Source organism: Nocardia sp. bgisy118 (assembly GCF_057708605.1).
In genome coordinates this window covers 112184-168548 of sequence record NZ_JBYISM010000010.1, presented here as the reverse complement: position 1 = coordinate 168548, position 56365 = coordinate 112184, and the positions used below count along the sequence as shown (strand labels likewise).

The 56365-nt window shown below is 68.8% G+C and carries 55 protein-coding genes (1 of these 55 only partly in view); 27 read left to right on the top strand and 28 right to left on the bottom strand.

Annotated elements, in window-relative coordinates:
* Positions 1 to 116: 116 nt before the first annotated feature.
* The 3 genes from thiC to AC3EO7_RS15285 form a co-directional block, all read right to left on the bottom strand.
* Positions 117 to 1760, bottom strand: coding sequence for a phosphomethylpyrimidine synthase ThiC (thiC, locus tag AC3EO7_RS15295; protein WP_435591521.1), 1644 nt, complete (start codon positions 1758 to 1760; stop codon positions 117 to 119).
* Between the two features lie 240 nt (positions 1761 to 2000).
* A complete protein-coding gene (locus AC3EO7_RS15290; RefSeq protein WP_431971193.1) occupies positions 2001 to 2474 on the bottom strand; it encodes a VOC family protein in 474 nt (157 codons plus the stop codon).
* A 94-nt stretch (positions 2475 to 2568) separates the two neighbouring features.
* Complete coding sequence (locus AC3EO7_RS15285; RefSeq protein WP_431971194.1) at positions 2569 to 3963, bottom strand: lipase family protein; 1395 nt, start codon at positions 3961 to 3963, stop codon at positions 2569 to 2571.
* 92 nt (positions 3964 to 4055) lie between these two features.
* Between AC3EO7_RS15285 and AC3EO7_RS15280 the strand changes: the two genes are divergently transcribed.
* On the top strand, positions 4056 to 4739 hold the full coding sequence (locus AC3EO7_RS15280) for a TetR/AcrR family transcriptional regulator (protein WP_435591520.1): 684 nt from the start codon (positions 4056 to 4058) through the stop codon (positions 4737 to 4739).
* 12 nt (positions 4740 to 4751) lie between these two features.
* On the opposite strand, the gene AC3EO7_RS15275 is transcribed toward AC3EO7_RS15280, so the two are convergent.
* From AC3EO7_RS15275 to AC3EO7_RS15260, 4 genes are all read right to left on the bottom strand, one after another.
* Positions 4752 to 7040 (bottom strand): MMPL family transporter, encoded by a 2289-nt coding sequence (locus tag AC3EO7_RS15275; protein ID WP_435591519.1) that lies wholly within the window; start codon positions 7038 to 7040, stop codon positions 4752 to 4754.
* A gap of 382 nt (positions 7041 to 7422) precedes the next feature.
* Positions 7423 to 8622, bottom strand: coding sequence for a fumarylacetoacetase (gene fahA / locus AC3EO7_RS15270; protein ID WP_435591518.1), 1200 nt, complete (start codon positions 8620 to 8622; stop codon positions 7423 to 7425).
* 14 nt (positions 8623 to 8636) lie between these two features.
* Positions 8637 to 9833: a homogentisate 1,2-dioxygenase gene (locus AC3EO7_RS15265; protein WP_435591517.1), complete on the bottom strand. Its 1197-nt coding sequence runs from the start codon at positions 9831 to 9833 to the stop codon at positions 8637 to 8639.
* A gap of 265 nt (positions 9834 to 10098) precedes the next feature.
* Positions 10099 to 10725, bottom strand: coding sequence for a TetR/AcrR family transcriptional regulator (locus tag AC3EO7_RS15260; RefSeq protein ID WP_431971199.1), 627 nt, complete (start codon positions 10723 to 10725; stop codon positions 10099 to 10101).
* 150 nt (positions 10726 to 10875) lie between these two features.
* Between AC3EO7_RS15260 and AC3EO7_RS15255 the strand changes: the two genes are divergently transcribed.
* The 3 genes from AC3EO7_RS15255 to AC3EO7_RS15245 all read left to right on the top strand — a co-directional run bounded on the left by AC3EO7_RS15255 (position 10876) and on the right by AC3EO7_RS15245 (position 14242).
* Complete coding sequence (locus AC3EO7_RS15255) at positions 10876 to 12798, top strand: acyl-CoA dehydrogenase family protein (RefSeq protein ID WP_431971200.1); 1923 nt, start codon at positions 10876 to 10878, stop codon at positions 12796 to 12798.
* Between the two features lie 67 nt (positions 12799 to 12865).
* On the top strand, positions 12866 to 13828 hold the full coding sequence (locus tag AC3EO7_RS15250; protein ID WP_435591516.1) for an oxygenase MpaB family protein: 963 nt from the start codon (positions 12866 to 12868) through the stop codon (positions 13826 to 13828).
* Positions 13829 to 13960: 132 nt separating this feature from the next.
* Positions 13961 to 14242: a hypothetical protein gene (locus AC3EO7_RS15245; RefSeq protein WP_435591515.1), complete on the top strand. Its 282-nt coding sequence runs from the start codon at positions 13961 to 13963 to the stop codon at positions 14240 to 14242.
* 65 nt (positions 14243 to 14307) lie between these two features.
* On the opposite strand, the gene AC3EO7_RS15240 is transcribed toward AC3EO7_RS15245, so the two are convergent.
* Genes AC3EO7_RS15240 through AC3EO7_RS15230 form a run of 3 tightly spaced genes read right to left on the bottom strand, consistent with a single transcriptional unit; the run spans position 14308 to position 16724 of the window.
* Positions 14308 to 15138 (bottom strand): exodeoxyribonuclease III, encoded by an 831-nt coding sequence (locus AC3EO7_RS15240; RefSeq protein WP_435591514.1) that lies wholly within the window; start codon positions 15136 to 15138, stop codon positions 14308 to 14310.
* A 28-nt stretch (positions 15139 to 15166) separates the two neighbouring features.
* Entirely contained in the window at positions 15167 to 16144 is a 978-nt protein-coding gene (locus AC3EO7_RS15235) for an N-acetylglutamate synthase, CG3035 family (protein ID WP_435591513.1), read from the bottom strand.
* Positions 16134 to 16724, bottom strand: a complete 591-nt coding sequence (locus tag AC3EO7_RS15230) for a peptide deformylase (protein WP_435591512.1) — start codon at positions 16722 to 16724, stop codon at positions 16134 to 16136. Before AC3EO7_RS15230 ends, AC3EO7_RS15235 begins: the two co-directional genes overlap by 11 nt.
* A 290-nt stretch (positions 16725 to 17014) precedes the next feature.
* Between AC3EO7_RS15230 and napA the strand changes: the two genes are divergently transcribed.
* The 7 genes from napA to AC3EO7_RS15195 all read left to right on the top strand — a co-directional run bounded on the left by napA (position 17015) and on the right by AC3EO7_RS15195 (position 22902).
* Positions 17015 to 17359: a nucleoid-associated protein NapA gene (gene napA, locus AC3EO7_RS15225; RefSeq protein WP_431971206.1), complete on the top strand. Its 345-nt coding sequence runs from the start codon at positions 17015 to 17017 to the stop codon at positions 17357 to 17359.
* Positions 17360 to 17417: 58 nt separating this feature from the next.
* A complete protein-coding gene (locus AC3EO7_RS15220) occupies positions 17418 to 17999 on the top strand; it encodes a LytR C-terminal domain-containing protein (protein ID WP_431971207.1) in 582 nt (193 codons plus the stop codon).
* A 126-nt stretch (positions 18000 to 18125) separates the two neighbouring features.
* Positions 18126 to 18815 carry a superoxide dismutase[Cu-Zn] gene (gene sodC / locus AC3EO7_RS15215; protein ID WP_431971208.1) on the top strand — a complete coding sequence of 230 codons (690 nt, stop codon included), beginning with the start codon at positions 18126 to 18128 and terminating at the stop codon, positions 18813 to 18815.
* A gap of 13 nt (positions 18816 to 18828) precedes the next feature.
* Entirely contained in the window at positions 18829 to 19971 is a 1143-nt protein-coding gene (locus AC3EO7_RS15210; protein ID WP_435591511.1) for a glutamate--cysteine ligase, read from the top strand.
* A gap of 70 nt (positions 19972 to 20041) precedes the next feature.
* Entirely contained in the window at positions 20042 to 21409 is a 1368-nt protein-coding gene (locus AC3EO7_RS15205; RefSeq protein WP_435591510.1) for a phosphatase PAP2 family protein, read from the top strand.
* A gap of 124 nt (positions 21410 to 21533) precedes the next feature.
* Positions 21534 to 22523 carry an Rpn family recombination-promoting nuclease/putative transposase gene (locus tag AC3EO7_RS15200; protein WP_435591509.1) on the top strand — a complete coding sequence of 330 codons (990 nt, stop codon included), beginning with the start codon at positions 21534 to 21536 and terminating at the stop codon, positions 22521 to 22523.
* A gap of 133 nt (positions 22524 to 22656) precedes the next feature.
* Positions 22657 to 22902 (top strand): RpnC/YadD family protein, encoded by a 246-nt coding sequence (locus AC3EO7_RS15195; RefSeq protein WP_435591508.1) that lies wholly within the window; start codon positions 22657 to 22659, stop codon positions 22900 to 22902.
* Positions 22903 to 23041: 139 nt separating this feature from the next.
* On the opposite strand, the gene mnhG is transcribed toward AC3EO7_RS15195, so the two are convergent.
* The 12 genes from mnhG to AC3EO7_RS15135 all read right to left on the bottom strand — a co-directional run bounded on the left by mnhG (position 23042) and on the right by AC3EO7_RS15135 (position 36943).
* On the bottom strand, positions 23042 to 23374 hold the full coding sequence (mnhG, locus tag AC3EO7_RS15190; protein WP_435591507.1) for a monovalent cation/H(+) antiporter subunit G: 333 nt from the start codon (positions 23372 to 23374) through the stop codon (positions 23042 to 23044).
* A complete protein-coding gene (locus AC3EO7_RS15185) occupies positions 23371 to 23631 on the bottom strand; it encodes a monovalent cation/H+ antiporter complex subunit F (RefSeq protein WP_431971214.1) in 261 nt (86 codons plus the stop codon). The genes mnhG and AC3EO7_RS15185 overlap by 4 nt, the downstream gene beginning before the upstream one ends.
* Positions 23632 to 23635: 4 nt before the next feature.
* On the bottom strand, positions 23636 to 24208 hold the full coding sequence (locus tag AC3EO7_RS15180) for a Na+/H+ antiporter subunit E (RefSeq protein ID WP_435591506.1): 573 nt from the start codon (positions 24206 to 24208) through the stop codon (positions 23636 to 23638).
* 31 nt (positions 24209 to 24239) lie between these two features.
* Positions 24240 to 25841, bottom strand: coding sequence for a Na+/H+ antiporter subunit D (locus AC3EO7_RS15175; protein ID WP_431971216.1), 1602 nt, complete (start codon positions 25839 to 25841; stop codon positions 24240 to 24242).
* Positions 25838 to 26218 (bottom strand): Na(+)/H(+) antiporter subunit C, encoded by a 381-nt coding sequence (locus AC3EO7_RS15170; protein ID WP_431971217.1) that lies wholly within the window; start codon positions 26216 to 26218, stop codon positions 25838 to 25840. Before AC3EO7_RS15170 ends, AC3EO7_RS15175 begins: the two co-directional genes overlap by 4 nt.
* Positions 26215 to 29043 carry a Na+/H+ antiporter subunit A gene (locus tag AC3EO7_RS15165; RefSeq protein ID WP_435591505.1) on the bottom strand — a complete coding sequence of 943 codons (2829 nt, stop codon included), beginning with the start codon at positions 29041 to 29043 and terminating at the stop codon, positions 26215 to 26217. Before AC3EO7_RS15165 ends, AC3EO7_RS15170 begins: the two co-directional genes overlap by 4 nt.
* A 110-nt stretch (positions 29044 to 29153) precedes the next feature.
* Positions 29154 to 30467, bottom strand: coding sequence for a hypothetical protein (locus AC3EO7_RS15160; RefSeq protein WP_431971219.1), 1314 nt, complete (start codon positions 30465 to 30467; stop codon positions 29154 to 29156).
* 74 nt (positions 30468 to 30541) lie between these two features.
* Positions 30542 to 32788, bottom strand: a complete 2247-nt coding sequence (locus AC3EO7_RS15155) for an AAA family ATPase (protein WP_431971220.1) — start codon at positions 32786 to 32788, stop codon at positions 30542 to 30544.
* Between the two features lie 126 nt (positions 32789 to 32914).
* Entirely contained in the window at positions 32915 to 33346 is a 432-nt protein-coding gene (locus tag AC3EO7_RS15150; protein ID WP_431971221.1) for a hypothetical protein, read from the bottom strand.
* A 66-nt stretch (positions 33347 to 33412) separates the two neighbouring features.
* Complete coding sequence (locus tag AC3EO7_RS15145) at positions 33413 to 33766, bottom strand: UBP-type zinc finger domain-containing protein (protein WP_431971222.1); 354 nt, start codon at positions 33764 to 33766, stop codon at positions 33413 to 33415.
* The gene (locus tag AC3EO7_RS15140; RefSeq protein WP_431971223.1) at positions 33763 to 35259 is read right to left on the bottom strand and encodes an ATP-binding protein; all 1497 of its coding nucleotides are present in this window, start codon (positions 35257 to 35259) and stop codon (positions 33763 to 33765) included. Before AC3EO7_RS15140 ends, AC3EO7_RS15145 begins: the two co-directional genes overlap by 4 nt.
* 16 nt (positions 35260 to 35275) lie before the next feature.
* Positions 35276 to 36943 carry an NAD(P)/FAD-dependent oxidoreductase gene (locus AC3EO7_RS15135; protein ID WP_431971224.1) on the bottom strand — a complete coding sequence of 556 codons (1668 nt, stop codon included), beginning with the start codon at positions 36941 to 36943 and terminating at the stop codon, positions 35276 to 35278.
* Between the two features lie 507 nt (positions 36944 to 37450).
* Here AC3EO7_RS15135 and AC3EO7_RS15130 point away from each other — a divergent pair.
* Positions 37451 to 37906, top strand: coding sequence for an SRPBCC family protein (locus tag AC3EO7_RS15130; RefSeq protein ID WP_431971225.1), 456 nt, complete (start codon positions 37451 to 37453; stop codon positions 37904 to 37906).
* Positions 37907 to 38003: 97 nt separating this feature from the next.
* Here the strand turns inward: AC3EO7_RS15130 and AC3EO7_RS15125 are convergent, their stop codons facing one another.
* Entirely contained in the window at positions 38004 to 39032 is a 1029-nt protein-coding gene (locus tag AC3EO7_RS15125) for a beta-ketoacyl-ACP synthase III (RefSeq protein WP_431971226.1), read from the bottom strand.
* A gap of 222 nt (positions 39033 to 39254) precedes the next feature.
* On the opposite strand from AC3EO7_RS15125, the gene AC3EO7_RS15120 reads away from it, so the two are divergent.
* From AC3EO7_RS15120 to AC3EO7_RS15095, 6 genes are all read left to right on the top strand, one after another.
* Complete coding sequence (locus AC3EO7_RS15120) at positions 39255 to 39527, top strand: GlsB/YeaQ/YmgE family stress response membrane protein (RefSeq protein ID WP_431971227.1); 273 nt, start codon at positions 39255 to 39257, stop codon at positions 39525 to 39527.
* 100 nt (positions 39528 to 39627) lie between these two features.
* Positions 39628 to 40341 (top strand): phosphatidylserine decarboxylase, encoded by a 714-nt coding sequence (locus AC3EO7_RS15115; RefSeq protein ID WP_431971228.1) that lies wholly within the window; start codon positions 39628 to 39630, stop codon positions 40339 to 40341.
* Positions 40341 to 41243, top strand: coding sequence for a CDP-alcohol phosphatidyltransferase family protein (locus tag AC3EO7_RS15110; protein WP_431971320.1), 903 nt, complete (start codon positions 40341 to 40343; stop codon positions 41241 to 41243). The genes AC3EO7_RS15115 and AC3EO7_RS15110 overlap by 1 nt, the downstream gene beginning before the upstream one ends.
* Positions 41244 to 41277: 34 nt before the next feature.
* Complete coding sequence (locus tag AC3EO7_RS15105) at positions 41278 to 42171, top strand: RNA polymerase sigma-70 factor (protein ID WP_431971229.1); 894 nt, start codon at positions 41278 to 41280, stop codon at positions 42169 to 42171.
* 96 nt (positions 42172 to 42267) lie between these two features.
* The gene (locus AC3EO7_RS15100) at positions 42268 to 43356 is read left to right on the top strand and encodes an NAD(P)/FAD-dependent oxidoreductase (RefSeq protein WP_435591504.1); all 1089 of its coding nucleotides are present in this window, start codon (positions 42268 to 42270) and stop codon (positions 43354 to 43356) included.
* Positions 43357 to 43428: 72 nt separating this feature from the next.
* Entirely contained in the window at positions 43429 to 44166 is a 738-nt protein-coding gene (locus AC3EO7_RS15095; protein WP_435591503.1) for a Clp protease N-terminal domain-containing protein, read from the top strand.
* A gap of 187 nt (positions 44167 to 44353) precedes the next feature.
* On the opposite strand, the gene AC3EO7_RS15090 is transcribed toward AC3EO7_RS15095, so the two are convergent.
* Complete coding sequence (locus tag AC3EO7_RS15090) at positions 44354 to 46411, bottom strand: NAD(+) synthase (RefSeq protein WP_435591502.1); 2058 nt, start codon at positions 46409 to 46411, stop codon at positions 44354 to 44356.
* Between the two features lie 46 nt (positions 46412 to 46457).
* Positions 46458 to 47132 carry a suppressor of fused domain protein gene (locus AC3EO7_RS15085; protein WP_431971233.1) on the bottom strand — a complete coding sequence of 225 codons (675 nt, stop codon included), beginning with the start codon at positions 47130 to 47132 and terminating at the stop codon, positions 46458 to 46460.
* Positions 47133 to 47287: 155 nt separating this feature from the next.
* Here AC3EO7_RS15085 and AC3EO7_RS15080 point away from each other — a divergent pair, with 155 nt between their 5' ends.
* Positions 47288 to 47590 (top strand): hypothetical protein, encoded by a 303-nt coding sequence (locus AC3EO7_RS15080; RefSeq protein ID WP_431971234.1) that lies wholly within the window; start codon positions 47288 to 47290, stop codon positions 47588 to 47590.
* Between the two features lie 259 nt (positions 47591 to 47849).
* Entirely contained in the window at positions 47850 to 49475 is a 1626-nt protein-coding gene (gene groL / locus AC3EO7_RS15075) for a chaperonin GroEL (RefSeq protein WP_431971235.1), read from the top strand.
* Between the two features lie 112 nt (positions 49476 to 49587).
* On the opposite strand, the gene AC3EO7_RS15070 is transcribed toward groL, so the two are convergent.
* The 3 genes from AC3EO7_RS15070 to AC3EO7_RS15060 all read right to left on the bottom strand — a co-directional run bounded on the left by AC3EO7_RS15070 (position 49588) and on the right by AC3EO7_RS15060 (position 52187).
* The gene (locus tag AC3EO7_RS15070) at positions 49588 to 50313 is read right to left on the bottom strand and encodes a DUF6585 family protein (RefSeq protein WP_431971236.1); all 726 of its coding nucleotides are present in this window, start codon (positions 50311 to 50313) and stop codon (positions 49588 to 49590) included.
* A 188-nt stretch (positions 50314 to 50501) separates the two neighbouring features.
* A complete protein-coding gene (locus AC3EO7_RS15065) occupies positions 50502 to 51191 on the bottom strand; it encodes a ZIP family metal transporter (RefSeq protein WP_435591501.1) in 690 nt (229 codons plus the stop codon).
* A gap of 18 nt (positions 51192 to 51209) precedes the next feature.
* A complete protein-coding gene (locus AC3EO7_RS15060) occupies positions 51210 to 52187 on the bottom strand; it encodes an SMP-30/gluconolactonase/LRE family protein (protein ID WP_435591500.1) in 978 nt (325 codons plus the stop codon).
* 104 nt (positions 52188 to 52291) lie between these two features.
* On the opposite strand from AC3EO7_RS15060, the gene AC3EO7_RS15055 reads away from it, so the two are divergent.
* From AC3EO7_RS15055 to AC3EO7_RS15025, 7 genes are all read left to right on the top strand, one after another.
* Positions 52292 to 52750, top strand: coding sequence for a MarR family winged helix-turn-helix transcriptional regulator (locus AC3EO7_RS15055; RefSeq protein WP_431971239.1), 459 nt, complete (start codon positions 52292 to 52294; stop codon positions 52748 to 52750).
* 16 nt (positions 52751 to 52766) lie between these two features.
* On the top strand, positions 52767 to 52931 hold the full coding sequence (locus AC3EO7_RS15050; RefSeq protein WP_431971240.1) for a hypothetical protein: 165 nt from the start codon (positions 52767 to 52769) through the stop codon (positions 52929 to 52931).
* Positions 52928 to 53935: a putative FMN-dependent luciferase-like monooxygenase gene (locus tag AC3EO7_RS15045; protein ID WP_435591499.1), complete on the top strand. Its 1008-nt coding sequence runs from the start codon at positions 52928 to 52930 to the stop codon at positions 53933 to 53935. Before AC3EO7_RS15050 ends, AC3EO7_RS15045 begins: the two co-directional genes overlap by 4 nt.
* A 4-nt stretch (positions 53936 to 53939) precedes the next feature.
* Positions 53940 to 54122, top strand: a complete 183-nt coding sequence (locus tag AC3EO7_RS15040; RefSeq protein ID WP_435591498.1) for a hypothetical protein — start codon at positions 53940 to 53942, stop codon at positions 54120 to 54122.
* 157 nt (positions 54123 to 54279) lie between these two features.
* On the top strand, positions 54280 to 55074 hold the full coding sequence (locus AC3EO7_RS15035) for an HAD-IIA family hydrolase (RefSeq protein ID WP_435591497.1): 795 nt from the start codon (positions 54280 to 54282) through the stop codon (positions 55072 to 55074).
* A 252-nt stretch (positions 55075 to 55326) separates the two neighbouring features.
* Positions 55327 to 55959 carry a TetR/AcrR family transcriptional regulator gene (locus tag AC3EO7_RS15030; RefSeq protein WP_435591496.1) on the top strand — a complete coding sequence of 211 codons (633 nt, stop codon included), beginning with the start codon at positions 55327 to 55329 and terminating at the stop codon, positions 55957 to 55959.
* Positions 55960 to 56020: 61 nt separating this feature from the next.
* Positions 56021 to 56365, top strand: partial view of an alpha/beta hydrolase family protein gene (locus AC3EO7_RS15025; RefSeq protein ID WP_431971244.1) — the beginning only. It continues 516 nt past the right edge of the window; only the first 345 of its 861 coding nucleotides appear in the window; it begins with the start codon at positions 56021 to 56023; its stop codon lies beyond the right edge, outside the window.

The window sequence follows — 56365 nt, the reverse complement described above, 5'->3', positions numbered from 1 at the left end:
CCGCCTATGTAGGGCGAACGGCAAGCGTGTGACGTTGGACTGGCGCAGGGTCGCGCCCACAACGGCAAACGCCCGCCCAGACCGGCGAGGTCGGGACGGGCGCAACCGAGAAGGAACTACGAAACCACCGGCAGGTAAACCTGTTTCCCGTGGTCGGCGAACTCGGCGGATTTCTCCGCCATGCCTGCTTCGATGGCCTCCACGTCGGTGAGGTTGTTCTTCTCCGCGTATTCGCGCACGTCGGCGGAGATGCGCATGGAGCAGAACTTCGGGCCGCACATGGAGCAGAAGTGGGCGGTCTTGGCGGGTTCCGCAGGCAGGGTCTCGTCGTGGTACTCCCGTGCGGTGTCGGGGTCGAGCGAGAGGGCGAACTGGTCGCGCCAGCGGAATTCGAAACGGGCCTTGGACAATTCGTTGTCGCGCTGCTGAGCGTGCGGGTGACCCTTGGCGAGGTCGGCGGCGTGCGCGGCGATCTTGTAGGTGATCACGCCGACCTTGACGTCGTCGCGGTTGGGCAGGCCGAGGTGTTCCTTGGGTGTGACGTAGCAGAGCATGGCCGTGCCCGCCTGGGCGATGATCGCGGCGCCGATGGCCGAGGTGATGTGGTCGTAGGCGGGCGCGATGTCGGTGGCCAGCGGGCCGAGGGTGTAGAACGGCGCCTCCTCGCACAGCTCCTCCTCGAGCCGCACGTTCTCCACGATCTTGTGCATCGGCACGTGTCCGGGGCCTTCGATCATCACCTGCACGCCATGGGATTTCGCGATCTTCGTCAGCTCGCCCAGGGTGCGCAGCTCGGCGAACTGGGCCTCGTCGTTGGCATCCGCGATGGAGCCGGGACGCAGGCCGTCGCCGAGGGAGAAGGTCACGTCGTACTTCGCCAGGATCTCGCAGAGTTCCTCGAAGTGGGTGTACAGGAACGACTCGCGATGGTGGGCAAGACACCACGCGGCCATGATGGAGCCGCCGCGCGAGACGATGCCGGTGACCCGCTTGGCGGTCAACGGGATGTAGCGCAGCAGCACGCCCGCGTGCACGGTCATGTAGTCCACGCCCTGCTCGCACTGTTCGATGACAGTGTCGCGGTAGATCTCCCAGGTGAGCTGGGTCGGATCGCCGTTCACCTTCTCCAGCGCCTGGTAGATCGGCACGGTGCCGACCGGGACCGGGGAGTTGCGCAGGATCCACTCGCGGGTCTCGTGGATGTTCTTGCCGGTGGACAGGTCCATGATGGTGTCCGCGCCCCAGCGGGTGGCCCACACCATCTTCTCCACCTCCTCGGCGATGGAGGAGGACACCGCGGAGTTGCCGATATTGGCGTTGATCTTCACCAGGAACTTCTTGCCGATGATCGTCGGCTCCAGCTCCGGGTGCTTGTGGTTGGCCGGGATCACCGCGCGCCCGGCCGCGACCTCCTCGCGCACCAGCTCGGGCTCGACGCCCTCGCGTCCGGCGATGAACCGCATCTCCGGGGTGACGATTCCCTGCCGCGCCCACGCCAGCTGGGTGGGCGGGCCGTCCACCTGCGGCTTGGCCCAGGTGTCGCGCAGCTTGGGCAGCCCGGCCTCGAGGTCGATGGCCGCGTTGTCGTCGGTGTACGGGCCCGAGGTGTCGTAGACGTCGAAGGTTTCACCGTTGGTGAGATTGATCCGACGCACCGGAATGCGCAGGTCGTCGACTTCCTGGTAGTGCTTGACGCTGCCCTCGATGGGGCCGGTGGTCACGGTGTCGACGGGCGCGGCGGCGCCGTTGGCGGTGGCCATGCTTCTCCTCCCTACGCCGGCATTACCCGGTCAGGTTCATACGGTCGACGGCCCTTACCGCCCTCTTGGGCTAGCCGTCCTCTCAGCCCGCTGGTGCGAGCCCCCGTTGGCGATGTGAAATTTCCCGGTCGACCATACCCGCCCGCCGCGCGGACACGCCCGGCGATGACCCGAACCCGCGCGCGTCCACGTAGCCCAGCGCCTCACCGCGCGGGGATTCGGGGAGGTGAAATGCGGTGGTCAGACCGCCTCGTAGGCGTCCCGCATGGCCTGCACGTCGATCTTCTTCATGCCCAACATGGCCTTGGTGGCGCGCGCGACGGCGGCGGGATCGCCCTTCATCAGCTCGTTGGCCTGCACCGGCCAGATCTGCCACGGGATGCCGTACCTGTCGTTGAGCCAGCCACACTCGATCTCCTGGCCGCCGTCGGCGAGCAGCGCGAGCCACAGGCGGTCGACCTCGACCTGGCTTTCGCAGTTGACCAGCAGCGACATGGCGTGCGTGTAGTGGTACTCGCCGCCGCCGTTGATGGCGGTGAACTTCTGACCGTTCAGTTCGAAGTCGACGACCATGGCGAGTCCGGCCTCGCGCGGCCCCGCCTCGCCGTAGTACTGGATGTCGGTGATCTTGGAGTCCGGGAAGAGCGAACAGTAGAACTTCGCCGCCTCCTCGGCCTGGGTGTCGTACCAGAGGTTCGTGACGATCTTCTGCATGGCCATCTCCTGACGTGGGTCGTTCCTCGCCTGTGCAGACTTCCCAGTCCGGCCGAATTCATCGCACCATCCAGAAGGAAATGTGCGGCCTGGATCAGCGTTCGCTGGGACCGATCGGGAACCCGAGTGCGCCGAAGCCGGCGTTCAGATTGATCTCGAGCTGACTCAGCAGCGCGTCGACGTCGGCGAGCATGGAGACCACATTGTCGGTCCGGCAGCCGACCTGGTCCGGCGCGTTCGGCGCCAGCCTCTCCTTCAGCCAGTCGAAGGTGTCGGCCATGCCGAGCGACGGCAGCGTCAGATGCTCGCTGAGGTGGTCGCGTTTGTAGACGACGGAGGCGCCGTTCGCGCAATACCGTTGGGCGAGAGAGTCGTTGGTCCACACCGGCACCGCTTCGTCGAAGACGCCTTGGTACAGGTGGATCGGTGTGGTCGGGGTGTTGCCACCCAGCACCGTCGCATCGAACACCTCGCGGATCTCCGGCAGCGCCAGGTAGTCGGCAATCGGAATCGTCAGCAGCCGTTGGTAATCGACGAACATCTGGGTGAGCGCGTTGCGCGGTAGGCACTGCGCGTTGGTGCGGTCGAGCAGCGCACGGCCCTCGGGCGTGAGATGCCGGTAGGTCACCTCGTGGAAGCTCGGATAGGCGTTGGACAGCGAGGCGATTCCGATGCCGATCAGACTGGCGAACATGGATCCGTTGACGTGCAGCAACGATTCGACATCCGAGACGGGCGCACCCAGCGCCGCGCCCTTCAGGTTCAGCTCCGGGGCGTAGCTCGGCTGCATCTCGGCGGCCCACCCGGTGGCCATTCCGCCGCCGGAGTAACCCCAAAGGGCCACCGGCGTATTCGCACCGTCCAGGCCAATCGGCTCGAATCGTTGTGCGGCCCTGATCCCGTCGAGCGTCATGTACCCGGGTTCCTTGGCGACCGCGAGATGACCGGACGGGCCTTCGTAGTCCGGAATCGACACGGCCCAGCCCTGGCTGATCAGTGCGGCCAGCGCGATCAGCTCGCTGTTGGAATGGATGCCCTCGACGCCGGGCAGTCCCGCACCCTGCCGCAACACGTACGACGGTGCGCAGGAAGGGCTTGCGCTGTCGTAGTAGAACTGGAGCGACACCAGCGGGCGCGAGCGGGTCGGGTCCGCGCCCGCCGGAAGTACCACGGTCGTGACCGCGACGGCGGGTTCGTCGAACAGGTCGGTCGTGCGATACAGCAACTGCCAGGAACGCACGTTCAACGGCAGCAGCGTGAGCACGGCGAGTCGCACCTCGCGGGAGCGGAGGACGGTCCCGGGCTCGGCGCTCGCGAAGTCCTGCGGCGGCTCGTAGAACGAATCATGTTGCGGCAGTGGCATAGCCACCGCGACGGAGAGCGACCCACCGACCGCCAGCGCGACGCCAACGGTAACGATCACCGCGGCGACGACGGCGCGCACGAACGTGGGGCGCCTTCCGGCCGAATCGCCTTCGATCACCGACATCTCGGTCCCTCCTCATCGGTACAGCGATTACAGCACGGGTTCCGATTGCCAACAAGACTTCTTTCTGAAACCACTCCGGCTATCGTCGTGAGATGACCCGCAGCACACCCGCCGCGCGGCCCGGCCCGGCTCCGGCCCGGCGCCGGATTCGCGGCCTCGACGCCGAGCAGCGCAGCGCGCAGCGTCGCAGTCAACTGCTGGAGGCCGCGACCGAACTGTTTGCCGAACAGAGCTTTTCGGGTACTTCGATAGAACAGATCTGTCAGCGCGCCTACGTCGGCACGAAGGGGTTCTACGATCACTTCGACAGCAAGGAAGCCTGCTACGTCGCACTACTCGAGCTGATCACGGCGCAGATCCAGCAACGCGTGGCCGAGGTGGCGGCGGAGGTGGCGGGACGCGACTGGTCGCAGCGCGCCGCGGCGGTCATCGGCGCGTTCGTGCACGCGATCGCCGACGACCCGCGCCTGGCGAAGGTGACTTTCGGTGAGGCGGGCGGTATTTCACCGGCGGTGGAGAAGCAGCGCCGCGGCAACCGGCGTTGGGCGGCGGCGTTCCTGGACGGTGAGTGGTCGGCGGGTCCCGCGGCGGACGAGCGGGCTCAGCGCAGGCGGCTGGCCCTCGCTCTGGCCACCATCGGCGGCATGTTCGAGCTGGTCGCCGATTGGCTGCACCATCACGACGACGGGGGCGCGCGCGACGATGTGCAGACGTTGATCGACGACCTGACCGAATTCGTCGGCGTGGTCTACGTCGGACGCGGCATGCAGTCGTAATCCCCTGCGGTGCTATTCGCGAACCGCGGCGGGTACCGGATCGGCTTCGGCCCCGGTCGCCGGGGTGACGCCCGTGTCTCGCGGCGTCGGAACCTCTGATTCCTCGGACAGACCGAAGCGCCTGTGCAGCGCCGCAAGGGGTTTCGGCGCCCACCAGTTGGCGGTACCCATCACCCGCATCAGCGCGGGTGCGAGCAGCGCGCGGATCACCGTGGCATCGCTGAGCACCGCGAGCGCGCACCCGATGCCGAACAGTTTCATGGCCGCGACACCGGAACTGGCGAGCGCGAGAAAGACGATGCTCATCAACAATGCGGCGGCGGTGAAGATCCGGCCGGTCCTGGCCAAGCCCATGGCGACGGCGTGGGTGTTGCCCGCCGCGGTCTTCTCGCCCGCCAGCCACTCCTCCCTGATTCGGGAGAGCAGGAACACCTCGTAGTCCATCGACGCGCCGAACGCGAGGCTGAACATCAGGATCGGCATCGCGAGGTCGAGCTTTCCGGTCGGGGTGAAGCCGAGCGGGCCGGACAGGTGCCCGTCCTGGAATATCCACACCATCGCGCCGAAGGTCGCGGCCAGCGAAAGAATGTTGAGCAGAAGGGCTTTCACCGGAAGCAGCAGACTGCCGGTGAAGAGGAACAGCAGGATCAAGGTGGTGACGGCGATGAGCGCGGCGGCGAGCGGGAGCCGGTCCGCGATCGCGGAGACCGAATCCTGGTTCAGCGCGGCGGCGCCGCCGAAGAGCACGTCGCCGGGCGCGGGGATCGCCCGGAACTGGGCGAGCTGATCCTTGCCGTCCGTCGAGTACGGATCGAGGCGGGTCCCGATGGACAGGAAAGCGCCCTCCGCGCCGGACATTCCGGGCGGTGCTGCGGCCGCGCGCAGTCCGTTGACGTAGACGCCTTCGCTCGACAGCACCGCAGGCACGTCGGCCACCTTGGACAGCGCCGCGGCGTATGCCCCGAGCTCGGCCTGGCCGCCGTGGAATCCGGGCAGCACCGCGTAGGCGCTCGCGCCGAGATCGGCGGAGAAGTCGCTGCGCAGCGCGTCGCCGACCTGGCGGCTCGGCGCGGACTGCGTCAGCGCGCGATCATCCGGGTAGCCGAAATGCGCGGACAGGAAAGGTGATCCGAGCAGCAGCAGCGCGATGGTCGTGATCACCGCGACCGGAGCGGCGCGCTTCATCACGCCGACGACCCACCGGTACCACAGGCTGCGCTCCGGCGCCTGCTCCGCGGGCGTGGGCCGACCGAGCATGCGGCGCAGCGGGACCCGCAGGTCCAGCGCGTTCACCCGCTCGCCGACCAGCACCAGAATCGCGGGCAGCACGATGACCGCGGCGCCTGCCGCCGCCGCGACCACCGCCATCCCCGCATAGGCGAACGACTTGAAGAAGTACTGCGGGAACACGGCGAGCGCCGCCAGCGAAAGCGCGACCACAAGAGCCGAATACACCACGGTGCGGCCTGCGGTCTGGATCGAGCGCACCACGGCCGCGCCGGAATCCAGGCCGCGGGCCAGCTCCTCCCGGTATCGGCTGACGATGAACAGGCTGTAGTCGATGGCCAGTGCGAGACCGAGCGCGGTGGTCATGTTCAGCGCGTACATCGAGACGTCGGTGACCGCCGTCAGCGCCCGAAGAATGCCGAGCGCGGCGGCGATGGCGAACAGGCCGATCGCGATCGGCAGCGCGGCGGCGACCACACTGCCGAACACCAGGATCAGCAAGAGCCCGGTCAGCGGCACCGCGATGGCCTCCGCGACGATCAGGTCCTCGCTGATCTGGGAGTTCATGTCCGCGAAAACGGCGGCCAGCCCGCCCGCGCGAACGGTGACGCCATCGCCGCTGGTCTGCACCGTCTCGCTGATCTTCGCGGCGCGCTCGCTGAGCTCACCGTCGTCGCCCTCGATACTGGCCACGACGATCCCGCTGTGCCCGTCCCTGCCGCGCAGCGCCTGCGCCAGGTCCGGCCGCGCCGACCAGTACGACTGGATGCCGCTGACCTCGGGATAAGTGCGCAGCTGGTCGGTCGCTCGCTGCGCTGCCGCCTTCGCCGCCGCGCTGTCGACCCCGTCCTCGGCGGTGATGAGCAGGATGTAGTTCGGGTCCCCGCCGGTGAAATGGTCGGCGATGAAGTCGGCGGCCTCGACCGACTCCAGGTCCCGAGTGACGAACCCGCCGGACTTCATGTGCGACTGCGCGGTCGCCCCGAACAGGCCGCACAGCAGCATGAGCAGCAGCGCGAGGCCGAGAACGACGCGCGGGCGCGCGACGGCGAACCGTGCGAGGGTGGTCAACATTGCCGCGGGCTCCCGTCCGATGGGTGATTCACCCGAACGGTAAACCGGTGGGTCGATCCAACTGAATCGGCGGGGGTGGTGATGCTGGCCACGTCTTGGGCCGAAAGTGTGTGGCGTCACGTTCTGTGCTGCTGGGCTATCTTCCGTCGCGAGGTCGGTGGTGGGCGGGCGCGAGCCCGCACAAAGACCCAGCCCGGCAAGCGAAGACCTGGGTAGGCGGATCCGCTGCGAACGGTGAGCGACGCGCACAGTCGACCAAACGCGCGCGCGACTCGAAACCTAGCCATGCTGCTACCCAACCGCTGGGCGGGCGCACTCGCTGCGAACTACGAATACTGCGACCGCAATCCACAAGCAAGCGCCACACAAAACTCGACTCGAACTATGAGGCGGGACTCGATGCCTCGTGCAATCCCGCGAGGGACCGATCGCGCGCAGGCAGAATCCGCCCGCGCACCTCACCAAGCCCGATGCGGGCACCCCCCGCCGCAGGAGCCGACGCCGTGATCACCACCTCGTCACCGTCCTCCAGAAACGTCCGCAACTCCTCTCCCACCTCAACGGGTTCCTTTCCTCCCCAAGACAATTCGATGAACGACCCGCGTTGCCCGGCCTCCGGGCCGGAAATGGTGCCCGAGGCGAACAGATCGCCGGTGCGAGTCGCTGCGCCGTTGGCGGTCAAATGCGCGAGCATCTGCGCGGGTGACCAGTACATGCGTCCGTACGGCGGGTGGGCGACGGTGTGGCCGTTCCAGCGCACGGTCAGGTCGATGTCCAGCCCCCACGGCTGATCGGCGGTGAGGTAGGGCAGCGGTGGTGGGGACTGTTCCGGTAGCGCTATCCGCGCCGAGTCGAGGGCCGCCAGCGGCGTCACCCAGGCCGACAGTGAGGTCGCGAACGATTTGCCGAGGAACGGTCCGAGTGGCTGGTACTCCCAGGCTTGAATGTCGCGGGCGGACCAGTCGTTGACCAGTGCCACGCCGAACAGATGGTTCTCGGCTTCGGTGATGTCGATCGGCCTGCCGAGTTCGGAACCGACGCCGAGGACGAAGCCGAGTTCGGCTTCGATGTCCAGCCGTCGTGCAGGGCCGAAATCCGGTGCGCCCGAATCGGTTCTGCGCTGGCCGTGCGGGCGGACGACATCGGTGCCGGAGACCACCACGGTTCCGGCCCTGCCGTGGTAGCCGACGGGCAGGTGCCGCCAATTCGGCAGCAGCGGTTCGGCATCCGGGCGGAAGAGGCGTCCGAGGTTGGTGGCGTGGTCGATGCTCGCGTAGAAGTCGACGTAGTCGCCGACGCGGATCGGCAGCGCCGTCGACACGTCCGCGAGGGAATGCACGGCCTCGGCGGGGATCTCGGAGTCGACCAGTTCGCGCACCCGCTCGCGCACCTCGCGCCAACGTGCGGGCCCCTGCGCCAGGAAGGGATTCAGGTCCGCAGCGGCGAAGGCCGAATCATCCAGCGCCAGAGCGAGATCGACGACATGTTCGCCGAATCGCACACCGACCCGATGTCCGCCGCCGCGCGGCGCGAACACCCCGTAAGGCAGGTTGTCCGAGCCGAACGGCGAATCGTCCGGCACTTCGAGGCGCGTCCTCACTGCGGACCCCGGCCGGACCACGTCCACGCGTAGGCGGGATCCTCGCAGGCCAGCGCGCCCTCGCCGAGTTCGAGCGGGCGGAAGGTGTCCACCATGACGGCCAGTTCGTCGAAGAATTCGATGCCGATGCTGCGCTCGTAGGCGCCGGGCTGCGGTCCGTGCGCGTAGCCGCCGGGATGCACCGACACCGAGCCTTGCGTGATTCCGGAACCCTTGCGCGCCTCGTAATTTCCGCCGCAGTAGAACATGATCTCGTCGGAGTCGACGTTGGAGTGGTAGTACGGCACCGGGATCGACAGCGGGTGGTAGTCGACCTTACGCGGCACGAAATTGCACACCACGAAATTGATCCCCTCGAACGCCTGGTGCACGGGCGGCGGCTGGTGCACGCGCCCGGTGATCGGCTCGAAGTCGGCGATGTTGAACGTGAGCGGGTAGAGGCACCCGTCCCAGCCGACCACGTCGAACGGGTGCGTCGCGTAGATCATGCGAGTGCCGACCATGCGGCCGCTCGCCCGATGCTTCACCAGTACCTCGACGTCGGTATCGGATTCGAGCAGCGGACCGGCCGGGCCGTGCAGGTCTCGCTCGCAGTACGGTGAATTCTCCAGCAGCTGACCGAATTTCGACAGGTAGCGCTTGGGCGGCGTGATGTGGCTCGCGGCCTCGATCGCGTACGCGCGCAGCGGTTCCGGACCGGCGGGCAACCAGCGGTGGGTGGTGGCGCGCGGGATGAGGACCTGGTCGCCCTGGCGGACGGGCAGCGTGCCGAAGACGGTCTCGACGGTGGCCTCGCCCGCCTCCACGTACACCAGTTCGTCGCCGATCGCGTTGCGGTACAAGGGCGAGGCGCCTTTGGCCGCGACGTAGGAGATCCGCACGTCGGCGTTGCCGAGCAGCAGCCGCCTGCCGGTCACCGGATCGGTTTCGGCCGCGACGTCGCCGGGAAACAGATCGTGCAGGCGCAGATGCCGGTGGCGCAGTGGGTGGTTCGGCGTCGTCGTCTGGTCCGGCAGCTCCCAGACCGTGGCGTCGACGATGGCGGGCGGTAGGCCGCGGTGATAGAGCAAAGCGGAATCGCCGGAGAAGCCTTCCTCGCCCATCAGCTCCTCGTAGTAGAGCCTGCCGTGCTCGTCGCGGTGCTGGGTGTGCCGCTTCGGCGGCACCGCACCGACCTGCCGATAGAACGCCATGCTCGCACCTCCCGCCAGATCGCTGGTCGGATCAGTCGATCTCCATCGTAGTGAGCCGACGCCTGCGGCGATCGGGAAACGCGCCCCGTACGGAAGCAAATCTGCCGACTTATCGGCCTGTTCGTCGGTATCTCGCCGACGGTCGATCGAGATTGCAGGAGAAATGTCGGACCGACTCTGACCGCGTGGGCTTCGGGCGGACCGCATCCGGCGGCAATCGGGCGTGCCTCACTGCGGTATCGGCGGATTTCGTTCGAACGGCGAGTCAGGCCTGGCGCAGCGCGCGATAGACCGCCGCGCCGACGAACGCGCCGAGCGTCTGCGGCGTCCAGTCGCCCTCGTCGGCCAGTAGCGAACGCACCGCGCCCTCGCCGGCCGAGACCCACTGTTCCACCAGGATCGGCAGCTTCCGTTCGGCGTCCTCGGTGCCCCACGCGCGCAGCGTGGGACGCAGCAGTTCGGTGCACCGCTCGACCGCGAGCTTGCGGCCGCGGCCGAACGAATCCGCCACGGCGGGATCGGGATTGCCGTAGAGCAGCCGCCACGAGTCCGGCCGGGCCGCGGCGATCTCCAGCAGCGTCTGGAAGCCCTCCACGAAGACGGTCTCGCCCGCGTCGACCGCGCGGCGCGGGGTGGCCTCGAGCAACCCCTCGATGAGGTGGCCCTCTTCGCGGCGGATCAGTTCCTGGATGAGTTCGACGCGGTCGGCGAAGCAGGCGTAGATCACCGGCCTGGTGACGTTCATCCGCTCGGCGACGGCGGCGATGGTCACCGACGCGACGCCGTGCTCGACGGCGATGGCCAGTGCCGTGTCGAGCACCTGCGGGCGGCGGCGTTGCGGTCCGAGGTGCCGCGCCCGCTGACGCGGTCGTACGGCTTGCTCGGTACCCATGGGCACCAACATAGCAGCGACCTCCTCCGGTTCTCCCAGGTCGGGCGACCCTTGCCGGGTTTCCTTCACTGATGAATAATAATGCTACATTCGTGAATGAAGTGGCCCGGTCGGATGCCGGGCGCCGTCCGCACGGCCGAGGAGCCACCGATGACCGAAACCCTGTTCAACCCGAAGACCTGCGAGTTCGCCGAGTTCGATGCCGAGACTCGGCGACTGCTGCGCGCGACCGTCGAGTGGTTCGAGGCGCGCGGCAAGGCGGCGCTGAAGCGGGACGACCGCGACCGCGTCTGGTATTCCGACTTCCTCGACTTCGTCAAGCGCGAGCGGGTCTTCGCGACCTTCCTCACCCCGGCGGCCGAGGCCAACGGCGATCCGAACAAGCGCTGGGATACCGGCCGGATCGCGATGATGAGCAAGATCCTCGGCTTCTACGGCATGTCCTACTGGTACGTCTGGCAGGTAACCATCCTGGGGCTCGGCCCGATCTGGCAGAGCGACAACAAGGCCGCCAAGCAGCGCGCCGCGGCGCTGCTCGACTCCGGCAGCATCTTCGCGTTCGGCCTGTCGGAGAAGGAGCACGGCGCCGACGTGTACTCCACCGACATGGTGCTGAAGCCCAAGCGTGGCGGCGGTTTCACCGCGAACGGCGGCAAGCACTACATCGGCAACGGAAACCTGGCTGGCATGGTCTCGGTGTTCGGCCGTCGCTCGGACAAGCCGATCATCGACAGCGCGCAGGCGCTGAATGCCAAACCGGCGCAGGAGGATTACGAGGGGTATCTCTTCTTCGTCGCGGACAGCAAGCACAAGAACTACAAGCTGCGCCGCAATGTGGTCGACAGTCAGATGTACGTGGCCGCTTTCGATCTGGAGAACTATCCGGTGGCCGAGGAGGACATCCTGCACCGGGGCGAGGCTGCCTTCCACGCCGCGATGAACACCGTCAACGTGGGCAAGTTCAACCTCGGCTTCGGCGCCGTCGGCGCCTGCGAACACGCCTTCTACGAGTCGATCACGCACGCGGAGAACCGAATCCTGTTCGGGCACAGGGTGACCGAGTTTCCGCAAGTGCGCTCGCTGCTGACCGACTCCTACGCGCGGCTGATCGGCATGAAGCTCTACAGCGAGCGCGCCATCGACTACCTGCGCTCCGCGTCCCAGGAAGACCGGCGCTACCTGCTGTTCAACGCGATCGAGAAGATGACCGTGACACGGCAGGGGCAGCGCATCATCGAGGATCTGGCCGACGTGATCGCCGCCCGCGGCTTCGAGAACGACATGTACTTCCCGATGGCCATGCTCGGCCTGTTCGGGCTGCCGCGCCTGGAGGGCACGGTGCACGTGAACATGGCGCTGTCGCTGAAGTTCCTGGCCAACTACATGTTCCATCCGTCCGATGCCGGTCTTGCCGCACTGCGCGTCCTGCCCGGCGCAGCTGCGGCGCCCAAGGGCGCGGTGCGGGCGGTGTCCTCGGCGCTGAGCTGGTCGAGCCGCAGGCTCGCCCCGCGAGCGGGCGCGGCGGTGCCCAAGCTGCGCGCGGAACTGGCGGCCGCGTGGTACCCCGAGGTGCCGATCCGCCGCGACGCCGCCGACGACGAATTCCTGTTCCGGCAGGGTCCGAGCGCTGGTCTGGGCCGCATCCGGTTCGCCGACTGGCGCCCGGTGTTCGAGAAGTACGCGCACGTGCCGAACGTGGCGATTTTCCTGGAGCAGGCGCTCGCTTTCCAGACGCTGCTCGCCGCCGCCGCGCCTACCGCCGAGCAACAGCGCGACGTGGACTTCCTGTTCGCGATCGGTGAGCTGTTCACGGCGATCCCGTACGCGCAGCTGATTCTCGAACAGGCCGCGATCGAGGGGACCGACGCCGCCGTGCTCGACCAGCTCTTCGACGTCTTCGTGCGGGAGTTCGCCAAGAACGCGCTCGCTCTGCACAGCAAGCCGAACGCGACCAAGGCGCAGCAGGCGAGGGCGCTGGATCTGGTGCGCCGCCCGGCGACCGATGCCGCCCGTTTCGACAAGGTGCTCGCCGAGGCTCGCGCGCACGCGGGCGGCTACGTCATGAACCCGTAGGCCCGATCACCACCGTCATGAAGGAATCTCCGGCAAGCCCGGAACATCGCATGCAAGGGAGCAGACGATGACCGCTACCGCAACGCGTCCGCAATTCGGCGCGCCTGCCCGGACCATCCGGGAGGTCGACTACGGATTCTTCGGACCCGATTCGCCGACCTGGAAGGTGTGGACCGCGCCGACCGCGGTCATCGGCTTCCAGCGCTCGGTGGTCCTCGAGCACTTCGATCCGGCGCTGACCGCGGCGGTCGCCGATGTCGAGGGCATCTACAAGGATCCGACCGGCAGGCTCGACCACACCTTCGCCTACTTCCTCATCGCGGCCGTCGCCGACAGCCGGATGGCCATCGAGGCGTCCGAGCACCTGATGGCGGTGCACGCGCAGGCGAGGGGCATCCAGCCGATCACCGGAAAGCGTTACAGCGCAAACAATCCCGCGTCGCAGTTGTGGATCCACGTCACCGGCTGGCATTCGGTGCTCAAGTGCTACGAGGTCTACGGACCTGGCCCGCTCACTCCGGAGGAGGAGCGGCGCTACTGGGCCGAATGCGTGATCGCCGCGGAGTTGCAGACCTGCAAGCCCGCCGACGTGCCTTCCTCGCGCGCGGAGGTCCGCGAGTACTTCGCCGCGGTCCGGCCGACGCTGTGCACTTCCGAACGCGCGCACCGCGGCATGCACTACCTGCTGCACACCCCGCGCGACCGCGGCTTCAAGCTATGGGCGGGCAGCCGGCTGGTCGCACCGGCCGCGATCGCCACGCTGCCCGGCTGGATGCGGTCGACCGGCGGTTTCGATCAACCCGCCCTCGTCGACGCGGCCTACCGGCTGCCGATGCGCGCCGCGATCAAGGTGCTCGGCAACGAGCGGGCGAAGCTCGCCGTGCTCGGCAGCTTCCTCGGCCCGATGACCGCGCGCCTCTACCGCGAACACCTCGCCGCCGGGGTGCCGCAGCACCCGGTCACGGTCACCCCGCAACAGGCCCGCGCACGCTACGGTCGCGCCGCGCGCGGCAAGGCGTCGGCGGGCTGAGGCAGGACCCTGCCCGCTCGCTCACGAAATGTGATGGCAGACACGACACTTGATCTCGGCGGTGGCGGTCCGGTACGACTTGTGGCGTTCGAATCACGTTTGTAGACGTTCGATTCGCCTGGGGGAGATCATTTGCCATGGGGGTCGGGCGTCGCGTTTGCGGCCGCCGCCGAGCCGATCGCCACCAACCCCGCGGCGCAGAACTCCGACCCGATCCAGAACGGCGCCGCCGCGGGTGCGGGCGTCGGCGCGGTGGTCGGCGCCATCACGGGCCTGCCCGGCATCCTCGCCTTCGGCGTCGGCGCGCTCCTCTCGGTGCCGCTCGGCGCGATCACCGGCGCCATCGGCGGTGCGGTCATCGGCGCTATCGTGGGCGCTGTCGCGCCGGACGTGGTGCCGCAGGTGCTGCCCTGATCGCAACGGGCTGAACAACTCGGCGGCCGCGCGTCGATCCACGGATCGGCGTGCGGCCGCCGCCGTCAGCGGCGCTCTACGGGAATGTCGAATTCGGCGATGACCGGGGCATGATCGCTGGCGCCCTTGCCTTTTCGTTCCTCGCGGTCGACGCCCGCGTCCGTGGTGGCGGCGGCGAGGGCGGGGGAGGCGAGGATGAAATCGATGCGCATGCCTTCTTTGCGCGGGAAGCGCAGCTGGGTGTAGTCCCAGTAGGTGTAGACGCCGGGACCAGGGGCGAAGGGCCGCATGACGTCGGCGAAGCCGGTGTCCACGACGGCGGTGAAGGCGTCGCGCTCGGGCTGGGAGGTGTGCGTCTTGCCCTCGAAGAACGCGGGCGACCACACATCGTCGTCGGTCGGCGCGATGTTCCAGTCGCCGACCAGCGCTATCTTGGCCTGCGGGTCCTCGGTCAGCCAGGCGGCGGCGTTGTCGCGCAGCGTCTCCAGCCATTCGAGTTTGTAGGCGTAGTGCGGGTCGGTGAGGGCGCGGCCGTTCGGCACATACAGGCTCCAGACCCGCACGCCGCCGCAGGTCGCGCCGAGCGCGCGCGATTCGACGACCGGTGTGCTGATGAGGGATTCGCCCGCGTCCTTGTCGAAACCGGGCTGATCGGGAAAGCCGAGCGCGACGTCCTCCAGGCCGACCCTGGACGCGATCGCGACGCCGTTCCACTGGTTGATGCCCAGATGGGCGACCTCGTAGCCGAGCTCCTCGAAGCGTTCGAACGGGAACTGGTCGTCGCGGCACTTGGTTTCCTGCATGGCGAGCACGTCGATGTCCTGGCGGTCCAGCCAGGCCGCCACCCGGTCGAGACGGGAGCGGATCGAATTGACGTTCCAGGTCGCCAGACGCACGAAAATGCCTTCCTTCTGCCGTCGGGGTCTATTCTCCGCCGTGCGGAGCGGCGTAGCGATAGCCGTGGTGGTCCAGGAAACCGAGGCCGCGATAGAGCTCGAGCGCGCTCGCGTTGTCGGCCGACACCTGGACGTAGGCGTGAGTGGCCCCGCGCTCGTGCCCCCAGCGGATCAGTTCGGCGCACACGAGCGTGGCCAGGCCGTGCCTGCGATGTTCGGCGGCCACCGCGACGCAGGTGAGCCCGATCCAGCGGCGCCCGTCCGGCGCGGTGGTGCACGCGCCCCGTCCTATGGCGATGGGGCTCGGCAGTCCGAGCGAGGCGAAACCGAGCTCGCCCTCGTGCACGGCGGTCAGCACCTCGGTCGACGGCTCCGGAACATGCTGCGCCGCAGGGTCTTCGCCGCGATAGCGATGGAGGCTGAGCCACGCCTCGTCAGGACGTTGCGCGATCCGCACCATCGGCGGGCCTTGCGGCAGTACGAAATTGGTGATGTCGATGCCGAGCACGAGGGTTTCGTTCCAGGTGCGCCAGCCGGGCGGCACCGGTGCGAGCCGATCGGGCAGCAGCAGTTGCAGCGGCAGACCGTGCGCGGTGTACCACTCGCCGATGCGGTGCAGGGTGTCGCTGGAGAGTTCGGCGGGTCGTCCGGATTCTCCCAGCGGCACAGCGGCATTGGCGCGATTGGTGTAGCCGTGCCCGGCGCGCAGCAGCCAGCCGTCGAGCCAGGCGGTCTCGATTCCTGGCCACGCGTCCGCCGCGGCCGCCTCCAGCGCCCTGATCTCCCTGGTCCGAATCGGCCTCGGCCCGATGGCTTTCAGCGCGACCACCCGGTCGGGCGACACCGAGATCACTCGACCGTCGGTGCCGCGCACCGTCGGCGGATCCAGCGAAACCAGTTCGCCGATCACGTCGGTCAGCGGTTGGGGATATCCGGCGGGCAGTTCGTAGCGCATCACCACCCGGCGGCCGAGCGGAATCTGCGCCGGGGCGGGCTCAGTCGTCATGCCCGAAGGGGTCGGGAACGGTACCCGGTACCCAGCTGAGACCCGGTGTGCCCCAACCACTTCGCTTGATCGCCTTCTTCGCGGCGCGGGCGTTGCGGCCGATCAGCACGTCCACGTAGAGGAAGCCGTCGAGGTGGCCCACCTCGTGCTGCAGCATGCGGGCGAAGAAGCCGTTGCCCTCGATCGACACCGGCTCGCCGTGCTCGTCGGTGCCGGTGACCCGCGCCCAGTCGGCTCGGCCGGTCGGGAACTGTTCGCCGGGCACCGAGAGGCAGCCCTCTTCGTCGTCGTCGGGGTCCGGCATGGTCTCCGGAATCTCGGAGGTCTCCAGCACGGGGTTGATCACCGCCCCGCGCCGCCGGACGGCCGTGCCGTCGGCACCGACGTCGGGGCAGTCGTAGACGAACAGGCGTAGCGGCACCCCGACCTGGTTGGCGGCGAGCCCGACGCCGTTGGCGGCGTCCAGGGTCTCGTACATGTCCGAGATCAGCGGGGCCAAGTCCTCCGGTGATTTGGTGACCGGCTCGGTCGGGTTGTGCAGCACGGGGTCACCGACGATCACGATGGGGAGGATTGCCATGGGAAAGCAGCCTACCTGCGCGGCCGAACGCGGAGTCCGTCGATAGCCCTGCATGGGCGGAGGCAGGAGGTACGCCACCTTGCGCTGCCGGACGGAGCCCGTGGATTGCGCTGCGTATGGCCGGAGCGAAGGCGGAGGTACGCCTACCTGCGCACGGCCGGAGGTAGGCCTACCTGGGCGTCGTCAACACGCCGGGACGAAGGGAGAGCATCCCTGTTGGCGCGTGGTTGAATGATCCGCGACGTACAAGCACCATTTTTCGTCTGGTGGTAACTCGGCGAGGGAGCGAGATGGACGGCGCAGCGGCTCGGATCCAGGACAGCCCTTCCGCGAGCGAAGAGACGACGGCGGGCGCTGCGGCCTCGGCCGAGCAGGGCGACGGCAGCGGCCTCAGCCGCCGCGAACACGAGATCCTGGCCTTCGAGCGGCAGTGGTGGAAGTACGCGGGCGCCAAGGAAGAGGCCATCCGTGAACTGTTCGGTATGTCACCGACCCGGTACTACCAGGTGCTCAACGCCGTGGTCGACCGGCAGGAAGCGCTGGCCGTCGATCCGATGCTGGTGAAGCGGCTGCGCAGGCTTCGCGCGAGCAGGCAGAAGGCCAGAGCCGCACGGCGTCTCGGTTTCCAGGTATGACACGTCTTCGGGTCGTGATGCAGGCAGCGGCGCCCGATGAGCGACTAGGGTCGACAGCGTGAGTCAAACCAATCCCACCTCCGGCGGGCCGCCGTTGCGCGCGCTGGCGATGGTGTTGATCGCGCTGGCCATCGTTTTCGCAGGTCTCGGCGCGATGTCGTTGTCGAGTTCCGATTCCGACGCCACGAACGGCGAGGAGTCGTCGTCGGCCACCGCGGCCCAGCAGGTCACCTCGGCCGCGCCCGCGACGACGGCCGCGCCGACCACGGTGGCGTCGGCCACGGGCGCCCCGACGACGACCGTGGCGTCGACCACGTCGGCCGCCCCGACGACGACCGCGGGCGCGCCCGCGGGGACGGTCGATCGGGCCGTGCCGGTGCGCGTTCTGAACAACAGCCTGGTCGCCGGTCTGGCCGCCCGTACCGCCAACGACTTGTCGGCGAAGGGCTGGACCAACGTCTCGTCGGGTAACTACGCGGGTGGCAACATCGCGAAAACGACTGTGTACTACGGGAATACGGCTGGCGAGCGGGAGGCGGCGATGGTGATCGCCGCGGATCTCGGCGCGACCGCGGAGCCCAAGTCGGCGGGAGTCGGAGACGGGTCTGCGGGTGTCATCGTCATTTTGACGGGTAACTGAAACAAGAGTGCGACGCGCGCGGCCCCTTCGTGGCGCGACACGGCGGTCGTGGCATCATCTTGTCCGGTAACGACAGTGTCCACCCAGCTTTACTCGTAAACTCGGTACTCGTAAAGGAGTTCCCCGATGGCCCCGTCCACAACTCGTCGCCCGTCCTGGCGGACTGTGACCCCGGTGCTTGCGGTCGCGGTCTTCGGCCTCGCTGCCTGCTCGAACAGTCAAGAGTCGAGTGACGTCAAGGGAACGACTCCGCCGGTCTGGACCGGTTCCTCCGCCCCGGCAGAGGGCCAGGGGACCGGGACCGAGCACGGCAGCCCGGCCACCCAGCCCGGCACCAAGGTCGAGCTGAAGGACGCCTCCGGCGGCTCGGTCGCCACCGCGAACATCGCCAAGGACGGCAACCACCTCGTGATCACCGTCGAGGGGCACGGCCTGAAGCCGGGTTTCCACGGTCTGCACTTCCACCAGGTCGGCAAGTGCGAGGCCAACTCGGTGGCGCCCACGGGTGGCGCGGCCGGTGACTTCCTCTCGGCGGGCGGCCACCTCCAGGTAGGCAGCGCCAACGCCCACCCGGCCAGCGGCGACCTGACTTCGCTGCAGGTCCGCTCGGACGGCCAGGGCAAGCTGGTCACCACGACCGACACCGTGACCCTCGACGATCTGAAGAACCGCGCGTTGATCATCCACGCCGATGCCGACAACTTCGGCAACATTCCCAACCGTTACGTCCGTGCCGACGGCGTGGCAGGCCCGGACGACAACACACTGGCGACCGGCGACGCGGGCGGCCGCGTTGCCTGCGGTGTAGTCCAGTAGACAAGGTGTCGATATGGGCGGGGCAATCGAGAAAGTTCCATTTCCAGGTTCGCCCCGGCCGACCATCGGCATCGAATGGGAGGTCGCGCTTGTCGACAAGGTGACGCGCGACCTCTCCAATACCGCGGCGGCGGTCTTCGACTCCGTCGGTGACCTGCGCGCCTGGGACGGCACTCCGCAGGTCACCAAGGAGCTGTTGCGCAACACCGTGGAGATCGTCACCGGCGTGCACGACACCGTCGGCGCCGCGGTGGACGATCTGAGCGGCACGATGGACACGGTGCGCCGCGCCGCCGACCCGCTCGGCGTCGATCTGTTCTGCGCGGGCACCCATCCCTTCGCCCAGTGGTCGGCGCAGCAGCTGACCCGCTCGCCGCACTACGACGAGCTGATCGAGCGCACCCAGTGGTGGGGCCGCCAGATGATGATCTGGGGCGTGCACGTACACGTGGGAGTCTCGCACCGGGAGAAGGTCTTTCCGATCCTGAACTCGCTGCTGCTCACCTACCCGCATCTGCTCGCGCTCTCGGCTTCCTCGCCGATGTGGGCCGGTTCCGACACCGGATACGCGAGCAACCGCACGCTGATGTTCCAGCAGCTGCCCACCGCGGGGCTGCCGTTCCAGTTCGAGAACTGGACGCAGTTCGAGCATTTCGTGCACGACCAGATGCAGACGGGCGTCATCGAGCAGCTGGGCGGCATGCACTGGGACATCAGGCCCGCGCCCAAATGGGGCACCATCGAGGTGCGTATCTGCGACGGCATCTCCACCAGGGCCGAATTGGCCGCGCTCGCCGCGTTCATCCACTGCCTGATCGTGGATTTGGACCGCCGGGTCGAGGAAGGCGAGCATCTCGGATCGCTGCCGCCCTGGCATGTTCAGGAGAACAAGTGGCGGGCCGCGCGTTACGGCCTGGATGCGATCGTCATCACAGACTCCGACAACACCGAGCGGCTCGTCACCGACGACCTGATGGATGTGCTGAACCGGCTGGAACCGACGGCCAAACGGCTCGGCTGCTCCGACGAATTGTCTTATGTCGCCGAAATACCCCAGCGTGGTGCGTCCTATCAGCGCCAGCGCAAGGTGGCCGCGGCGACCCAGGGCGACCTGATCGCGGTGGTGGACGCGCTGGTCAAGGAGCTCGACAAGTAGCGTTTCGCTGCGGCGAGCGGTCGCTTGTCGTTCAGCTGGTCAGGGGGACGGCGTTCATCCCCCGTTTACTATGGTCGACGTGCTTGTCGAAGACCCGGGTTCCAGCGTAGGAAGTGCGGTGCGGCGGTTGAAGATACCGCCGTCCCGGGCCTGGGTGGCAGCGGCCCTCGCAGCGGTGCCCACGCTGCTGATCGTGCTCCAGATCGTGGCCTTTCAGCAGGGTTTCGAGGGTCCACTGGAGAGCGTGTGGCGTGATTACGTGGGCACGCCGAAATCGATGTCGGTGCCGTGGGCCGGGTTGATCCTGGCGCTGGTCGGTATCTCCATGCAGCGCAGGCTCGTCGCGCTCGGTGCGGCGGTGGGCATCGACCTGGTGTGCGCGGGCGGGCGTCTGCTTTCCGGTGACGCGCCGACGGTCGGCAACGGTCCGGTGATCGTGCTCACCGCGTTGGCCCTGATCGCCTGGCTGCGCTGGAGCGGCACGGAGCGGCGCAACGCACTGCACGCCGCCGCACTCGGCGCGTTGCTGATCCTGGCCACCAAGGTCGGCGACGTGTGGCTGCACATCACCGTGATGAGCAGCCCGGAGGTGCTGGACGAGTACGTGATGCTGGCCGACCACGCGCTCGGCGATCCGTCCTGGGTGATGGGCCGGGTCGTCGACACGCTCGGCCCGGTGGTCTACGCCGTGCTGCACTGGGTCTACATCGAGCTGCCGGTGGCCGCGATCGTGGTCGCGGTGTGGCAGTTGCGGCGGGTGGTCGATTCGGGGCGGTGGCCGAGCCACTACCTGGTTCGCACCTTCCTGGTGCTCGGGCTGGTCGGACCGATCGTCTACGTGCTCTTCCCGGTGGTCGGGCCGATGTTCGCCTTCGGGGTGGACGGCAACGGGCTCCAGGTCGGCAACTACTGGCCGGGCGTGATCCCGCCGATCGACCGCAATCCCGCCCCGCTGCCCTTCGACGCCGCGACTCCGCGCAACTGCATGCCGTCCATGCACACCGCGTGGGCGCTGTCGGTCTTCCTGCACACCCGCCGCGACGTCGCCGGTTCCCGCGCGCCACGCTGGCTGCGCTGGGGCGGCACGTTCTGGCTGCTCGCGACGCTGGCCGCCACTCTCGGCTTCGGCTACCACTACGGCGTCGACCTGGTCGCGGGCGCGGTGTTGTGCATGACTGTGGAATCCGCGCTGCGCGAGCCGGAGCGCGGCTGGGGTTGGTTCCGCATCCGCCTCGTCGCGGGCGGAGCGGCGGTGCTGGCCGTGCTGCTGGTCTCCTACCGCTACCTGGCGGTGCCGATGGCGGAGTACGCGGTGCCCGCGGGGACCATCGTGCTGGCGCTGCTCGCCGGCATGGCTGCGGCGTTCCACGCCACCTGGTTCGCGGGGCAGCGGGAGCAGGTTGTCGTGGTGCGGGAGATCGAGCGGGTCGAGCGCTGATGTTTCGTGCGAGAGTCGAGCCTCGCGGAACCAGGCGATCACTGGGTGTCCGAATTCGCTGATAGCGCAATAGGTCTGTGACCGTTCTGGCGCGAGTCGCCGTGGTGGCGGGTTAGCTTCCGGCGTGGCCGTTTCCCCGTCGAACCCGCATGATGCGTATTTCCGGCACGTCCTCGGCCGACCTGCCGATGCCGCTTCCGAGCTGCGCACAGTCCTACCGGAAGCGGTTGCCGCTCGGGTCGATTGGGACGAACTCGAACTGCAATCGGGCAGCTTCGTGTCCAAACAACTGCGCTCACGCTACAGCGATCTACTGTTCCGAACCCGCCTGAACGGGCACGACGCCTACATCTACCTGCTGATCGAGCATCAGAGCCGCAGCGACGCGTTCATGCCACTGCGCATGCTGGACTACTTGGTCAACATCTGGAACCACTACCTGCGACAACACCCCGACGCCCGCACCCTGCCAGCAGTGGTCCCACTGGTGGTCCACAGCAACCACACCGGCCGCCCATGGAACGCGCCCACCGAACTGACCGAGCTCATCGATCTCGATCCGACAACCCAGCAGGCGCTGGGCCCCTACCTGCCGCGCTTCCGGTTCTTGCTCGACGACATCGCCGCCCTGGACCTGCCCGCACTGCGCGCCCGCGACCTCACTCCCGCGACCCGCGTGATGCTGGCCCTGCACAAGATCGCACCCGGCAATACCCGCCTGGGCGTCGACCTGCTGGCATTGACCGAGGATCTGCGTGCAATCCTCGACGGCCCCCACGGCACGGATGAACTTCGATGCGTCGCCACGTACATTTACATCGTCGGCGACACCCACGTAGACGACCTCGGACCACTCATCGATCGACTCGGTCCCCGAGCCAAGGAGGCCATCATGACCACCGCCGAACGGCTCCGCGCTGAAGGACACGTCGAAGGACGCGCGGAAGGACGCGCGGAAGGGCGCGTCGAAACCTTGATCGATCTGTTGACCGTGAAGTTCGGGTCGCTACCCGCCGAAGTCATAGAGACCGTCCACGCCGCGGACTCCACCCAGGTGCGAGCCTGGACCAGCCGCATCCTCACCGCCGACACCCTCGAAGACATCCTCGCCTGACCAACACCGGAGCGAGCGGAGACTGTTCGTCGCCGCCGACCTGCCGAGTCCATCCGCCGTAAGTACCGAACCCGCCCGCTGACTGCCGGAACCGTTCATCGATCGACTCGGTCCCCGAGCCAAGGAGGCCATCATGACCACCGCCGAACGGCTCCGCGCCGAAGGACACGTCGAAGGACACGTCGAAGGACGCGCGGAAGGACGCGCGGAAGGGCGCGCGGAAGGGCGCGTCGAAACCTTGATCGATCTGTTGACCGTGAAGTTCGGGTCGCTACCCGCCGAGATCATCGACACTATCCGTGCCACGGACCCGGCGCTGGTACGGACCTGGGCCCTCCGCGTCCTCACCGCCGACGCCTTCAACGACGTCTTCGCCTGACCAACACCGGCGTGAGCGGCGAGGGTTCATCGCCGCAGCCTTCAATGGTGCGGCCGACCTGCCGAATCCATCCTCCGCGAGGAGCGGATCGGCCCGTGGACCGTCGAGAACACCTTCGGCGTGCGCGGCCGGTGCCCTCTCAGTCGAGCTCGTCGCCGAGTTCGTTGACGCGCAGCAGTCCGTCGCGGTGCCGCTGTTCGCGGTAGGCGGTGCGGCCGATGAGGTGTGCGATCACCGGGGCTGTGAGGAGTGTGAACAGGCCCACCAGCGCGAGCAGCCACACATTGCCCTTGCCGCGCAGTTCTATGGCGGCGCCCGCGAGCACCAGGAGCAGCCCGACGACCTGCGGTTTGGTCGCGGCGTGCATGCGGGTGAGGGTGTCGGGGAAGCGGACGATGGCGATCGCGGCGGTGCAGGCCAGCACGGCGCCGCTGAGGATCAGCGCGGCCGCGAGCCACTGCCAGGCCGTCATCGGTCGTCCCTGACGCGGAAGCGGGAGACGGCGGCCGAGCCGAGGAAGCCGACCAGCGCCAGCGCGACGATGGCGGGCAGCACCGTGGTGTCGCCGCTGTAGGCGGCCCACACGGCGAGCCCCGACGCCGCGATGGCCATCAGCGAGTCGATACCGACGACCCGGTCGAGCGTGCTCGGCCCGGCCAGGATGCGGTAGCTGGTGATGACGGCGGCGGCCGCGAGCAGGACGCCCGCGAGCACGGCGACGACGGTCATGCATTCACCTCCGGTCGGATTTCGGGACGGGCCGCTCGAAGGCGGAGATCAGCAGTCGCTCCAGGCGACGGGTCTGGTGGTAGAACCGCGCCACCGCGGCGTCGCTGCCGACGTCGAGCACGTGCACGTAGACCAGGCAGCGGTTCCGGTCGATCTCCAGCACCATCGTGCCGGGGATCAGGTTCAGCAGATCGGTGGTGAGCACCAGCACCAGATCCGACTTCGTGCTCAGGCCGACTCGCAGCACCCCGGAGACCGGTGGCGGTGCGGGCCGGATCGCGAACCACGCGATCTGCAGGCTGGATTCGAGCGCGTAGTAGGCGCTCACCACCGCGGCCTCCGCCATGGCGAACAGGTTGAGCCGACCGCTCACCGGAATCCGGGGCAGCGGCAGCGCCACCATGATCAGCGCACCCACCACGAGACCGCCCACCAGATTGCCGATGCTCAGATCGCCCCACAGCGCCATGTAGACCGCGGCCAGCCAGAGCAGCACTCCGACGCGGACCACGTTGTCTTTGCCGATCCCTCGCGAGACGGTCTCGTCGAACGGTTCGCGGATATCGTCGTCGCTCATGCCCGCACCTCCGGCATACCCCACGAAATCCTCATCGGTACGCCTCCGGTTCGCCGAGTACCGCGCCGACGTACACCGCGGGATCGTGCAGGTCGGCCGCGGCGCGGTCGGCGATGCCGAGGATCGGTCCCGCCAGCACGGTGAGGCCGAGGCCGACCGCGGCCAGCGCCATGGTCGACAGCAGCATGAGCGGCGGGATACGGCCGGGATCGGTGCGTTCGTCGTAGAGCACGTCGGTCGAATCCTCGATCAGGGTGGGCGGTTTCGCCGCCGCGAGGTGTCCTTCCGGCGCTTCGGTGCGCGGCCGCCAGAACACTTTGACCCAGACCCGCGCGATCGCGTAGAGCGTCAGCAGGCTGGTGACCACCGCGCCCCCGACCAGTACCCAGGCCAGTCCGCTGCCGTCGGACGCGCCGGCCTGGAGCAGCGCGACCTTCCCGATGAACCCCGAAAAGGGCGGTATGCCACCGAGATTCAGCGCGGGCACCAGAAACAGCACGCCGAGCACCGGACTCGCCGCGGCCAGTCCGCCGAGCCTGCGCAGCGAGGTGGATCCGGCTTGTCGCTCGATCAGGCCGACGACGAGGAAAAGGGTGGTCTGCACCAGAATGTGGTGCGCCACATAGAAAACCGCGCCCGCCAGTCCCGCCGTCGTGGCGAGCCCGACACCGAAGATCATGTACCCGATGTGGCTGACCAGGGTGAACGAGAGCAGCCGTCGGATGTCGTGCTGCGCGATCGCGCCGAGGATGCCGACCACCATGGTGAGCAGGCCGCAGATCAGCAGGACGGTGTCGAAACCGCCGTCGGGGAACAGCAGTGTGTGCGTCCGGATGATCGAGTACACACCGACTTTCGTCAGCAAGCCGGCGAAGACGGCGGTCACCGGCGCGGGCGCGGACGGGTAGGAATCGGGCAGCCAGTTCGAGAGCGGGAACACCGCCGCCTTGATGCCGAAGGCTACCAGCAGCACCGCGTAGATCGCCGTGCGCACGCCGTCGGGGGCCGCGCCGAGTCGGACAGCGAGCTGCGCTAGGTTCAGCGTCCCCGTGGTCGCGTAGACCAGGCCGATGCCGGTCAGGAAGATCAGCGACGAGAGCATCGACACCATCACGTACCCCACGCCCGCGCGGATGCGTTCGGTGGTCGCGCCGACGGTCAGCAGCACGAACGACGCGGCGAGCAGCATCTCGAAGCCGACGAACAGGTTGAACAGGTCGCCGGCCAGGAAGGCCGCCGAAACACCCGCTGTCAGAACGAGATACGTGGGGCGGTAGATGGAGGTCGGCTGGCGCTGGTCGCCGTCGCGGATGTTCTGGCCTGCGCCGTAGACCGAGACGGCGAGCAGCACGATGGCCGAGACGAGCAGCATGGCGGCGGAGAGCCGGTCCACCACCAGCGTGATGCCGATGGGGGTTTCCCATCCGCCCACCTGCACGGCGGTGGTGCCGTCTCGATCGGCCAGGTACAGCAGCAGGCCGGTGATGACCACGACCGCGGCGAGCGCCCCCAGGGTGACGGTGCGCTGGATGCGCGGCCGGCGTCCGAACACCAGCGTGGCCGCCGCGCCGAGCAGCGGGACGAGCACCGGCAGCGGCGCCAGCGCGGGTAACAGATGCGGGGAGAGGGTCAATCCTCCGGATCCTCTCGGTCGCGCTGGGCGGCCACCTCCGCGTCGCCCGGATCGTTCTGCACGTCGTCGGTGGTGGTGAGCATGTAGGACCGGTAGGCGAGGGACAGCACGAACGCCGCGAGGCCCATCGTGATGACGATCGCGGTGAGCACCATCGCCTGGGCGAGCGGGTCGGCCATGCCCTCGTGCGCGCCGTCCTCGCCGCCGATGGGTGGCTCGCCGTCCGGGCCGCCGACGGTGAGGATCAGCAGGTTCACCGCGTTGCCGAACAAGATCATGCCGAGCAGCATCTTGGAGATGGCGCGCTCCAGGATCAGGTACACGCCGCAGGCGGTCAGGACGCCGATGAGGACGAGCAGGGTCAGGTTCGCACTCATCCGTTGCCGCCTCGCGGGGCCGGGGCCTGCTCGGTGGTGTCGCCGAGTTCGCTGTCCAGGCGGGCGCCGAGGCTGCGCAGCACGTCGAGGACCAGGCCGACCACGATCAGGTAGACGCCGAGGTCGAAGAACAGCGACGTGACCAGCTTGACGTGTCCGAACAGCGGCAGCGTCACTTCGATGATCGCCGAGGACAGCGGCGGCGCGCCGAGCAGCAGCGAGGTGGCCGCGGTACCCGCCGCCAGCGTGAGCCCGGCGCCGAGCACGTGGCCCGCCTCCAACGGCAGCGCCTCGCCGAGTTCGTAGCGGCCGCCCGCGAGGTAGCGCAGGGTCAGCGCGAGGCCCGCGGTGAGCCCGCCCGCGAAACCGCCGCCGGGGGCGTTGTGGCCCGCGAAGAAGAAGTAGATCGAGAGCACCATGATCGTCGGAAAGAGCAGGCGGGTGGTGATCTGCAGGACCATCGAGCGTTCCCGGCGATCCACCAGCCGTCCCGCGGGCAACCAGCTGACCAGGTCGGGGTTGTAGTTCGGCGCGTCGGCGGCGCGCGGCGCGGCGCCGAAACGCCTGGTGCGGAACACCATCGAGGCGACGCCGGTGGCGGCGACGATGAGCACCGAGATCTCGCCGAGCGTGTCCCACGCCCTGATGTCGACGAGCAGGACGTTGACCGCGTTCTTGCCGCCGCCGAACCGGTAGGCGGCCTCCGGGATGCGGCGCCAGATCGGTTCCGCGCCGCGCGCGGCCGTGGCGAAGGCGGCGAGCACCGCCACGGCCGCGCCCACCGCCGTGGCGAGCATGGCGCGGCGGGCCTTGAACGCGGCGGTCCTGCTCGGCTCGATCTCGGCGGGGAAGGCGCGCAGCACCAGCACGAAGACCACCAGCGTCAGCGTCTCCACGAGGAACTGGGTGAGGGCGAGATCCGGTGCGCCGTGCAGCGCGAAGACGACGCCGCAGCCGTAGCCGGTGACGCCGACCACGAGCACGCTGGCGAGCCGGTTGCGCAGCACGGTGGCCGCGAACGCCATGGCCGCCATGATGCCGGCGATGGCCAGTTGCAGCGGCGAATCCCACAGGCGCAGTTCGATTCCCGTCCTGCTGCCCAGCGCGAGCAGGGTCGAGGGCAGGATGATCGTGGTGCCGAGGATGGTGGCCTGAGTCAGTGGCAGCGAACCGCGCTGCACCGATCCGGTCATCCGCAGTGAGAGCCGGTCCATCGCGCGCAGCGTGGCGTCGTAGGCGCGGTCGGCATTGCCGAGGCGCGGGTGTGCGGTCTCGCCGAATCGGTTGCGCACCAGGAAAAGCGCGGAACCCGCGGCGATGATCAGGACCGACAAAGCCAGCGGCAGGGTGAACCCGTGCCACAGCGCCAGGTGCGAAACGAGTTCTCCCGGAAGCGTTTCCGGGTACCCGCGCAGAACCTCGTCCAGCCACCGCGCACTGACGCCCGCCGCCAGGCTCGCCACGGCCAGCGTGGCGGGCGGCGCGAGAAACAGCCATCCCGGCGCGTGCCACGACGGCTCCTCGTCGAGCGGCCTGTCGCCGAACGCGCCCCAGACGAAGCGGGCGCTGTAACCGACGGTCAGCATGGAACCGAGCACGATCGCCGCGCACAGCGCCGTGCGTACGGGCGCGGCAACGGTGTCGGCGTCCAGGATTGCGGCGAGCGCGCTCTCCTTGCCGACGAAGCCGAGCAGCACCGGAATGCCCGCCATGCTCAGCGCCGCGAGCGCGGCCACACCGCACAGCACGGGAGCCCGCCGTCCCAGTCCGGACAACTCGCGCAGATCCCGGGTTCCCGCACCGTGATCCACGATCCCGACCACCATGAACAGGCACGCCTTGAACAGCGCGTGCGCCACGATCAGCGTCGTCCCGGCCAGCGCCGCGTCCGGTGTGCCGAGCCCGAGCAGCACGATCAGGAAACCCAGCTGGCTCACGGTGCCGAAGGCGAGCAGCAGCTTCAGATCGGTCACGCGCAACGCGCGAATACCCGCGAGCAGCATGGTCACCGCGCCGAGGATGAGCACCATCGGATGCCACGGCGGGCTGTTCGCGAAAACCGGCGCGAGCCGCGCCACCAGGTACACGCCCGCCTTCACCATGGCCGCGGCGTGCAGATAGGCGCTCACCGGGGTCGGCGCGGCCATCGCGCCCGGAAGCCAGAAGTGCAGCGGCACGATCGCGGACTTGCTGAGCGCGCCGACGAGCAGCAGGGCGACGGCCACCGATACCGCGACGCCGTCCGGCGGGCTCTCCATGGCCAGCAGGTCCGACAGCAGGTAGGTGCCGCTGGTCTGCCCCAGGATGACGATGCCGACCAGCATGGCCAGCCCGCCCGCCCCGGTGACCAGCAGCGCCTGCAAGGCGGCGCGCCTGCTGGTCGCGCGCTCGGCGTGGTGGCCGACCAGGAGGAACGACAGCACCGTCGTCGTCTCCCAGAAGACGTAGAGCAGCAGCATGTTGTCGCTGGTGACCAGACCGAACATGGCTCCGGCGAAGCCGACGAACTGGGCTGCGAACACACCGAGTCTGGGCTCGTCGTCCTCGAAATAGCGGATGCAGTAGAGCAGGATCAGCGTGCCGATGCCGAGCACCAGTGCTGCCATGACGGCCGCGAGCGAATCGAAGCGAAGATCGATGTTCATCGCGATGCCGGGCGCCCAGGTGAGCCGAACCTGCTGCGTGCTATCCCAATTCGCGATCACCCAGCCGAAACCGGCCAGCGGCGGCAGCGCGAGCACCGCGAACGCGTTGCGGCCCAACACCCGTACGCACAGCGGCGCGGCCAGTGCGGCAAGCGCATGCGCGAGCAGGATTACGAGCAAACTGCACTCCGTCAGGTCGTTGCGGGCGGTGGTGCGGTTTCAGCCTACGTGGAGCCAGGGCTTTTCGCGGGGCAGCTCACTATGGCGTCAGCCATGTCGGCGCACGTCGGCTATATGTCCGCTACCTTGTCCCGCGACTCAGGGGGCGCGGGTTTGCGGTAGCTGCGCGGCCGCAGCCGGTACACCAGGAGCAGGGCGGCCGCGCAGCCGAGCACGATCATCAGCGCCACCCGGCCCGGGGTTGCGGCGTCGGCCATGTTGTCCCGCGGCGGCCATGTCTCGTTCTTCACCGGCATGGCGGTGATGATGCTCGGCAGGTAGAGCGCGCCGAGGGCGAGCACGGCGCTGGGGCCGTAGCGGGGCTGGGCAGCGCCGCAGCTGTACCCGGCGGTCAACGCGAGCAGCACCGTCGCGACGGAGTAGTACACGGCGTCGTCGCCGTGCGCGTCGAGGAACGCGAACACGGTGACGCCCAGCAGCGCCAGCAGCGCCAAGAACGGCGACGGCGCGCGGAGACCGGCGAACAGGCCGAGCGCGGTGAGCGCGAGCACCGCGATCACGCTCCACCACGGCCGCGGCGCGTAACCGAGCGCGTCGGCGGTCGCGACCAGACTCACCGCGAGCAGCACGCCGATGCCGTCGCGGCCGGGCAGCAGCATGGCCGCGATCAGCGCGGCGATGATGGTGGCCACGACGGCGATCGCGATCTCCAGCCGGTTGTCGCTCGGGGCGGAGACGTTGTTGTACTGGCCCGCCAGCCATTCGGTGGCCGCGAGGACGATCAGGCCGAGCACGGTCGCCGCGAGGATCGGCGCGATCGGCAGATCGATGGGCACGGTCGAATCGCGCTGCCGTCCGGTCCGGGTGCGATGGCGGGCGATGGCGAGGAACAGCAGCACCACCGAGATGCCGATCATCCAGCGCGGCGGTGTCTCGAGCACCGACCACGGGTCCTGAGCGGGCAGGTCGAGGAAGTCGGCGAGGTCGCCGAAGACGAAGAAGGTCGCCGTGCCGAGCACGTAGCCGATCGCCGGGGCGGGCTTGCGCAGCGCGGCGATGCCCAATGCGCCCAACAGGATTCCGCCGCACACCGAGTCGATGTAGTTCTGCGTGGTGAGCAGGTCGGCGGAGGAGACATTGCGGCCGGCGAAGTGGTTGACGAAGAGGCCGAGCGCGGCGCCGAACGCCACGATCCATCCGGTGAGCGGCTTGGCGAAGGTGGCGATCAGCACCGCGACGGTGACCGCGACGACCATGCCGATCGTCGCGCCGCGCGGGGCGCTGTTGATCAGGCTGGCGATCCGGTACGGGGTGCTCTGCGCGGTCCAGCTGAAGGTGATCGGCAGGAACAGCGCGATTCCCGCGACCGCGGCCCCGAGGAAGGCCGTGACCACGTCGACTCCGTCGCCGATCCATCGCCGCACTTGGGCAACATACCCGCGCCGCGGCGTCGAACCGGTGATTGCCGACGGATAGCCTGCTGCATGTCGAACGTCGGTCAGCTGCGGTTTTCCGCGTAGCGGCGGAGGGCTTCGACCTGCTCCGGGTCCAGCGAAGGACGCACCACCGCGCGGGCGGCGGCGAGATCCGCGGCGGTGACGTCGGCGGCGTCCACGTCGCGGCGCATCGCCGCCAGCGCGGCCTCGCGCAGCAGCGCGGCGCAGTCGGCGGCCGAGTAGCCGTCCAGGTCGGCGGCCAGCGCGGTGAGGTCGACGTCGGCGGCCAGCGGTACCGAACGGCCCGCGGTCCGCAGGATCTCCAGCCGCGCCGCGCTGTCCGGCGGCGGGACGAACACCAGCCGCTCCAGCCGTCCGGGCCGCAGTAGCGCGGGATCGATCAGCTCGGGCCGGTTCGTCGCGCCGAGCACCACCACGTCGCGCAGCGGCTCCACCCCGTCGAGTTCGGTGAGCAGCGCGGCGACCACCCGGTCGCCGACACCGGAATCGGTGCTCTGCCCGCGCCGCGGCGCGAGCGCGTCCACCTCGTCGAGGAAGATCAGCGACGGTGCGGAATCCCTTGCCCGCTGGAACAATTCGCGGACCGCGCGCTCGGAAGCGCCGACCCACTTGTCCAACAGTTCCGCGCCCTTGACCACGTGCACGCTGAGCTGGCCCGAGCCTGCCAAGGCGCGCACCAGGAACGTCTTGCCGCAGCCGGGCGGGCCGTAGAGCAACACGCCGCGCGGCGGTTCGATGCCGAGCCTGGCGAAGGAATCCGGATGGCGCAGCGGCCAGAGCACGGCCTCGGTGAGCGCCTGCTTGGTCTCGACCATGTCGCCGACATCGTCCAAGCCGAGACTGCCGATGGCCAATTCCTCCATGCCGGAACGGGACAGCGGACGGATCACCTCCAGAGCGCCGACCAGGTCTTCCTGGGTCAGGCGCGCGTCGGCCTGTTCCTTGCTGACCCGCGATGCCGCGCGCAGGGCCGCCTCCCGGCACAGCGCCGCGAGATCGGACACCACGAAACCCGGTGTGCGTGCGGCGATCTCGTCGAGTTTCACATCGCCGGTCGGTACCTTGCGCAGTCTTTGCTCCAGCAGCGCCTTGCGTATCGCCGCGGTGGGCAGCGGAAGCGCGAGCTCCCGGTCGCACAGATCCGGCCCGCGCAGCCTCGCGTCCACACCGGCCGGATGCGCCGTCGTCGCAAGGAAAGCCACGGCGGTCTCGGCCATCGCCGCGCGCAACTGGTCCAGAATCAGCGTCGCCACCGGCTCGGGGTCGGCGGGCAGCAGCGCGTCGATATCGGCGATGAGCAGGATGCCGCCCCGACCGGAGCCCACGTCGGCCACCGCGGCAGCCACCTCGCGCAACCGAGCGCCGCCCTCCGCCGCGCCGACCGAGGGCCCGTCCAATTCGACGATGCGCCGCGGGGCGGTCACCGACCGGGCCAGGGTGGCCTTGCCGACGCCGGCGGGCCCGGTGATCAGGACCCCGAGATGCGGTGTGGCGCCGAGGGTTCTGAGCAGCTCGGGTTCGTCGAGCGCGAGGCTGAGCCATTCGGTGAGCTTCGCGGCCTGCGTGTGCACGCCGACGAGTTCCTCGACGGGCACCCGCGGCGGCGCACCGCGCACCAATGTCGCGCCATTGGTGCTCGTGACGGCCGCCAACGCGGCCGCTTCGGTCGCTCCGTGCACCGGGGCCGGGTAACCCGCCGCCGCGCGGTCGGCGGCGTCCAGCGCCGCTACCGCGCCCGCACCCCAGACGACGGCCGTGTTGGGCTGCACGCTCACCGGTCCGCGCACCGGATCGGTGGCCGTGACGGTCAGCAGTTCGGTGGTCCACGCGATGCCGAAGGTGCGCGACAGCGCCTGGCTGGCCGCCGAAGACGGAATGTCCGGCCCCAGATCGCGCGGCAGCAGCGACACCGCGTCACCCACCGTGACGACCTTGCCGAGCAGCGCCTGACGCAGCGTGGCGGCCGGAATGCTGCGGGTGGCGTGCACCGAACCGCTCACCGAGATCTGCTTGGCGCCGAACACGGTTGCCGGGGAGACCACCACCGTCGCGTTCTCGCGCAGGCCCGCGTTCGACAGCGTCACGTCGTCCAGCAGCGCGACGCCCGCCGGTGTGCCCCCGGGCGCGATGCCGATCACCGCCGAGGTACGGCGCGACCCGGCTAGCGTGACCCCGTCCCATTCACGCAGGCCGAGCGCCGTCAAAGCCTCCGGATGCAGGCGGACCACCCCGCGTCGCGCGTCGGCGGCGGACGGATTCAGTCGAGCGGTGAGCGCCAGTTCAGCCACTGTGCCATTCTGCCCGCGTCCGCGCGCGAGTGGGACGAGTCCGCAGGTGAAGTCGTCGGTTCAGCCGGACGACGGCCGTCCGCGGCGCTGCCGCACGGCCGTCGCGACCACGGAGATGGGCCTAGTTCACGCGGGTGCGATGATCCGGGCCGCCACGGCCACCGGCTTGTCGGCGTTGCTCGGCGACAGACACACCAGCTTGGCGGTGCCGAGCGCGACATTCGGGCTGCCAGCGAACTCGCTGTCCGGATTCTCGGCGAGGATCTCCTCGATGACCCGCTTCTCGGCGTCGCTGTCGAGCCCCTTGAACTCACCGCACGTGGTGCGCGAGGCCGGGCCGAGACCGGACGTATCGGCCTGCGTGGTGGCCGCCGCCGCGCTACCGGCCGTGGTCGGCGCCGAAGCGGTCGTGGTCGGCGCGTGCGTCGCGCTGACGCTCGCGCCAGTGGTGCCCTTGCGTAGACCGCTCGCGTCGCTGGACTCGTCCGACCCGCCGCAGCCGGTCGCCGCCAGTGCCACCGCGCCCACGGCCAGGACGATGACGGAAATTCGCTTCATTTGGTGCTTTCCCGATGCCACACAGCGCCGGAGGCTCCGGCGCGTCGGCAGCAGCGTACCGGACGGTCAGTGAGTGTGCGCCTGCCAATCCTCGGGCACGCGCCCGCGCGGGCCCGGCACGCCCTGATCGGCCGGATGACTGTGCGGAGGTGCGAGTTCGGGGCCGCCGCCGTACATCTCCTCGCTGCGGAAATCCCAGAACCAGTCCTCACCGGGCTCGAAGCTCTGGATGAACGGGTGGCCGGTGTCCTTCGCGTGCTTGGTGGCGTGCTGGGCGGGCGAGGTGTCGCAGCAGCCGACGTGGCCGCATTCGGCGCAACGGCGGAGGTGGACCCACCAGCCCTGCTCGCCTTCGCATTCGAGGCAGCCGGGGCCGCTGGGCGGGACGGCTGGGTTGATGCCTTCGATCGCTTCCGTCATCGAGTTACTCCTGTCGATGTCTCCAGTGCGCCTTCTTCATTTTGCTCCGGGCGGTGCAATGGGAGGCGGACCGTGAAGCGGGTGTCGCCGGGTTCGGAATCGACGCGGATGTCGCCGTTGTGCTTGTTGACGACGATGCGGAACGAGATGTCGAGGCCGAGTCCGGTGCCTTCGCCGACCGGCTTGGTGGTGAAGAACGGCTCGAAGACGCGGCGGCGGACGTCGTCGGGGATGCCCGGGCCGGTATCGCCGATCTCGACGACGGCGCAGTCGTTCTCCTTGCTGGTCCGCACGGTGAGGGTGCCTTCGCCGCGCATCGCGTACACCGCGTTGTCGATCAGGTTCGTCCACACCTGATTGAGCTCGGCGGCGTAGCAGGGCAGCGGCGGCAGAGTGCGGTCGTACTCCTTGACCAGGTGCACGCCGTCGCCGAGCTTCCTGTTCAACATGACCAGGGTGCTGTCGAGCAGCTCATGGATGTCGACCACCTGGAACGGGGCGCGGTCCATCTGCGAGTACTGCTTGGCGGCGCCGACCAGCGTGGAGATCCTGGCGGTCGAATCCGCGATCTCGTTCATCAGCAACTCGGTCTCGATGGTGTAGTTGAGCCAGCGGATCGCGCCCTCGAACACCTTGTTCGGGCAGCCCTCCAGGGTGCCCCACACCCGCTCCAACCAGTCCACGTCGAATCCGGCCTGCACGAAGTTCGGCGCCAGGTTCCAGGCGTCGCCGATCTCGTGCTCCTCGAGCCACTCGCCGAGCACGTCCTCCCGGTCGGCGGCCTCCATCGGGGTCAGCTCGGGCGCCTTGGCGACCTGGGCCGCCGCCTCCTCTTGCAGTCGCACCAGGGTGACGAGCACTTCCGGCTGGAACTTCCCGTCTGCCATCATGGCCAGCTTGTGCCGCATCCCCGCGACCCGCTCGCGCAGGCCCGAGGTGGCGCGCACCGCCGCGGCGGCCGGATTGTTCAGCTCGTGCGTCAGACCCGCCGACAGCGAACCGAGCGCGAGCAGGCGCTCCCGCTCGGCTACCCGCTGGGTGGTGTTGCGGCTGCCGAAGAACGCGCCCTCCAGCAGGTGCACCGCCATCGGGAACCACTCGTGCATCATGCGCGCGAAGGTGCCCGCGTCCAGCACGTAGAACCGGGACTTGCGGGTGACGTACATCGAACCGGTGTAGTTCGCGTCGGCCTTGTCGCCCAGGTACGCGCTCCACGCGCCCGCGTAAGCGCCCTTGTGATCGGTGCGGTTCAGCTCGATCTCGGTGCCGCCGGACAGCTTGGTCAGCCGGACCTCGCCGTCCATCAGAACGTAGAAGCAGGTGGCCGGATCGCCTTCGCGGAACACCAGTCCCGGCTCGATGTACTCGATGCGCCCGTCGGCGCACAACCAGGCCAGCTGGTCGTCGTCGAGTTTCTCGAACAGGAACAGAGTGCGCAGTTCCGCCGGATCGCAGACCAGATGCGAATGGCGAGCGGCATTTTCGAGTGTCACGACAGCCCTCCTGAATTCACGCCAGATACCGGTGCACGAGCATGACCGCCATCGCGCCCTCGCCGACCGCCGAGGCGACTCGCTTGGCGGACTCGGCGTGCACGTCGCCCGCGACGAACACGCCGGGCACGCTTGTTTCCAAATGATGTGGCGGGCGCGGCAATTCCCAGCCCGATGGCCGGGCGCCTTCGACCATGAGATCCGGCCCGGCGAGCACGTACCCGGCTTCGTCGCGCTTGACGATGCCGTCGAGCCAGTCGGTCTGCGGCGCCGCGCCGATGAAGAGGAACAGCCGCTCGGCCTCCGCCTTCTCTTCCGCGCCCGTGACCTTGTCGCGCAACACGATCCGCTCCAGATGATCGCTGCCGTCGGCGGCCGTGACCTCGGTGTTGGTGTGCACCTTGATGTTCGAGATCTGTGCGATCTGCTGGATCAGATAGTGCGACATGGACTTCTCCAGCGAGTCCGCGCGCACCACCAGGTGCACGGTGCGGGCATTGCGGGAGAGGAAGACCGCCGCCTGCCCGGCCGAGTTGGCGCCGCCGACGATATAGACCTCGTGATCGGCGCACTCGGAGGCCTCGGTCATCGCCGAGCCGTAATACACACCGCGACCGGTGAAATCGTCGACGCCGGGCGCTGGATGACGCCGATAGTCGACGCCGGTCGCGATGATCACGGTGTGGCCGCACAGCGTTCCGCCGTCGGCGAAACGCACGGTGCGCGCGGAGCCGTTGACCTCGAGTCCCACCACTTCGCGGGTGGTGATCACCTCGGCGCCGAACTTGGCGGCCTGCCGCCGCGCCCGGTCGGCCAGTTGCGCGCCGGACAGCCCGTCGGGGAAGCCGAGGTAGTTCTCGATCCGGGAGCTCTGCCCGGCCTGGCCGCCGGTCGCGGTGCGTTCGACGAGCACCGTGCGCAGGCCCTCGGACGCGCCGTACACCGCGGCGCCGAGCCCGGCGGGACCGCCGCCGACCACGATCAGGTCGTAGAAATCGCCGGTGGGTGTGACGTTCAGCCCGACGCTCTCGGCCAGCGCGCTGTCGGTCGGCTGTACCAGCGCGTCACCGGAGGCCGTGATCACCACCGGACATCGGTTCGGGTCGGCGCCCGCGGCCTCCAGCAGGCGGACGCCCTCCGGTTCGTCGGCCAGGTACCACCGGTAGGGCAACTGGTTGCGGGCCAGGAATTCGCGCACCTGCGAGGAGCGCGGCGACCAGCGATTGCCGACCACCTTGGTCTCGGTCACCGGCCGGTGCTCGCTGCTGCGCCAGGCGTCGAGCAGGCCGTCCAGCACCGGATAGAGCTTCTCCTCCGGCGGGTCCCATGGCTTGAGCAGGTAGTGGTCCAGGTCGATCACGTTGATCGCGTCGATCGCGGCGTTGGTGTCGGCGTAGGCGGTCAGCAGCACGCGGCGCGCGTACGGATGCAGGTCCATGGCCTGCTCCAGGAATTCGATGCCGTCCATGCCGGGCATCCGGTAGTCGGCGATCAGCACGGCGACCGGCTGGCCGCGAAGTTTCATCTCGCGCAGGGCCTCGAGCGCCTGCGAGCCGGATTCCGCGCGCAGAATCCGGTAGTCGGCGCCGTAGCGGCGGCGCAGGTCGCGCACTACAGCCCGGGAGACGCCCGGATCGTCGTCGACGCTCAGGATTGCCGGTTTCGGAGCAGCGGGTGCAGTCACCACAAAATTATGTCGCCTCGGCGTCGGGAGTGTCGCCGGAGTTTTTCCGCCCCCTGGTCATCCCCCGCGTCCCGGCAGGGACGCCGTCGCGCGGTGCGCGACCTGGCTCACACGCGGTGCTGGAGCACCATTTCGAGTTCGCTCGGCGTGAGCAATCGCTCCAGCCGTTCCTCTCGGGCGAGCGCCTTCTCGGTCCGACGCGTGATCGCACCGCGGTCCGCAGGCCCGTCATCGGGTTCTGAATAGGGAAGCAGCGGAACTCGGTCCGCCTGCCGACGATGAAGAAGCGAGCGAAGATTCACGGCCGATCACCTCACGCTGGACGGGAAAGCTGGCTGTGGCTTGTGCTTCGTCTATCCGTCATTGTGCGCGGACCATTACGACCGGAGGCAACCAAAAGGCCAAAATGTGACTTAGTTGTCTTCCAGGGTCCGCCGTTTAGGATGTCTGTTACTCGTCGTACACAAGGGTCCGGAATGTCCGGACCTCGCATCACCGGAGGCAGTGTTGCCCAACCATCTCGAAGCGACCGTCGACATCGCCGCATCCCCGGAGCGTGTCTGGCAGATCGTCTCCGATCTCGCGCGCATGCCCGAGTTCAGTCCGATGACGGTCCGGATGGTCCCGCTCGGCACGCCGAAGGCGGGCACCTGGACCGTGAACTGGAACAAGGACGGCTGGAAGCGCTGGCCGACGACCTCGCGCATCGTGCGGTTCGAGCCCAATCAGGCTTTCGCGTTCCGGATGAACGAGAACCACACCGTGTGGAGCTACACGCTCGAGCCCACCGCGACCGGCACCCGGCTGGTCGAGCGGCGCGACGTGTCCAACGGCGTGACCTGGGTGATCCGCAAGGCCATCGACGCCGTGCTCGGCGGTGAGCAGGCCTTCGAGGCCAACCTGGTCCGCGGCATGAACGAGACGCTCGCCAAGGTCAAGGCCGTGGCCGAGGCGAGCGCCTGACCCTCGCTCCGGCGGATAGGTCCACCGCGGCCGAACGCGGTCGTGCCCTCGCCCCGAGCGGGGTTGAGGGCACGACTCGCCGGACGGGCGGAAGCGTCTACTTCCAGTTCGGCAGGGTGACGACCTGCGACGCGTAGGAGAGACCAGCGCCGAATGCGATGAGCAGCGCGGTGTCGCCCGGCTTCGACTCGCCGTTGCGTAGCAGCGCCTCCATGGCCAGCGGGATGGACGCGGCCGAGGTGTTGCCGGTCTCCTCGATGTCGCGTGCGAGCGCGCAGTCCTCCGGCAGCTTGAGCACGCGCGCCATGATCTCGATGATCCGGCCGTTGGCCTGGTGCGGGATCATCGCCTGCATGTCGTCGGTGGTGAGGCCGGCGCGATCGATCGCGTCGCGGCACACCTTCTCCAGCGAGTGGGCGGCCCACCGGAAGACGGCGGTGCCCTCCATGGCCATGTACGGCCGGACCGCGTCGAGGCCCTGCTCGTCGATCTCGGCGAAGAACTCCATCCAGTCCTTGTCCTGACGGATCGCATGGTGCTGGGTGCCGTCCGAGCCCCACACGGTCGGGCCGATGCCCGGCTCCTCGGAGGGGCCGACCACCACGGCGCCCGCGCCGTCGGCGAACAGGAACGCGGTGGAGCGGTCGCGCATGTTGATGGTGTTGGTCAGTTTCTCCACACCGATCACCAGCACGTTCTTGGATGTGCCGCACCGCACGAGGTCCGATGCCAGCGCCAGCGCGTGACAGAACCCCGCACAGCCCGCGGAGATGTCGAACGCCGCCACGCCGTTCATGCCGAGCTCGGTGGCGATGCGCGGGGCGGCGGCGGGTGTCAGCAGCAGATGCGTCGACGTGGCGACGATGACACAGTCGACGTCGTCGTAGTCGACGCCCGCCGCCGCTAGCGCGTTCTGCGCGGCGGCCACGCTCATGCTCTGGATCGTCTCGTCCTCGGAGGCGAAACGCCGGGTCTTGATGCCCGACCGGGTCTGGATCCACTCGTCGCTGGAGTTGATCGGTCCCGCTACTTCGTCGTTCGTGACCACACGAGCCGGGCGATAGACGCCGAGCCCGAGGATCGCGGTGTGCTCAGCTCCGGTGGTCTGGGCGATTCGAGCAGACATGATGGATCTCCTATTACCTGCGGCGCTGCTGCCGGGGATCCGGCGGAGCCTCGAACTCCTCATCGGTGTGCCAGCTAGCTACGAGAGCGTAGACATGAGGCTCCCTCATATTACCCGAGGGTTGCCAGGGGGAGTGCTTATTCTCACAATCGCCGGGTATGTCTGCGGAAGCACACCATTCACCACTAGGGGTGCGTCCCAACTAATTTATGCGAGGTCACCATGCTCGGTCTTGGGATCATCGGCTGGATCATCATCGGCGGTCTCGCCGGGTGGATCGCCAGCAAGATCATGAAAACGGACGCCCAACAGGGCATCCTGCTGAACATCGTCGTCGGCGTCATCGGCGGTCTGCTCGGTGGATTCTTGCTCAAGCTGCTCGGCGTCGACGTCGAGGGCGGCGGGCTGTGGTTCAGCTTCTTCACCTGCCTCGGCGGCGCGATCATTCTGCTGTTCCTGGTCGGCCTCGTCACCGGTCGCAGGGCCATGCGCTGACCGGACGTACCACGGGCTCCTCCCGTAAGGTGTGAACGCTTGCGCCGGACCTATCGTTGAAGGGCGCAAACCGACTGCATCTAGCACGAAAGAGGAGCCTGTGGCACGCCGTCCCACCCCGCCCGGCACGCCCGAAACGACCGGCGTCGGCCACGTCGTCGACCTGGTCCGGGCCGCCGTACCCCCGCTGCATCCCGCCGGGCTGCCCTTCGTCGCCGCGCCGCTCGCGGTCGCGGTGCTCGGCGGAAAGCGCAAATGGGTGCGCCGGACGGGTCTGCTCGCCGCGGCGGCCTGCGCCACCTTCTTCCGTCATCCGACGCGGGTTCCGCCGAACCGGGCCGGCGCCGTCGTCGCCCCCGCCGACGGTGAGATCGCCCTGGTCGACACGGCCGCGCCGCCCGCGGAACTCGGGCTCGGCGACCAGCCGCTGCCCCGCGTCAGCATCTTCCTCTCCGTGCTCGACGTGCACGTGCAGCGCACCCCGGTCTCCGGCGTCGTGCGCGTGGTCAGCCACCAGGCGGGCCAGTTCCGCTCGGCCGACCTGCCCGAGGCCAGCTCGGTGAACGAGCGCAACAGCATGGTGCTGGAGACCCCGGCGGGCGAGCAGCTCGTCGTGGTGCAGATCGCGGGCCTGCTCGCCCGGCGCATCGTGTGCGACGCGCAGGTCGGCGACGTCCTGACCATTGGCGACACCTACGGTTTGATCCGCTTCGGCTCCCGGGTCGACACCTACTTCCCCGCGGGCACCGAGCTGCTGGTGCAGCCGGGGCAGCGCACCATCGGGGGCGAGACCGTCCTGGCCGTGTTGTCATGATGGAAGCGGCTGTGCCCACCCAACGGCGCAGGCGCCGCAGCGTCCGGCTGCTCCCGAGCATCGTGACCATCCTCGCGCTGTCCTCCGGCCTGTCCGCGGTGAAGTTCGCGCTGGACGGCGAGCTCGACATCGCGCTGGCCATGGTCGGCGCCGCCGCGGTGCTGGACACCCTCGACGGCCGCCTGGCCCGCATGCTCGACGCCACCACCAAGATGGGCGCGGAGCTCGATTCGCTCTCCGACGCGATCTCCTTCGGCGTCGCGCCCGCGCTGGTGCTGTACATCGCGCTGCTCGACCAGAACAGCGCGGGCTGGATCATCGCGTTGTTGTTCGCGGTGAGCATCGTGCTGCGTCTGGCCAGGTTCAACACCCTGATGGACGACGACACCCGGCCCGATTGGTCGCGTGACTATTTCGTCGGAGTGCCCGCGCCCGCGGGCGCGCTGATCGCGCTCGTGCCGATCGGGTTGTACGTGCAGTTCGGTGACGGCTGGTGGGTCGGCTTCTATGAGGTCGCCGCCTGGACGGTGTTCGCGGCGGCGTTGTGCGTCAGCACGATTCCGACGCTGGCGATGAAGTCGGTGTCGGTGGCGCCGCAGGCCGCGGCCGGGCTGCTGGTGCTCGTCGCGTTGGCGGGGGCCCTGCTGGTGACCTACCCGATCGTGCTGCTGCTGGTGCTCGTCGCGCTCTACCTGGGACACATTCCGTTCGCCTGGTATTCGCAGCGCTGGGTGGCGGCTCGGCCGGAAACCTGGGAGCACAAGCCCGCCGAACGCCGGGCGCAGCGCAAGGCGCAGCGGCGCAGGCCCGCGATCCGGTCCGGCATCCGCAGCTCGAGCGCGCGGCTGCGGCTGCGCAGGCCGGGCGGCCGAAAGGAACAGGCGGACGACGTAGTTCGCTGAGGCGGACGAACGCGGCAGGCGAGCGCGGAGGAACGTGACGGTGGAACCCGACGGACTGCGCGAATTCCAGGCGCATCGGCCGCGGTTGTTCGCGCTCGCCTACCGCATGCTCGGCTCGGCGGCCGAGGCCGAGGACGCGGTGCAGGAGACCTACCTGCGCTGGGACGGCACCGACCGGGCCACCATCCGGTCCGCGGAGGCCTGGCTCACCACCGCCGTGGTGAATCTCTGCCGCACCTGGCTCGTTTCGGCGCGGGCGCGGCGCGAGACCTACGTCGGCCCGTGGCTGCCGGAGCCGGTGGCCACCGCGAACGGCGAACTCGGCCCGCTGGAGACCGTCGAGGAACGCGAGCTCGTCTCGCTGGCGCTGCTCACCGCGCTGGAGCGGCTGAGCCCGGTGGAGCGAGCCGTCTTCGTGTTGCGCGAGGCGTTCGGTTACGCCCATCGCGAGATCGCCGACATGCTCGACCTCACCGAGGCGAGTTCGCAGCAGACCTACCGGAGAGCCGGTCAGCGCGTGCGCGACGGCCGGGCGCGCTTCGATGTCGAACCCGGTCATGCCAGGGCGCTGATCGAGCGTTTCCTCGCGGCCGCCCGCTCCGGCGACGTCGACACGCTCGGCCGGATGCTCGCGGCCGACGTCACCGCCGTCGCGGACGGCGGCGGCCGGATCAACGCCGCTCGGCGGCCGGTGCGCGGCGCCGACCGGGTGGCGCGCTACCTCGTGGGCCTGTTCCGCTGGGAGGTCCCCGGGATGGCGATCGCCGTCGAGGAGGTCAACGGCGCCCTCGCGGTGGTTGTCCGGGTCACCGAAACTCCCATGCTGATAGTCGGCATCGAGCTGGACGGCGATCGGGCGCGCGCACTGCACCTCGTCGTCAACCCCGACAAGCTGGCCTATTTCGCCGCGGCCGACCGGTCGTCGTAGTCGCTCGGACGGTGTGACGCGGCTCATGCCGCAGGCTGTCAGGGATCGGGGGCCGATCCAGTCTGAGGGGTATCGGCCAACGAGAGGAGCCACATCATGACCGGGAAACAGCACATCGTCGTTCTGGGCGCCGGATACGCGGGTCTGGCCGCGGCGCGGCGGCTGGCCGGACGGGCGGGGGACGCGCGGATCACCGTTGTCGACGCCCGCGCCGAGTTCGTGGAGCGGGTGCGGTTGCACCAGCAGGTCGCCGGGCAGCGGTTGCGTCGCTGGGACTTGGCGGAGATCTTGGAGCGCAAGGGTATTCGGTTCGTCCTGGCGCGAGCGACGCACATCGACACCGCGGGTAAGTGGATCGAGCTGGACGGCGGAGATTCCATCGACTACGACGTGCTGATCTACGCGCTGGGCAGTCTCGCCGATCCCGGCGGCGTGCCCGGCGTCGCGGAATTCGCCAGGTCCGTTGCCACACCGGAGGATTCGGCGTGGACGGCGACCGACGGAACGATCGCCGTCGTCGGCGCTGGCGCCACCGGCATCGAGCTGGCCGCCGAAATCGCCGAGTCTCAGCCGGATTCGCGCGTCGTGCTGCTCAGCGCCGACGAACCCGGCGCCTGGCTCTCGGCGAAGGCCGCCGCGCACATCCGGGCGGTGCTGGAAAAGCTCGGCGTCGAGATCCACGCGGAGGTGAAGGTGGTCGAGGTGACCGAGGACGGTGTCCGGCTCGCGGGCGATGAATTCGTCGCGGCCGGGACCACGGTCTGGACCACCGGATTCGGCGTACCCGATCTCGCCGCCCGCGCCGGTCTCGCGGTGGATGGCGCGGGCCGGGTGCTGACCGACGAATCCCTGCGCTCGATCTCGCATCCGGAGATCTACGCCGCGGGCGACAGCGCGGTGATCGCAGGTCCGGGCGGACGGTCGCTGCGGATGGCATGCGCGACGGCGCTGCCCACCGGAAAGTACGCGGCCGACGTGGTGGCGGCGCGGCTGCGCGGGCGCGACCCGCGTGACCTGCGCTTCCGATACATCCTCCAGTGCATCGGCCTCGGTCGCCGCGACGCCGTCGTCCAGCTGCTGCACGCCGACGACACCCCGGCGCGGACCGTGCTGCGCGGGCGGCTCGGGGCGCGGGTCAAGGAGCTCATCGTGCGCGGTGCGGCAGGCGCGGCCGGGCTGCGATAGCGGCGCGGAGCTGCCGAACAAGATCGTCAACTAAAGGTTGACGATCCTCATGCGTCAACTTATGGTTGACGCATGACTTCCTCGATTCGTCTCGACGACCTCATCTCCGCCATCAAGAAGGCTCGGCCGGACAACGTGCTCGAGCAGCTCTCCGACGCGGTCATCGCCGCGGGGCACCTCGACGAAGTGGCCGATCACCTGATCGGCCACTTCGTGGACCAGGCCCGCCGATCCGGCGCGTCATGGACCGACATCGGCGCCAGCATGGGCGTCACCAAGCAGGCTGCGCAGAAGCGGTTCGTGGCCAAGGGCCCGGGCGACCCGGCCGAGGCCGCGGCGATGGATCCGAACGCCGGATTCGCCAAGTTCACCCCGCGCGCCCGCGCGGTGGTGATGGCCTCGCAGCAGGCCGCGCAGACCGCGGGCAACAAGCTCATCGGGCCCGTCCACCTGGTGCTCGGACTGCTGAGCGAGCCCGAAGGCCTTGCCGCCAAGGAGATTCTCACCGCGGGCCTCGGCCTGGAAGAGGTGCACGCTGCCGCGACCGCCGCCCTGCCGCCCGCCGAGCCCGGCGAGGACGGCCCCGCCGCTCTGGTGCCCTTCGACCCCGAGGCCAAGAAGGCGCTCGAGCTCACCTTCCGCGAGGCGCTTCGCCTCGGCCACAACTACATCGGCACCGAGCACATCCTGCTCGCCCTGCTCGAACAGGAGAACGGTGCGGGCCTGCTGACCGGCCTCGGCATGGACAAGGCGAAGACCGAAACGCACCTGGTGGAACTGCTGTCGGTGATCGCCGCCCAGAAGCCATGAAGAAGGGGCGCCGCGGCGCTCGGGTCGCGCTCGCCGCCGCCCCGGTCGCCGTGGTACTCCGGCCGGTCACCAGGACGCGTCGGCGCCTGAACGATGGTCGGATAGTGTTGCTGCTTAACGGTTTTCGGTACGCGTATGCCGAATGTGCGCGGCGTCGCCGGATCGTGCGGACCGCGCGTCGCCGTGCTCATGGCACGTTGCGCTCGAGCTCGTCCAGCCAGGCGGCGGCCGACGCGTCGCTCGGCGCGCGCCAGTCACCGCGCGGCGAGAGCGAGCCGCCGGAGCCGACTTTCGGCGCGTTGGGCAGGGTCGACCGCTTGAACTGGCTGGTCTGGACGAACCGCCGCAGGAATTCGGCGAGCCAGCGCTTGATGGTCGGCAGATCGTAGGCGTTGCGCTGATCGGCCGGGATCAAGTCGGGCCACGGTCCGCGTTCCGGGTCCGACCAGGCATGCCTGGCCAGGAACGCCACCCGGCTCGGCCGATAGCCGAAGCGCAGCAGGTAGTACAGGTGGAAGTCCTGGAGCTCGTACGGGCCGACGGTGGCCTCGGAACTCTGACTCGGCCCGTCGCCGTCGGCATCGGCGCCCGGCACGAGCTCCGGTGAGATCTCGGTCCGCAGAATGGACTTCAACACCTCCGACGCCTCGGGGCCGAACTGCCCGATGTCGGCGGACCAGGCGATCAGATATTTGATCAAGGTCTTCGGCACCGAGGCGTTCACGCTGTAGTGGGCCATGTGGTCGCCGACGCCGAAGGTGCACCAGCCGAGTGCCAGTTCGCTGAGGTCGCCGGTGCCGACCACCAGCGCACCGTGCTGGTTGGCCAGCCGGAACAGATGCGAGGTGCGCTCGCCGGCCTGAATGTTCTCGTAGGTGACGTCGTACTGCGGAACACCCTCGGCGGCAGGATGATTCAGATCGCGCAACATCTGCGTCGCCGAGGGGCGGATATCGATCTCCGCCGCGGTAACTCCGAGCGCCGCCATCAGCCGGTGGGCGTCGGTGCGGGTCCGCGTGCTCGTGGCGAATCCCGGCATGGTGTAGGCCAGGACGTTCGCGCGGGGCAGGCCGAGCCGGTCCATGGTCTTGGCGGCCACGATCAGCGCCTGGGTCGAGTCCAGCCCGCCGGAGACGCCGATCACCAGTCGCCGCAGGCCGGTCGCGCGCAGCCGGGTGCTCAAGCCCTCCACCTGGATGTGGTGTACCTCGGCGCAGCGTTCGTTGCGCGCGGCCGGATCGGCGGGAACGTAAGGGAAACGCTGGATTTCGCGGCGCAGACCCACCGCAGCAGCCGGCACCGGCAGGTCGAACTCGATGCGGCGCATGGCGCTCAGCCGCTCGCGATGGTCGTGCACGTTGTCGGCGAAGCTGGTGGTGCGGAGCCGGTCGGCGGCCAAGCGTTGCAGGTCGAGATCGGCCGTCACCAGCTGCGGGTGGTCGGCGAAGCGTTCCCCCTCGGCGAGCAGATCGCCGTTCTCGCAGACCAGCGCCTGCCCGTCCCAGGCCATGTCGGTCGTCGACTCGCCATGTCCCGCCGCGGAATACAGGTAGGCGGCGAGGAATCGCGCCGAATGCGAGGTGCACAGCGCCCTGCGGTAGTCGGCCTTGCCGATCACGATGTTGCTGGCCGAGAGATTCACCAGCACGGTCGCTCCGGCCAGCGCCGCGTAACCGCTCGGCGGCAGCGGCACCCAGCCGTCCTCGCAGATCTCGAGGTGAAAAGTGAAGGTCGGCAGGTTGGTCGCGGTGAACAGCAGATCCGCGCCGAACGGCGCGCGCTGCCCGGCGATCGTGAGGTGGCCCACGAGATTCTCTCTGGCGGCGGCGAATTGGCGCTTCTCGTAGAACTCGCGATAGCTCGGCAGATAGCTCTTGGGCGTGGCGCCGAGCACCTGCCCGCGGCAGACGGCGATGGCGCAGTTGAACAGTCGCCCCTGGGAGCGCACCGGCGCGCCGACCAGGAGCACCGTGTCGATGTCGGCGCTCTGGGCGACCAGCTCGGTCAGCGCCGCGTCCACCGCGTCGTCCAGCGCGTCCTGATGGAACAGGTCGTCGGCGGTGTAGGCGGAGAGGCCGAGCTCGGGAAACACTGTCAGCACCGCGCCGTCGGCGGCCGCCTGACGCGCCAGGCGCAGCGTCTCCTCGACGTTGTACGCCGGATCGGCGACCTGCACCCTCGGCACCGCGACCGCGACCCGGGCGAACCCGTGCCGGTACATCGAATCGAACGGCAGTCCGCCCATCTCGTCCCCTTTCGGGATCGAACGCGATCGTGTTCCACCGCGGAATCTACGCGCGCCCGCGCAATCCGCCGCCCCAACGTGGCCACTGCGCCTGCGGCTTGGGCGCGGCGACCAGCGATTCCCGATCGATATCGGTGACGAACAGCGGCAGCCGCGGCGCGAGGCCGTCCAACAGGGCGAGCAGTTTTCCGCCCAGCGCGGCCTGGTACTCGGTCTTCGTCAGGCCGACGATCTGGAGGAATGCGACCCGGCCGTTGGGGGTGGCGATGGCGCCCAGCTCCGGGTCGGTGACGAAGCCGACGGCCTGGATCGCCGAATCGGGCCGGTCGGCGGCGAGGGGCCCGTTCGCCTTGATGGTGTGGCCCGGCTCGAACCACTTGCCCGACTGGAAGACGTACCTGGCGAGATCCTGCAGGAAGTGTGCGGGCCAGATCGGCGCCTGCGCCGCGCCGATGTCGCCGGCGAGCCGGAAGGTGAACTCGAACCCCCACCCGGAGACCGCCGGGTCGTCCCATTCCTTCTCGCCGAGCTCGCTCATGCCGTACCCGATGTAGTGCCAATGCGGGACCGGATCGGTCCGCGGGTACGCGCTGACACCCTCCAGCGGGTCGGGTCCGCCCAATGACCAGGGGTGCCCGACCGTCCAGTGCACTGGTTGTAGCTCGCCGTACAGCTGTGCCAGGACTTCCTCGATCGCATCCCGGCCGGGTCCAACACTCACCTGGTCACTGTAGGGGGTCCGTGCGGACGCGAATTTCCGCAGACTCAGCCGTGAGCCCCTGATTCGGGTCCGGGGCGCTGCGGGAGGGAGGGTGCGGAGTGTGCCCGCCGGTTGCTCGGCCGAATGTCGTCACCGTCGACCGCTAAGCTATAGCGATGGCGGATGAATCGGCAGACACGGATTCCGACCTAGTCGCGGGTGAACATCGCGCGGACCTGTTGCTCGCCCTGTCGTATGTTTCCACCGAATCCGGGCCGGACGGCGAATACATCGTGAACGGCGATCTGCCGCCCGAGGTGGCGCCACCGTTCATCCGGGCCATCATGCGCATCGAGGCCGAGCTATTGCTGCACGACGCCGAGCTCGTCACCGTGGACAACGAGGAACCGAGGACGCCGGAGGATCGCCGCACCGACGCGTTCGTCGCGCTGGTTCTGCGCATCGACGACCGGCACTGAGACCCGAGCCCGCCCGGGGACCGCGCACCGCCGGAGGTGCGCCCGGTCCGCCCCGAACCTTGCACTCGCCACCCTCGAGTGCTAGAAATGGCTTTGGCACTCTCGACCTGTGAGTGCCAGGGTCGGGACGGTGAGACCGGGTTTCATCGACACCCTCGGTCGTCCGTCGCGGGCACCGAACCTGGCCAGCGTAAATGGGGCGATCCGAAAGGGGTCGTCCTGTGTGTCAGCCCCATTACTAATGGAGGATCTCAACGCAATGGCCAAGACAATTGCGTACGACGAAGAGGCCCGTCGCGGCCTCGAGCGGGGTCTGAACAGCCTCGCCGACGCGGTCAAGGTGACGCTGGGCCCCAAGGGTCGCAACGTTGTCCTGGAGAAGAAGTGGGGCGCTCCCACGATCACCAACGATGGTGTGTCCATCGCCAAGGAGATCGAGCTGGAGGACCCGTACGAGAAGATCGGCGCCGAGCTGGTCAAGGAAGTCGCCAAGAAGACCGACGACGTCGCGGGCGACGGCACCACCACCGCCACCGTCCTGGCTCAGGCGCTGGTGCGCGAGGGCCTGCGCAACGTCGCGGCCGGCGCGAACCCGCTGGGTCTGAAGCGCGGCATCGAGAAGGCCGTCGAGGCCGTCACCGCCAAGCTGCTCGACACCGCCAAGGAGGTCGAGACCAAGGAGCAGATCGCTGCCACCGCCGGTATCTCGGCCGGCGACGCGTCCATCGGTGAGCTGATCGCCGAGGCCATGGACAAGGTCGGCAAGGAAGGCGTCATCACCGTCGAGGAGAGCAACACCTTCGGCCTCCAGCTGGAGCTGACCGAGGGCATGCGCTTCGACAAGGGCTACATCTCCGGTTACTTCGTCACCGACCCGGAGCGTCAGGAAGCGGTCCTCGAGGACCCGTACCTGCTGCTGGTCGGCTCGAAGATCTCGACCGTCAAGGACCTGCTGCCGCTGCTGGAGAAGGTCATCCAGGCCGGCAAGCCGCTGCTGATCATCGCCGAGGACGTCGAGGGCGAGGCCCTGTCGACCCTGGTCGTGAACAAGATCCGTGGCACCTTCAAGTCCGTCGCCGTCAAGGCCCCGGGCTTCGGTGACCGCCGCAAGGCCCAGCTGGCCGACATCGCCATCCTGACCGGCGGCGAGGTCATCAGCGAAGAGGTCGGCCTCTCCCTGGAGACCGCGGGCATCGAGCTGCTCGGCCAGGCCCGCAAGGTCGTCATCAGCAAGGACGAGACCACCATCGTCGAGGGCGCGGGCGACGCGGAGGCCATCAAGGGCCGCGTTGCGCAGATCCGCACCGAGATCGAGAACTCGGACTCGGACTACGACCGTGAGAAGCTGCAGGAGCGTCTGGCCAAGCTGGCCGGCGGTGTCGCGGTCATCAAGGCGGGCGCGGCCACCGAGGTCGAGCTCAAGGAGCGCAAGCACCGCATCGAGGACGCCGTCCGCAACGCGAAGGCTGCCGTCGAAGAGGGCATCGTCGCCGGTGGTGGCGTGGCCCTGCTGCAGTCGGCTCCGGCGCTGGACGCGCTGAACCTGACCGGTGACGAGGCCACCGGCGCGAACATCGTGCGCGTCGCGCTGTCGGCTCCGCTGAAGCAGATCGCCTTCAACGCCGGCCTGGAGCCCGGCGTGGTCGCCGAGAAGGTCTCGAACCTGCCCGCGGGTTCCGGCCTGAACGCCGACTCCGGCGAGTACGAGGACCTGCTGGCCGCCGGCGTCGCCGACCCGGTCAAGGTCACCCGCTCGGCGCTGCAGAACGCGGCCTCCATCGCGGCCCTGTTCCTCACCACCGAGGCCGTCGTCGCCGACAAGCCGGAGAAGGCCGCCGCTCCCGCCGGCGACCCGACCGGTGGCATGGGCGGCATGGACTTCTGATCCCCGGATCGGCGAGTTCTCGCTAGTCACGAAGGCCGGTCCACCCCTCGGGTGGACCGGCCTTCCGCGTATCACGCTGTGGCAGAACGGAGTCGACTCGGCGTAACCGGTCTCAGGCGGTCGCCGGGAGGCGGAGGCGTTCGGCCAGTTCGTTGAAGATGTAGAAGTTGGGGATGGCGGCGACGGGGGCGAGGGAGATCCAGGTGCCGTCGACCTTGATGCGGACCAAGCCGCTGCGGGCGTCGATGAGCTGGATGCGTTCCCAGGGATAGACCTGATTGCGGAAGATGAGGGCCGTCAGGTCCAAGCCGATATCGCCGAATTGCATGATGTCGCCTCGGTCGATGGTGGCGACGGCGCGCGGCAGCTGGGTTCCGGTGATGGCCGATTGGATCGCCCTGCCCCATTCGCGCGCGTCGGCGAATTCGGTGTCGTCGAAGGACGCGTGCGCCCCGTCCGGACCGCTCATCTCCAGCGAGTATTCGGTGTGCGCGGTGTTCTGGAACGGGATGACCTGCTGCCGGACTTCGGCCGTGTCCCAGCGGAACCCGGCGATCTGCTCGCCGGAGCGGTACACGGTCATGCCGCGGTCGAACAGATCCAGCCGGGCCGAGCGGTTCTGGCGGTTCTGTCGCCCGCGCACCGAGGCCAGTGTGGCGGGCAGCAGCGCGACGACCCCGACCGCGATTCCGCCCCCGACCGAGCCCACCGCCGCGCAGATGACACCGACCGCGGCGAGTCCGCCCGCGACGATGCCGCATCCGCGCACGAATGTGTCGCTCACCGGTGCGGGGAGGAAAGTCTGGCGGTGTGTGCCGAGCTTTTCGTATTCGGCCATCAAGTGGACAAGCTGCGACAACGGTATTGTTCGCCGGACATCGGTTCCGCCTGCACCGTCCTCCGGCGTGCTCGGAGTGGTCAATAGTCCCTCCATGAGGCGGTTTTCATCCGCGCGAAGCGTATGTCACCGGACCGAATACCGCTACCGCAACCCCCGGAAATACGCGTGTCGCTATTGCGGCGGATTCAGCCCTGGAGCACGAAGGCGACCAGAAAACCTGCTGCCGTGGCCATTCCGACCCACCAGCCGCCCTCGCGATAGGCCTCGGGCATGAGCGAATCCGCCAGCACGGCAATGGTCGCGCCACCCGCGAATGCCTGCACGGCACTGATGTGGGTGGCGGAGAGATTGTCCGACAGACTGTTTCCCAGCACGGTCACCAGAACGAGCACGGCGCCCGTCGCCGCCCACAGTCCGAACGCGCGGACCTGTTCGAAACCGTGTTCGCGACGCATCAGCGCCGCGCCGCCGATGGCCTCCGGCACATTGCCGACGGCCACCGCGACCAGCAGCACCAGCCCGCCGCCCGAGGTCAGCGAGACGCCGAGCGCGGTGTTCTCCGGCACGCCGTCCAGAATGGTGCCGAGCATCAGCGCCCAGCCGATGGCGGCCGGACCCAGCCTGGTCTCGATCAGATGGCTGGCGACCACGTAGACCCCGGCGCCCGCGAACAGCGCCGCACCGGCGATCAGCACACCCGCCTGGTGGAAGGCCGGTGCGAACAGTTCCGAAGAGACCGCGGCGATCATGGTGCCGGAGCCGAAGGCCATCAGCGAGGCGAGCAGCGCCCTCGGCAGCGTCCAGCGCAGTCCGATCGCCGCGCCGACGAGCAACGGCACCGCGGTGCCTAGACCGTAGAGCAGTGCGGTCACCATGCCGCTCACCCTAAAGGCTCAGATACCGTTCACCGCGACGACGCGGAAGACGCCCGGAGTGCCCGCCCCCATCGGTCCGCCCTTGTCGAACTGCGAAGCGACCACCAGCGTGCGCTCGTCGTCGCGCACCAAAGTGGTTGGGATGCCGAGCGACTCGTCGGTGAGCCGTGCGGCCGGCCGCGCCGCGGCGCCGTCCTCGCTCAGGGTCCAGCGCGAGATCGTGTTGGTCCTGTTGTGCGCCACCCACAGGGTGTCGCCGCGCAGGTCGAGGCCGTCGGCGTTGATCAGGTCGCCGCCGCGCAGGTCGACCTTGCGGATCGGTGCGTCGGCGGTGAGGTCGACGCGATAGAGGTCGCCGCCGACCATGTCGACGACCAGCAGGTAGCGGCCGGAGGAGTCCGCGACCAAGCCGTTGAGACTGAATCCTCCTGGCTCGCGCGGCTCGATGACGCCCGCCAGCTCGAATCGCGGTGTCAGTTCCCCGCGTCCGCCCTGCGCGGCGGCCGCGGTCACCTGATCGGGCGTGACCCGGTAGACCACCGCGCGGACGCTGTCGGTGAGGTAGGCGGTGCCGTCCGGCGTGATGACGACGTCGTTGACGAAGCGCGGGTCGGCGCCGGGCACGTCGAACCGCGCGATCAGCGCGCGGTTGCCGGTGTCGTACACGGCGACACCGGTGGTCGAGTCGGTCACCCAGAGTCGGCCTGCCCCGTCCACTTTCATTCCGTTGGCGGTCTTTCGCCCGTCGGCGCCCTCGGGCAGGAAGACCTTCGCCTTCTCCGCGCCAGGGGTGGCGCGGTAGATCGCGCCGGTGGTGTACGAGCCGACGTAGGTGTCGCCGGTGCGCGCATCCAGCGCGATGCCTTCGGGATAGACGCGATCGCCGGGGAGTTCGTAGGCGGTGGCGACGCGCGGGCTGTCGTCGGGGGAGCCGCACGCGGAGAGCGCGGCTGCCAGCGCGAGAGCTGCGATCGCCAGTGGGCGTGTGGTTGGCATGCTCGAGCCTTTCGTCTTCTGTTGTAGATCGAATGCGAACATAGATTAGAGTTCTAATGTTCGTCAAGACTCTAATGAAATAACGAGCGGATACGATGCCAGGCATGACGTCCATGCCCGCCTCCGAACGCATCGGCTCGTATGTGAAGCGCGCGGAGCAGGCGCTGAACACGGCGAAGAACGCCGCGCTGAAGCCCGCGGGCGTCACGGTGGCCCAGTACTCCGCGCTGCTGCACCTCTCCGAGAACCCGGGGATCTCCGCCGCCGCCCTCGCCCGGCTCTGCGGCGTCACGCCGCCGACCATGAACACCGTGCTCGGCAACTTGCAGGAGCGGGGGTTCATCGAACGGACCCCGCACGCGTGGCACAAGAACGTGCTGGAGACCCGCCTCACCGAACGCGGCGAAGCGGCCATGGAAGACGCCGACGCGCGCGCGATCCGGGTGGAGCGGGCGGTCGACGCGTCGTTCTCCGCAGCCGAACGCGAGACCCTCCGCGACCTGCTCACCCGCTGCGCCGACGCCTACGAAGCGACCCGCGCGCAGGACGCGCCGGGGAAGTAGTACCGAACCAGGACGCTTGTCCGAATCTTCCGCACCCTGGGAGCAGGCCGAGCCGGCACTGTCCATCGCGCACACCGGCGACGTGCTGCGCGGCGGACAGATCGTGTTGCGCGGCAGCGCAGAGGAACTGCTGGACAATGTTGCCGTCCGCGACGCGTACCTGGGAAAGGTGACCGCATGAGTAGTAAACGTCTCGGCCTGTTCACCCGGCTGGTCCGTTCCGAGGACCGCCACGACGCCGCCGAGGTGTACCGCTACGCGCTGGAGCAGATCGAGCTGGCCGAGCGCCTCGGCTACGACGTGGCCTGGGTCGCACAGCACCACGTGGACCCCGCGGAGGGCGGATTGCCCTCGCCGCTGGTGTTTCTCGCGCACGCGGCGGCGAAGACGAGCCGCATCAGGCTCGGGACCGCGATCGTGACGCTCGGGCTGGAAGATCCGATCCGGGTCGCGGAGGACGCCGCCGTGCTGGATGTTCTCTCCGGCGGCCGCCTCGAATTGGGTTTCGGCAGCGGGGGTTCCAAGAGTTCCTTCGAGCTTTTCGGGGTGGCGAGCGAGGACCGGCAGCGGGTGTACGCCGACAAGCTGGCCAAGGCGACCTCGGCCCTGCGCGGCGAGGAGCTGGTTCCCGGCCGGAGCCTGCACCCGCGCACCGAAACGCTGCGTGAGAACCTTTGGCACGCAACATTTTCCGTGTCAGGAGCGCAACTCGCGGGCGCGGCGGGCGCGGGTCTGCTGCTTTCGCGGACACAGCCGCGCGATCGCGCCGCGCCCCATGCACGGCTCGACGAGGTGCAGCGCGCGCTGATCGAGGCGTACTCGGCCGCGCTGCCCGCGGACATCGCGCCCCGCATCGGGGCCTCGCGCAGCGTGTTCGTCGCCGACGACCACGAGTCGGCGACACGTCTGGCCGAACGCGGCGCGCTGCGATTTCTCGAACATCTGCGCGCCGCGGGCATTCCGGAGTTCGCCGAGTCCGTCGAGGAGGTGCTGCGCGACTCCTACGTCGGCACCCCCGACGAGGTCGCGGCGGCCCTCGCGGCCGACACCGCGGTGGCCGATGCCACCGACCTCATCGTCCAGATCCATCCCGTCGACCCCGACCAGCGAGCGAGCCTGCGATCGATCGAGCTGATCGCCGCCGAAGTCGCGCCGTGCCTGGGTTGGCGCGCATCCGAACGGTAGTCCCGTGACCGATGTCGTCGATGCGGTGCTCGGCGCAGAGCACGCAGCCGCTGCCCTCGGCATTCTGCTGCTGGATGAGTACTTCGACGTCGACGGAGCCCAGGTGTTCCTGCCGGCGCTGGCGATGGTCGCCGCCACCTTGGCGCCGGGGCGCTCGATGGCGTCCGAACCCGTTGCAGCCCAGTGATTCCGGCGCCGCGCACGTCGATCCTCCCTGGGAGACCGACCGACGAGCGGGTGCCGGCGCCGGGCGACGCCGCGTCGCGCCGGGCGCGTGGCGGTGGGCGCGCAGACCTGCGGCCGGTCCGCGTGCGGGACGCCCGATGCGGTCGTAGGCTGAATTCATGTCGGGCGGCGAGATCAGAGGCGTGCTCTACGACATCGACGGCGTGCTGGTTACTTCCTGGCGGCCGATCGACGGAGCGTCGTCCGCCGTGCGCGAATTGCGCGAAAGGGGTTTGCGCCGAGCATTTCTCACCAACACCACGTCACGCACCTGCGCCGAGATCGGCAAACGATTGCAGAGCGCCGGATTCGAGATCGATACCGGGGAAATCGTCACGGCGGGCCGGTTGACCGCCGAATTTCTGCGGCGCCGCTATCCGGGTGCCCGGGTCTGGTTGTTGAATCACGGGGACATCGCCGAGGATCTCGCCGGGCTCGAGCTCGTCGAGGACCGTCCCGATGTGGTGGTGATCGGCGGCGCCGGAACGGAATTCACGCACCGCGCGCTCAGTCGCGTTGCCGAGCTCATGCTGGACGGCGTGCCCGCCGTTGCGATGCAGGGCGGCCTCACCTGGGCCACCGACGACGGACTGCGGATCGACGCGGGCGCGTACCTACCGGGGCTTTCGGCGGCGGGCAACGCGGAGATCGAGGTGGTCGGCAAGCCCGCTCCCACAGGGTTTCGCACCTGCGCGCAACTCATGGGCCTGGAGCCCGCCGAGATCGTGATGGTCGGCGACGACTTGCATTCCGATGTGCTGGCCGGGCAAGCCGTCGGCATGTCCGGGGTGCTGGTTCGCACCGGCAAATTCCGGCCCGGCGTGCTCGCGGCGGCCATAACGGCACCGGACCATGTGATCGACTCCGTCGCCGCGCTGCCGGAACTGTTGTCGACCAGCGGCGACGCCGTGTGAAGAAGAGGGACCGGTTCGTCCGAAAAAAGTTCTACTAATTTCCTCCAAAAGCCTTCCGGCGCGGCGCATCACTGGGTATCGTCCCTTTCGGCAAACAGCCAGTGACAAGGGAGTCACGATGGTCGGATCGGAGGAATGGTTGATCTAGCTACCAGGCTGCCAACTTTCGGCTAACGCGCGGTCGGTCGAAGGTTGAGACGAAGGGCCCGATCCATGACGAGGGGATCGGGCCCTTCGGTATTGTCTGGCGCAATGTCACAGGATGCGAATACGGGACGAATGTATGCCGGGCAACCCGTAGAGGACCGGCAACGCCAGCGGCGTGCGCGTTTTCTGGAATCAGGCCTGACGGTCTTTGCGCGCGACGGATACGCCAATAGTTCGGTGGGCGCCATCTGTAAAGACGCCGGGCTCTCCTCACGACAGTTCTACGAGGAGTTCACCGGCCGCGAGTCACTCCTACTCGAGCTATACGAGCAAATCGACAAGGAGTCGCGCGAAGCGGTGACGGCCGCGTTGGACAAGAAGACCGACGCGTCGGCGCTGGAGCTCATCGATGCCGCGGTGCGCGCTTACGTCGAGTCCATCGGGTCGGATCCGCGCAAAGCGCGGGTAGCGCTCGTCGAGGTGGTCGGCGCCGGACCGAAGGTGGAGAAGTTCCGCCTGGAGCTACGCCGGGTGTGGGGCTCGCTGCTGGCCAGCGCCGCCGAGGACGCGGCCATGCAGGGGGAAATCCCGCCCGGCGACTACGAAATGCGGGTGCTGGCGATCATCGGCGCTGTGAACTACGTGGTGGATTCGTGGAGCGGTTCGGATCCGCGCCCGCCGCTGGACGACGTGATCCGCGTGCTCAGCCGAGTGATCATGGGTGCGGTCGGCGCGTAGCGGACCGGGTGGTCGGCTGCCCGCGCGGCGGTACGCGACGCCGCGCGGTAGCGTGCGCTGCATGGAGACAGTTCCGATCCAGGTGCCGGACGGCAGCACCATCCCGGTGCGGTTGATCCCGGCCGTGGGTCAGCACCGGCATGCGGTCACGCCCGACGCGCCGCGTCCGGTCGTGGTGATCGTGCCGGGGCTCGGCGTACCCGGCGCCTACTACGAACTGGTCGCCGAGCAGCTCGCCGCGCGCGGATTCGACGCCGCCATCGGCGAAATGCGCGGCAACGGCGACAGTCGGCCCCGGCCGAGCCCGACCAGCACCTACGGCTACCACGAGCTGGTGTCGGTGGACTTCCCCGCGATCTTCCAGGTGGTGCGCGACCGGTTCCCGACCAGCACGCCGTATCTGCTC

Coding starts and splice junctions, on each gene's coding strand:
- thiC (WP_435591521.1), bottom strand. CDS start 1,760: ATGGCCACCGCCAACGGCGCCGCCGCGCCCGTCGACACCGTGACCACC.
- AC3EO7_RS15290 (WP_431971193.1), bottom strand. CDS start 2,474: ATGCAGAAGATCGTCACGAACCTCTGGTACGACACCCAGGCCGAGGAG.
- AC3EO7_RS15285 (WP_431971194.1), bottom strand. CDS start 3,963: ATGTCGGTGATCGAAGGCGATTCGGCCGGAAGGCGCCCCACGTTCGTG.
- AC3EO7_RS15280 (WP_435591520.1), top strand. CDS start 4,056: ATGACCCGCAGCACACCCGCCGCGCGGCCCGGCCCGGCTCCGGCCCGG.
- AC3EO7_RS15275 (WP_435591519.1), bottom strand. CDS start 7,040: ATGTTGACCACCCTCGCACGGTTCGCCGTCGCGCGCCCGCGCGTCGTT.
- AC3EO7_RS15265 (WP_435591517.1), bottom strand. CDS start 9,833: ATGGCGTTCTATCGGCAGGTCGGTGCGGTGCCGCCGAAGCGGCACACC.
- AC3EO7_RS15260 (WP_431971199.1), bottom strand. CDS start 10,725: ATGGGTACCGAGCAAGCCGTACGACCGCGTCAGCGGGCGCGGCACCTC.
- AC3EO7_RS15255 (WP_431971200.1), top strand. CDS start 10,876: ATGACCGAAACCCTGTTCAACCCGAAGACCTGCGAGTTCGCCGAGTTC.
- AC3EO7_RS15250 (WP_435591516.1), top strand. CDS start 12,866: ATGACCGCTACCGCAACGCGTCCGCAATTCGGCGCGCCTGCCCGGACC.
- AC3EO7_RS15235 (WP_435591513.1), bottom strand. CDS start 16,144: ATGACGACTGAGCCCGCCCCGGCGCAGATTCCGCTCGGCCGCCGGGTG.
- AC3EO7_RS15230 (WP_435591512.1), bottom strand. CDS start 16,724: ATGGCAATCCTCCCCATCGTGATCGTCGGTGACCCCGTGCTGCACAAC.
- napA (WP_431971206.1), top strand. CDS start 17,015: ATGGACGGCGCAGCGGCTCGGATCCAGGACAGCCCTTCCGCGAGCGAA.
- sodC (WP_431971208.1), top strand. CDS start 18,126: ATGGCCCCGTCCACAACTCGTCGCCCGTCCTGGCGGACTGTGACCCCG.
- AC3EO7_RS15210 (WP_435591511.1), top strand. CDS start 18,829: ATGGGCGGGGCAATCGAGAAAGTTCCATTTCCAGGTTCGCCCCGGCCG.
- AC3EO7_RS15205 (WP_435591510.1), top strand. CDS start 20,042: ATGGTCGACGTGCTTGTCGAAGACCCGGGTTCCAGCGTAGGAAGTGCG.
- AC3EO7_RS15195 (WP_435591508.1), top strand. CDS start 22,657: ATGACCACCGCCGAACGGCTCCGCGCCGAAGGACACGTCGAAGGACAC.
- mnhG (WP_435591507.1), bottom strand. CDS start 23,374: ATGACGGCCTGGCAGTGGCTCGCGGCCGCGCTGATCCTCAGCGGCGCC.
- AC3EO7_RS15185 (WP_431971214.1), bottom strand. CDS start 23,631: ATGACCGTCGTCGCCGTGCTCGCGGGCGTCCTGCTCGCGGCCGCCGCC.
- AC3EO7_RS15180 (WP_435591506.1), bottom strand. CDS start 24,208: ATGAGCGACGACGATATCCGCGAACCGTTCGACGAGACCGTCTCGCGA.
- AC3EO7_RS15170 (WP_431971217.1), bottom strand. CDS start 26,218: ATGAGTGCGAACCTGACCCTGCTCGTCCTCATCGGCGTCCTGACCGCC.
- AC3EO7_RS15150 (WP_431971221.1), bottom strand. CDS start 33,346: ATGAAGCGAATTTCCGTCATCGTCCTGGCCGTGGGCGCGGTGGCACTG.
- AC3EO7_RS15145 (WP_431971222.1), bottom strand. CDS start 33,766: ATGACGGAAGCGATCGAAGGCATCAACCCAGCCGTCCCGCCCAGCGGC.
- AC3EO7_RS15125 (WP_431971226.1), bottom strand. CDS start 39,032: ATGTCTGCTCGAATCGCCCAGACCACCGGAGCTGAGCACACCGCGATC.
- AC3EO7_RS15120 (WP_431971227.1), top strand. CDS start 39,255: ATGCTCGGTCTTGGGATCATCGGCTGGATCATCATCGGCGGTCTCGCC.
- AC3EO7_RS15110 (WP_431971320.1), top strand. CDS start 40,341: ATGGAAGCGGCTGTGCCCACCCAACGGCGCAGGCGCCGCAGCGTCCGG.
- AC3EO7_RS15100 (WP_435591504.1), top strand. CDS start 42,268: ATGACCGGGAAACAGCACATCGTCGTTCTGGGCGCCGGATACGCGGGT.
- AC3EO7_RS15095 (WP_435591503.1), top strand. CDS start 43,429: ATGACTTCCTCGATTCGTCTCGACGACCTCATCTCCGCCATCAAGAAG.
- AC3EO7_RS15090 (WP_435591502.1), bottom strand. CDS start 46,411: ATGGGCGGACTGCCGTTCGATTCGATGTACCGGCACGGGTTCGCCCGG.
- AC3EO7_RS15080 (WP_431971234.1), top strand. CDS start 47,288: ATGGCGGATGAATCGGCAGACACGGATTCCGACCTAGTCGCGGGTGAA.
- groL (WP_431971235.1), top strand. CDS start 47,850: ATGGCCAAGACAATTGCGTACGACGAAGAGGCCCGTCGCGGCCTCGAG.
- AC3EO7_RS15070 (WP_431971236.1), bottom strand. CDS start 50,313: ATGGCCGAATACGAAAAGCTCGGCACACACCGCCAGACTTTCCTCCCC.
- AC3EO7_RS15065 (WP_435591501.1), bottom strand. CDS start 51,191: ATGGTGACCGCACTGCTCTACGGTCTAGGCACCGCGGTGCCGTTGCTC.
- AC3EO7_RS15060 (WP_435591500.1), bottom strand. CDS start 52,187: ATGCCAACCACACGCCCACTGGCGATCGCAGCTCTCGCGCTGGCAGCC.
- AC3EO7_RS15055 (WP_431971239.1), top strand. CDS start 52,292: ATGACGTCCATGCCCGCCTCCGAACGCATCGGCTCGTATGTGAAGCGC.
- AC3EO7_RS15045 (WP_435591499.1), top strand. CDS start 52,928: ATGAGTAGTAAACGTCTCGGCCTGTTCACCCGGCTGGTCCGTTCCGAG.
- AC3EO7_RS15035 (WP_435591497.1), top strand. CDS start 54,280: ATGTCGGGCGGCGAGATCAGAGGCGTGCTCTACGACATCGACGGCGTG.
- AC3EO7_RS15030 (WP_435591496.1), top strand. CDS start 55,327: ATGTCACAGGATGCGAATACGGGACGAATGTATGCCGGGCAACCCGTA.